Consider the following 56465-nt stretch of genomic DNA (forward strand, 5'->3'; position numbering starts at 1 on the left):
CAAGAACTGTTCCCGGCCGAATGATGAACCTTACTCAACTCGTACTGGCCAGCCATAACGCCGGCAAACTCAAAGAACTGCAGGCCATGCTCGGTGAGTCCGTGCAACTGCGTTCGATTGGCGAGTTCAGCCAGGTCGAACCGGAAGAAACCGGCCTGTCGTTCGTTGAAAACGCCATCCTCAAGGCGCGCAACGCGGCACGCATCTCCGGCCTGCCGGCCCTGGCGGATGATTCGGGCCTGGCCGTGGATTTCCTCGGCGGCGCCCCTGGAATCTACTCGGCACGTTACGCCGAAGGCCGGGGCGACGCAGCCAACAACGCCAAGCTGCTCGACGCCCTCAAGGACGTGCCGGAGGCCGAGCGTGGTGCGCAGTTCGTCTGCGTGTTGGCCCTGGTGCGGCATGCCGACGACCCGCTGCCGATCCTGTGTGAAGGCTTGTGGCACGGGCGCATCCTGCACGCGGCCAGCGGTGAACATGGCTTTGGCTATGACCCGCTGTTCTGGGTGCCGGAGCGCAATGTCTCCAGCGCTGAACTGAGCCCGGCCGACAAGAATCAGATCAGCCACCGCGCCCGCGCCATGGCGTTGCTGCGCCAGCGCCTGGGTTTGAAATGACCCAGAACACCTCTGCGCAGCCGCTGATCCACGGTGGCGCGCAAACACCACGGGCGGCCCTGCCCCATCTGCCGCCCCTGGCGCTGTACATCCATATCCCGTGGTGTGTGCGCAAATGCCCGTATTGCGACTTCAACTCCCACACCGCGAGCAAAGTGCTGCCGGAAGAAGAGTATGTGGATGCCCTGCTGGCCGACCTGGACCAAGACCTGCACGCCGTATATGGCCGCAAGCTGAGTTCGATCTTCTTTGGCGGCGGCACGCCCAGCCTGTTCAGCGCGGCTGCACTGGGCCGCCTGCTCAAGGGCGTTCAAGCGCGTATCCCGTTTGCTGACGATATCGAGATCACCCTGGAAGCCAACCCAGGGACGTTCGAACAAGAGAAGTTCGTGGCGTACCGCAAACTGGGGATCAATCGCCTGTCCATCGGCATCCAGAGCTTCCAGCAAGAGAAGCTTGAAGCCCTGGGCCGCATCCACAATGGCGATGAAGCCGTGCGCGCAGCCGGTATGGCGCGCCAGGCCGGGTTCGACAACTTCAACCTGGACTTGATGCACGGCCTGCCCAACCAGTCCCTGGAGGACGCCTTGGGCGACCTGCGCCAGGCCATTGCACTCAAGCCGACGCACCTGTCCTGGTACCAACTGACCCTGGAACCCAACACCGTGTTCTGGAACCAGCCGCCCGCGCTGCCGGAAGACGACACGCTGTGGGATATCCAGGAAGCCGGCCAGGCACTGCTCGCCGAACACGGTTACGCACAATATGAAGTCTCGGCCTACGCCCAACCGGGGCGGCCGGCGCGGCATAACCTCAATTACTGGAGTTTTGGCGACTTTATCGGCATCGGCGCCGGGGCCCACGGCAAGCTCAGCCACCCGGACGGGCGCATTATCCGCACCTGGAAAACCCGTGCACCAAAGGACTACCTCAACCCGGCCAAAAGCTTCCAGGCCGGCGCGAAAGAACTGACCGCCGATGAACTGCCGTTCGAGTTTCTGATGAACGCGCTGCGCCTCACCGAAGGGGTTGATGCCAAGCTCTACGCCGAGCGCACCGGCCTCGATCTGGCGAGCCTCGATGAAGGCCGCCGCGACGCAGAACAAAGTGGATTAATGCAGGTCGAACCGTCACGCCTGGCGGCCACCGACCGCGGGCAACTCTTTCTCAATGACCTGTTGCAGAAGTTTTTGAGCTGATAGCTCTTAAGGAAATCGAATGGATCTGGTACTCGACCTGCTCGCCACCGTATCCCGCTGGAGCCGTAGCAACCTGTCGGAAATCTCGTTGGCCCTTGTGGGCTGTTTGCTGGTGCTGTTCGGCGCCGACATCAAGGGCTGGGTCGAAGCGCGCCTGGGCAGCATCGCCGGCGCCTTGCGCGTACCCTTGATGGCCCTGCTGTGCCTGATCGGCAGCGGTGCGGCGTTGATCTACGCCACGCCGTGGATTGTGCGAGGGTTGAGCCAGTTCAATAACTACAGCCTGGCGCCGGTGTTGATCGTGGTGCTGGTGTTGATTGGCGTGGTAGCAGACCGCCGCTGACTCAGCAGGCACTACAAAACAAATGTGGGAGCGGGCTTGCCTGCGATACAGACACCTCGGTGTATCAGTGATACCGAGGTGATGCTATCGCAGGCAAGCCAGTTCCCACATTTGATTGCGTTTCAAGCTGATGACTGTTTAAGCCAGCTTCTCGAATTTCAAATCCCACACCCCATGCCCCAATCGCTCGCCACGGCGTTCGAACTTGGTGATCGGCCGCTCGGCCGGGCGTGGCACGCATTTGCCGTCTTCGGCCAGGTTGCGGTAGCCGGGGGCGACGTTCATCACTTCCAGCATGTATTCCGCGTACGGTTCCCAGTCGGTGGCCATGTGCAGGATGCCGCCCACTTTCAGCTTGCTGCGCACCAGTTCCGCGAAGGACGCCTGGACGATGCGGCGCTTGTGGTGACGGGCCTTGTGCCATGGGTCGGGGAAGAACAGCATCAGGCGGTCGAGGCTGTTGTCGGCGATGCAGCGGTTGAGCACTTCAATCGCATCGCAGTCGTAGACCCGCAGGTTTTTCAGGCCTTGGGTCAACACACCGTTGAGCAATGCGCCGACGCCTGGGCGGTGCACTTCCACACCGATGAAATCCTGCTCCGGCGCGGCTGCGGCCATTTCCAGCAGGGAATGACCCATGCCGAAACCGATTTCCAGGGAGCGTGGGGCTGAACGGCCGAACACTTGGTCATAGTCCACCGGCGCGTCGGCCAGGGGCAAGACGAACAGCGGCGTGCCCTGTTCCAGGCCCTTTTGTTGGCCTTCGGTCATGCGGCCGGCGCGCATCACAAAACTCTTGATGCGGCGGTGCTTGGACTCGTCGCCTTCTTCCACGGTGTTCGGCGTTTCGTTTGATTCAGTCATCAATAGCTCTTACTTGATCAGACCATCCAGCGGCGAAGAGGCGCTGGCATAGAGTTTTTTCGGCATGCGCCCGGCGAGGTAGGCCAGGCGGCCCGCGACGATGGCGTGGTTCATGGCTTGGGCCATCATGATTGGTTGCTGGGCATGGGCAATGGCCGAGTTCATCAATACGGCGTCGCAGCCCAGCTCCATGGCGATGGTCGCGTCGGAGGCTGTGCCCACGCCCGCATCCACCAGTACTGGAATCCTGGCTTCTTCGAGGATGATCTGCAGGTTATACGGATTGCAGATCCCCAGGCCGGAACCGATCAGACCGGCCAGCGGCATCACCGCGATGCAGCCGATTTCTGCCAGTTGGCGCGCGATGATCGGGTCATCGCTGGTGTAGACCATCACGTCGAAACCTTCCTTGACCAGGGTTTCGGCGGCCTTGAGGGTTTCGATCACATTGGGGAACAGGGTTTTCTGGTCGGCCAGCACTTCCAGCTTCACCAGGTTGTGGCCGTCGAGCAGCTCACGGGCCAGGCGGCAGGTGCGCACGGCTTCGATGGCGTCGTAGCAGCCCGCGGTGTTTGGCAGGAAGGTGTAGCGCTCCGGCGACAGCACTTCGAGCAGGTTCGGCTCGCCCTCGATCTGGCCGAGGTTGGTGCGGCGCACGGCGAAGGTGACGATCTCGGCACCCGAGGCTTCGATGGCCAGGCGGGTTTCTTCCATGTCGCGGTACTTGCCGGTGCCGACCAGCAGACGGGACTGGTAGGTACGACCGGCCAGGACGAAAGGCTTGTCGCTACGAACGATGCTCATGGGAAATCCTCTGGTTGGATGAGGTTCTGCAGAATGCGTTGCGGCCGTGGCGGGCTAGCCGCCGCCGATGGCGTGGACCACTTCGATCTGGTCACCTTCGGTGAGCGCAGTCTCGGCGTGCTGGCTACGCGGGACGATATCCAGGTTGAGCTCCACTGCGACGCGACGCCCGGTCAGGTCCAGACGGGTCAGCAGGGCCGCAACGGTTTCGCCGTCGGGCAGTTCAAAGGGTTCGCCGTTCAACTGAATGCGCATGCCACGGGCCGCCATCGTTTTTAGGGGCCCGCATTCTAGCGCGATTGGAACCTGAAGGTCAGCTCCAAGCGTCAAGCGGTCAAAGCTGCAAACGCCACGCCGCCAGGCCCAGGAAGAACCAGCCGAGCAGGAACGCCAGCCCGCCAAACGGCGTGATGATCCCCAGTTTACTGATGCCGGTCATCGTCAGCACATACAGGCTGCCCGAGAACAGCAGGATACCGACGGTAAACGAAATACCCGCCCAAGTGACCAGCCGACCCGGAATATGCGCCGCCAGCAAGGCCACGCCGAACAGTGCCAGGGCATGCACCAACTGGTAGGTCACACCAGTATGAAAGATCGCCAGGTAGTCGGTGCTCAGGCGGTTTTTCAGGCCGTGAGCGGCGAACGCGCCCAGGGCGACACCGGTAAAGCCGAAAAAGGCAGCCAGCATCAGAAAGCTACGCAGCATGGGGAACTCCAGTCAGACTCATCGGGCAGGGTCTGTATAATGGCCCGCTCAACGGGTTCGGCCAAGCCATCTCTATGCTGCGTGTCCTCTTCAAACGCTTTCTCAACGTCGTGAAATGGTTTGCCATCGGCAGTGTGTTGCTGGTGCTGCTGTTTCGTGTGGTGCCGCCACCGTTCACTGCGCTGATGGTGGAGCGCAAGGTCGAGTCCTGGGTCGACGGTGAGCCTATCGACCTGCAACGCAGCTGGGTGCCGTGGGATGAAATCTCCGACGACCTCAAAGTGGCGGTGATGGCCGGTGAAGACCAGCGTTTCCCGAAACATTGGGGTTTTGATTTCGGCGCGATCCAGGCGGCGATCCTGCACAACGAGCGTGGCGGCTCGATTCGCGGTGCCAGCACCCTGAGCCAACAGGTGTCGAAAAACCTGTTCCTGTGGGCCGGCCGCAGCTATTTGCGCAAAGGCCTGGAGGCGTGGTTTACCGGCTTGATCGAGGTGTTGTGGCCCAAGCAGCGGATTCTCGAGGTGTACCTCAACAGCGTGGAATGGGATGAAGGTGTGTTTGGCGCAGAGGCAGCGGCGCGGCACCATTTTGGCGTGAGCGCCAAGGGGCTTTCGCGGCAGCAGGCCAGTTACCTGGCGGCGGTGTTGCCCAATCCACGGGTGTGGAGTGCCAGCCATCCGACGGCCTATGTGGCACGGCGGGCGGCGTGGATTCGCCAGCAGATGAGCCAATTGGGCGGGGATGGTTACCTGGTGGAGCTGAACAACTCTCGAAAGGCACCGTGGTCCGACTGACACAATATGGGACCTGTGGGAGCTGGCTTGCCTGCGATAGCGGTGGGTCAGTAACCCATGCTTCAGCTGACACGGCCTCATCGCAGGCAAGCCAGCTCCCACATTAAACCGAGTTGGGCTTGAGACTTTTCGAACACAAACAAAAATGCCCCGGTCTTTCGACCGGGGCATTTTTTGTTCGCTGCATTTTAAGCGGCGATCGACAACTTCAGCTTGTTCATCGCGCTTTTCTCAAGCTGACGAATCCGCTCGGCCGACACGTTGTACTTCTGCGCCAGGTCGTGCAGCGTGGCCTTTTCTTCTGCCAGCCAACGCTGGTAGAGGATGTCACGACTGCGGTCGTCCAGCACTTCCAGCGCTTCGTGCAGGTTGTGGTTGGAGTTGTCGCTCCAGTCGGCGTCTTCCAGTTGACGCGCCGGGTCGTACCGGTGGTCTTCCAGGTAGTTGGCCGGCGATTGGAAGGCGCTGTCGTCATCCGCTTCGGCGGCTGGGTCGAAGGCCATGTCATGGCCGGTCAGGCGGCTTTCCATCTCGCGCACTTCACGCGGCTCCACACCGAGGCTTTCGGCCACGCGGTGGACTTCTTCGTTGTTCAGCCACGCCAGGCGTTTTTTCTGGCTGCGCAGGTTGAAGAACAGCTTGCGCTGGGCCTTGGTGGTGGCCACTTTCACGATGCGCCAGTTGCGCAGGATGAACTCGTGGATTTCCGCCTTGATCCAGTGCACGGCAAACGACACCAGGCGCACGCCCATTTCAGGGTTGAAGCGCTTTACAGCCTTCATCAGGCCTACGTTGCCTTCCTGAATCAGGTCGGCCTGGGCCAGACCGTAGCCGCTATAGCTACGGGCGATATGTACGACAAAACGCAGGTGGGCGAGCACCATCTGCCGAGCCGCCCCCAAATCCTGCTCATAGTAGAGACTCTCGGCCAGTTCACGCTCCTGCTCGGGCGTCAGCAATGGAATGCTGTTGACCGTGTGCACATAAGCCTCCAGGTTCGCACCCGGGACCAAGGCATAAGCAGGTTGCAAAGAAGTGGTCATACGAAAAAACCTCCGACTCACATAACTCGTGCAGTTCAGCACTGCGAAAATTGACCTGGGAACCGTAGGACAAGTTCCCTAAACCGCTGATACGGTCAATACAAACGAAACCACATTAATCTGGCATTAACTACTTCGGCGCCAGCTCGCGTAAATGCCGTGCCACCGCAATCCACGCACCGATATACCCCAACAACACCGCGCCAAGCAAGAGACTCAGACCATCGGCTACCGGCACACCGGCCAGAGCGAAATCACTGCCGTAGAGCCCTGCCAGGCCGACAACCGCGTCGTTCAACCAATCCAGGCCAAACGCCAGTACGCCCCAGGACAAGATCCCCGCACCCAGGCCATACAGCGCGCCCATGTACAGGAAAGGCCGACGCACATAGCTGTCTGTGCCGCCCACCAGTTTAATCACTTCTATCTCGGTGCGACGGTTTTCAATATGAAGACGAATGGTATTACCTATCACCAAAAGTAATGCAGACACTAATAACACCGTCAGGCCGAACACAAAGCGGTCACCCAGCTTGAGGATTGCGGCCAGGCGCTCTACCCAGACTAGATCAAGTTGCGCCTGTTGCACCTTCGGCATCTCTGCGAGTTTTTGTCGCAGGGCTTCCAGCGCCGGCTTGTCGACCTCGTTCGGCGTTACCAACACCACGCCCGGCAGCGGGTTCTGCGGCAGCTCCTTGAGCGCCTCGCCCAGGCCCGATTGCTGCTGGAACTCTTCGAGGGCTTGGTCGCGGCTGATGTACTCGGCCTCGGCTACCCCCGGGATGTTCTTGATGTCGTCACGCAGCGCTTCGCCTTCCTTGCTGCTGGTGTCCAGGTTCAGGTACAGCGAAATCTGCGCCGCCCGCTGCCAGGAACCGCCCAGGCGCTCCACATTATTAAGCAACAGCGACAAGCCCATCGGCAGGCTCAAGGCCACCGCCATCACCAGGCAAGTGAAAAAACTACCGATCGGCTGTTTGCCCAGGCGCCGCAGGCTGTCCAGCAGGCTAGCGCGATGGCTTTCAATCCAGGCGTGCACCAGGGTACCGAAGTCCGGGCCGTCGTCGTCGTCGTGTTTTTTCTTTTTCGGTTGCGGGTCGGCCGGTTTCGGCGCCACGCGTTCGGATACTTTAGGGCTGCGTGTAGCACTCATACGCCCGCCTCCCCATCGCCGATCAGGCGGCCGCGCTGCAGGGTCAGCATGCGATGACGCATACGGGCAATCAGGGCCAGGTCGTGGCTGGCAATCAATACGCTGGTGCCCAGGCGGTTGATATCTTCGAACACCCCCATGATCTCGGCCGCCAGGCGCGGGTCGAGGTTACCGGTGGGTTCGTCCGCCAGCAGCAAAGCCGGGCGATGGACGATGGCGCGGGCGATACCGACACGCTGTTGCTGGCCGGTGGACAGGTCGCCGGGGAAGAGGTCGGTCTTGTCCGACAAGGCTACACGCTCCAGGGCCGAGTCCACGCGCTTGACGATCTCGGCCTTGGACAGCCCCAGTATCTGCAACGGCAGGGCCACGTTGTTGAACACCGTACGGTCGAACAGCAACTGATGGTTCTGGAACACTACGCCGATCTGGCGGCGCAAGAATGGAATTTGCGCATTGCTGATGGTAGCCAGGTCCTGGCCCGCCAGCAGCAACTTGCCGGTGGTCGGGCGTTCCATGGCCAGCAACAGGCGCAACAGCGTACTTTTGCCCGCGCCCGAATGGCCGGTGACAAACAAGAATTCGCCGCGACGCACTCGAAAGCTCAGCTCATGCAAGCCCACATGCCCGTTGGCATAGCGTTTACCGACCTGTTCGAATCGAATCATGAACGCTCCCGCTCGGCAAACAGTGCCTGTACAAAGGGTTCGGCTTCAAAGGTGCGCAGGTCGTCGATGCCTTCACCGACGCCGATATAGCGAATCGGTAACCCGAACTGTTTGGCCAGGGCGAAAATCACACCGCCCTTGGCCGTGCCGTCGAGCTTAGTCAATGCCAGGCCGGTCAGTTGCACCGTCTGGTTGAATTGCTTGGCCTGGCTGATGGCGTTCTGGCCGGTACCAGCGTCGAGCACCAGCAAGACTTCGTGGGGTGCATCGGCGTCAAGCTTGCCGATCACGCGGCGCACTTTCTTCAGTTCTTCCATCAAATTGTCTTTGGTGTGCAGGCGGCCGGCTGTATCGGCGATCAGCACATCGATGTTGCGCGCCTTGGCGGCTTGCACAGCATCGAAAATCACCGACGCAGAGTCGGCACCGGTGTGCTGGGCAATCACCGGGATCTTGTTGCGCTCGCCCCACACCTGCAACTGCTCGACGGCTGCGGCACGGAAGGTGTCACCGGCGGCGAGCATGACTTTCTTGCCCTCCCCCTGCAGCTTCTTGGCCAGTTTGCCGATGGTGGTGGTCTTGCCAGCGCCGTTTACACCTACAACGAGGATGACGAACGGCTTTTTCGGCGTGATCACCAGCGGCGCTTCAACCGGCTTGAGCATGGCGGCCAGCTCAGCCTGCAGGGATTTGTACAGGGCGTCGGCGTCGGTCAACTGCTTGCGCGCGACCTTCTGCGTCAGGCTCTGGATGATCACGGCGGTGGCTTCGACGCCCACGTCGGCGGTGAGCAGGCGGGTCTCGATGTCTTCCAGCAGCTCGTCATCAATGACTTTCTTGCCCAGGAACAGGCTGGCCATGCCTTCGCCAATACTGGCGCTGGTCTTGCTCAGGCCCTGCTTGAGACGGGCAAAAAACCCGGTTTTGCTGGTTTCGGTGGTGGCGACGACAGGCTCTGGCTCGACGACGGCAGGTGCGGCAACAACCGGTGCCGGCACTTCAACGACGGGCGGAACTTCAGCCACAACCTCTACCGGCGCCGGCTCAACCACTGCAGGAATCGGCGGCACGACGTGCTCGGCCTGAACATCCTCCACCAACGCCACAGGCTCTTCGGCCACCGGCAGTTCCAACCAAGGCTTGTGCTCAGGCGCAGGCTCAAGTTCCGGCTCGGCCTCGACGACCGGCTGCAACACCGGCTCAGCCATCGGCAACACCACCGGAACTGGCGTCTCGGCAACCGGTTCGGCTTCTATTACGGGTTCAGGGGTGGGTTCAGCGTGAACCTGTGGCTGTTCGACGACGGTTTCCTGCGGCTTTTTGCGCAGCCATCCGAACAGGCCTTTCTTCTCGCCAGCCGCAGCTGGGGTCTTCTTGTCGTCGTTGGAACCAAACATGGAGACGGCTATCTCAAGGTAGCGACGCGCCAAGGGGCGCTTCGGTAAATAAAATTCGATGCGTAACAGACTGTTTTTTAGCCAGCTCGTTCATGCGCAACATTTTGTAAGGCCTAAATAGGGCCTCAACAAGACAGCCACAGTGGCCGTCCCTAGGTCGGATCAGTATCCTAGCACCTCCTCGCCCGCCGACGCTAAGACCAAGCGGGCAGCCCAACAGGTTTAAAAACGAATGAATGCTCTAGCCCGCCGCGCCGCAGGCCTGCTGTTCAGCACAGTTTGTCTGCCTCTCTCAGCTTTGGCTGCCGATCCACAACCCACCCATGAATTCACCCTCGATAACGGCCTCAAGGTGGTCGTGCGCGAAGATCATCGCGCGCCGGTGGTGGTTTCCCAGGTCTGGTACAAGGTTGGCTCAAGCTACGAAACCCCGGGCCAGACCGGTTTGTCCCACGCCCTGGAACACATGATGTTCAAGGGCAGCGCCAAGGTTGGCCCCGGCGAAGCCTCGCTGATCCTGCGCGACCTGGGCGCCGAAGAAAACGCCTTCACCAGCGACGACTACACCGCGTATTACCAGGTATTGGCCCGTGATCGCCTGGGTGTGGCCTTTGAGCTGGAAGCCGACCGCATGGCCAGCCTGCGCCTGCCGGCCGACGAATTCAGCCGTGAAATCGAAGTAATCAAGGAAGAACGCCGCCTGCGCACCGACGATAACCCCATGTCCAAAGCGTTCGAGCGCTTCAAGGCCATGGCCTTCCCCGCCAGCGGCTACCACACGCCGACCATCGGTTGGATGGCCGACCTGGACCGCATGAAGGTCGAGGAACTGCGCCACTGGTACCAATCCTGGTACGTGCCGAACAACGCCACCCTGGTGGTGGTCGGCGACGTGACCCCGGACGAGGTGAAAAACCTCGCCCAACGTTACTTCGGCCCGATCCCCAAGCGTGACGTGCCGCCGGCAAAAATCCCGATGGAACTGGCCGAGCCCGGCGAGCGCCTGCTGACCCTGCACGTGCAGACCCAATTGCCAAGCGTGTTCCTGGGCTTCAACGTACCTGGCCTGGCCACCGCCGAAGACAAACGCTCGGTGCAGGCCCTGCGCCTGATCTCGGCGCTGCTGGACGGCGGCTACAGTGCACGGATCTCCGAGCAACTGGAGCGCGGTGAGGAACTTGTGTCCGCGGCTTCCACCAACTACGACGCCTACACCCGTGGCGACAGCCTGTTTACCCTCTCGGCCACGCCGAACCAGCAGAAGAAGAAAACCGTCGCCCAAGCCGAAGCCGGCCTGTGGCGCCTGCTCGATGAGTTGAAGGCCAAGCCGCCGACCGCTGAAGAACTGGAGCGCATCCGTGCCCAGGTCATTGCGGGCCTGGTGTACCAGCGTGATTCCATCACCAGCCAGGCCACGGCCATCGGCTCCCTGGAAACGGTCGGCCTGTCCTGGAAGCTCATGGACACCGAATTGGCCGACCTGCAAAGCGTGACGCCGGAAGATATCCAGAAAGCCGCGCGCACCTACTTCACCCGCGAACGTCTGAGCGTCGCCCATGTTTTGCCTGAGGAGACCGCTCATGAGTGATCGCAAAAACAGCCGCCTGATCCTGCCCGGCCTGATCGCCGTCACCCTGATGGCGGCCAGCGCCGTTTACTTCTTGCGCCCCAGCGAGTCGGTCGCCAGCCAGGCCCTGGACAAGGCTCAAACGGCCAGCACCCTGCAGTCCCTGGCGGAACTGGATGGCAAGGCACCGACCAACCGCAAGCTCGACGTACAAACCTGGACCACCGCCGAAGGCGCCAAGGTGCTGTTCGTCGAAGCCCACGAATTGCCGATGTTCGACATGCGCCTGCTGTTTGCCGCCGGCAGCAGCCAGGATGGCGACGTGCCAGGCCTGGCGCTGATGACCAACGCCATGCTCAACGAAGGCGTGCCGGGTAAGGATGTCAGCCAGATCGCCAGTGGGTTCGAAGGCCTGGGGGCCGATTTCGGCAACGGCGCCTATCGCGACATGGCGCTGGTGACCCTGCGCAGCCTGAGCGACAACGATAAGCGCACCGCCGCCCTGGCCCTGTTCGACCAGGTGATTGGCCAGCCGACGTTCCCGGCGGATTCCCTGGCGCGGATCAAGAACCAGATCCTGGCCGGTTTCGAGTACCAGAAACAGAACCCCGGCAAACTGGCGAGCATCGAGCTGTTCAAGCGTCTGTACGGCGACCATCCTTACGCGCATCCGAGCGAAGGCACCCCAGAAAGCGTGCCGAAAATTACCCTGGCACAGCTGCAGGCGTTCCATGCCAAAGCCTATGCGGCGGGTAATGCGGTGATTGCGGTCGTCGGCGACCTGACCCGTGCAGAAGCCGAGGCCATGACGGCCAAAGTGTCGGCATCGCTGCCCAAAGGCCCGGCCATGGTCAAGATCGCTCAACCGACCGAGCCAAAAGCCGGCCTGAGCCGTATCGAGTTTCCGTCCAAGCAAACCCACCTGCTGTTTGCGCAATTGGGCATCGACCGCGCCGACCCGGACTACGCAGCCTTGTCCCTGGGCAACCAGATCCTTGGCGGCGGCGGCTTCGGTACCCGTTTGATGAGCGAGGTGCGTGAAAAACGCGGCCTGACCTACGGCGTGTACTCCGGTTTCTCACCGATGCAGGTGCGCGGCCCGTTCATGATCAACCTGCAGACCCGCGCCGAAATGAGCGGCGGCACCCTGCGCCTGGTTGAGGATGTACTGGCTGATTACCTCAAGAACGGCCCAACACAAAAAGAACTGGACGACGCCAAGCGCGAACTGGCCGGCAGCTTCCCGCTGTCCACCGCCAGCAACGCCGATATCGTCGGGCAGTTGGGCGCCATGGGTTTCTACAACCTGCCGCTGAGCTATCTGGAAGATTTCATGAAACAATCCCAGGCCCTGACCGTCGATCAGGTCAAGGCTGCAATGAACAAACACTTGAGCGCCGACAAGATGGTCATCGTGACCGCCGGCCCGACGATTGCGCAAAAGCCACTACCGCCCCCCACTGATAAACCTGCCGAGCAGCCGCTCGGGGTTCCGGAGCATTAATGGCCAGTTCATCTCGCCCGAAAAAACCTGTCCACAACGTGCATAACGGTGTGGGCCAACTGCGCATCATTGGCGGTGAATGGGGCAGCCGCAAGCTGAGCTTCCCCGACGTCGTGGGCCTGCGCCCGACGCCCGATCGCGTGCGTGAAACCCTGTTCAACTGGCTCGCGCCGTACATAGGCGGGGCCAAAGTGCTGGACCCGTTCGCCGGCAGCGGCGCGCTGTTCCTGGAGGCGCTGTCCCGTGGCGCGGCCCAGGGCCAGGCGCTGGACGCCAGCAATGTGGCGGTGTCCAGCCTCAAGGAGCACCTGGGCACACTGCGTTGCACCACCGGCCAGGTGCAGACGGCCGACGCGCTGCGCTACCTGGAAACCCAGGCGGCCACTGAATACGACGTAGTGTTCCTCGATCCACCGTTCAACCAGAACCTGCTGCCGACCGTCTGCACACTGCTGGAAGAACGCCAGTGGCTGGCACCGGATGCCTGGATCTACACTGAGAGCGAGACCGCGCCGTCCACGCTCGGCCTGCCAAGTGGCTGGCGCCTGCACCGGGAGCAGAAGTCCGGGCGGGTGTATTACGCGTTGTGGCATCGTTTGGTCGAAAACGCCGCCTGATCGTGTGGCTAGAGATTGCTCCCGCTGGGCTGCGAAGCGGCCCTGAAACCTGCCAAGGTGTTCCGACTGAATAAACGCAGTGTTCTTGATGGGGCCGCTACGCGGCCCAGCGCGAGCAAGCTCGCTCGCCACAGTGAGTTCACTTGCCACCGAGAGCGTCATGACCCCTTCTTGCGACCTGTTCAAACCCGCCTTCGGCCTCGGCAATCCACACTTGCAGACACTGTGGGGGCCGCTGTGGCGCCCGACCACCCACATCGAGCGTCAGCGTGAGCGCCTGTGGCTGGAGGATGGCGACTTCCTCGATCTCGACTGGCACGGGCCTCATGACGTGCAAGCGCCTTTGGTGCTGGTGTTGCATGGGCTGACCGGTTCGTCCAATTCGCCCTATGTGGCCGGCCTGCAAAAAGTCCTCGCCACCCAAGGCTGGGCCAGTGCTGCGTTGAACTGGCGCGGCTGCTCGGGCGAGCCCAACCTGCTGGCTCGCAGCTATCACTCCGGCGCCAGCGAAGACCTGGCAGCCGCGATTGCTCATCTGCGCGCCAAGCGGCCTTTGGCGCCCTTGTACGCGGTGGGTTACTCCCTGGGCGGCAACGTGTTGCTCAAGCATTTGGGGGAAACCGGCGAGGCCTCAGGGCTGCAGGGCGCGGCGGCGGTGTCGGTGCCGTTTCGCCTGGATCAATGCGCGGATCGCATTGGGTTGGGGTTCTCGCGGGTGTATCAAAAGCACTTCATGCGCGAGATGCTGGCGTATATCCGCGTCAAGCAACGCCAATTCCTGCAGGACGGTCGTGAGGATGGGCTCAAAACCCTGGAGGCCCTTGGCTCCCTGGAAAAGATGCGCACGTTCTGGGACTTCGACGGGCGGGTAACCGCGCCGCTGCACGGTTTCTTGAGTGCCGAGGATTACTATCGCCGCGCTTCCAGCCGCTATTACCTGGGCGGTATCCGCACGCCGACGCTGATTATCCAGGCGGCTGATGATCCGTTTGTGTTTGCGCACAGCTTGCCTGACGCCAGTGAGCTGTCGGCCTGCACCGAGTTCGAGTTGCTGGCCAAGGGCGGGCATGTGGGGTTTGTGGAGGGTTCGTTGAAGCGCCCTGGTTACTACCTGGAACGCCGGATCCCGCAGTGGCTCCAGACCCAATACGGTCAATAGTGTGGGAGCTGGCTTGCCTGCGATAGCGGTGGGCCAGCCAATGTTGAGGTGGCTGACACTCTGCTATCGCAGGCAAGCCAGCTCCCACATTTCAATGAAACGTTTACACCGGTCGTTTACTCGCCCGTGGCTATTTCCCGAGCTGGATCAGTAATCCACTCACTCCACGACCCCGCATACAACTTACCCAACGGGTACCCCGCCAGGCTCAACGCAAACAGGTTATGGCACGCCGTCACCCCAGACCCGCAATACGCCACCAACTCCTGCGGCGGGCGCCCTTGCAGCTGCGCGGCAAAGCGTTGCTTGAGCTGATCAGCCGGTAAGAAACGACCATCACTGCCCAGGTTTTCACTGAACGCCGCGCATTGCGCGCCAGGGATATGCCCGGCAATCGGGTCGATGGGTTCTACTTCGCCACGAAAGCGCGGCTGGGCGCGGGCGTCGATCAAGGTCAGGCCGGGTTGGCCCAGGCGTTTTTGCAGGTGTTCGGCATCCAGCAACAGACGATGATCCGGCGTACCGGCGAAGGTACCTGGCTCAACCACGGGCGCGTCCAGGCTCAGGGGGAAACCGGCGGCATGCCAGGCCTTGAGGCCACCATCCAGAATAAACACACCATCACGCTTGCCCAGCCAGGCCAGCAGCCACCAGGCACGGGCGGCGTAGGCACCGGGGCCGTCGTCATACAGCACCACATCGGTGTCGGCACTGATACCCCAGGCCCGCAGTTGCCTGGCGAACGTGTCCGCCGCCGGCAAAGGATGACGACCGGTCACGCCCTTGGTCACCGGGCCGCTCAGGTGGCGCTCCAGGTCGGCGTATTGCGCGCCCTCGATATGCCCTTCGGCGTAACTGCACAAGCCGTAGTCCGGGTCTTCCAGGGCAAAGCGGCAATCCAGGATCACCCACCCGCTCGACTGTTGGCGCTCGGCCAATTGCTGGGGGCTGATCAGTTGGGCAAGCGGCATGACTGACTCCTGTGAATACAAAGGGGAAAGGTCTTACTTCACTTCTTCCAGTGCCTGATTCAACGGCACGTAAAACTCTTTGAACAAGGCGTCCACCGCCTCTTTGGCCTGTGGCGTGACAAACCCCGCCTCCAGCACCAGCACCTGATAAACCCCACGCTTGATCGCCTCGGCGCTCAGGTGGGTGGATTTTTCATTGGTGGTACACAAAAAGCGCACCCACGAGGTGAGGATGATCCACGCATTCAGGGTCAGGGCTTCTGTTTGCACCGGGTCCATATTGAGAATGCCGGCATCGACAAAGCCCTGGTAGATCGCGCCGCCCTGGATCAGGCAACGCTGGGAAAAACGCCGGTAGCCGGTCGCCAGTTCCGGGTCGCTCTCCAGCAGGTGTTCGAGGTCGCGATGCAGGAAGCGATAACGCCACATGCCGGCCAATACGGCTTGCAGGTAAAAGCGTTTATCCTCCACCACCATCGTGCGTCCCTGGGGCGGGCGCAGGAAACTGTCTACCAACGCTTCATATTCGCGGAACAGCACGGCGATGATCGCCTGCTTGTTAGGGAAGTGGTAGTACAGGTTGCCCGGGGAAATTTCCATGTGGGCGGCAATGTGGTTGGTACTGACACTGCGCTCGCCCTGCTGGTTAAAAAGCTCCAGGCTGGTTTGCACAATGCGCTCGCTGGTCTTTACTCGTGGTGCCATAGGGGATCAGCTTCTATACACGGGATGGGGCATCTTACGGCCTAACCCGGCCAGGATAAATCTGGATGTTACTGCAATGTTATTTGACAATTTAGAGCAATGACTCTAAAAATCCAGGCAGACCAATAACAATCGGTGCCGCGCCATGTCTGCCAACGTTGCCTACCTGCAAGATTCCCAGGCGCTGGATCAACTCCAGGACCTGTTCGACGCCCAACGCCGCGCCTATGCCGCCAACCCGATGCCGCCGGCCGGGCAGCGCCAGCAATGGCTCAAGGCTCTGCGGGATCTGCTGAGCGACGAACGCCAGGCGCTGATCAATGCGATCAGCCAGGATTTCAGCCATCGCAGCGCCGACGAAACCCTGTTTGCCGAATTGATGCCTAGCCTGCATGGCATTCACTACGCGAGCAAACACCTCAAGGGCTGGATGAAACCTTCCCGCCGCGCTGTAGGCATTGCCTTCCAGCCCGCCTCAGCCAAAGTCATTTACCAGCCACTGGGCGTCGTCGGCGTCATCGTGCCGTGGAACTACCCGCTGTACCTGGCCATCGGCCCGCTGGTTGGGGCATTGGCTGCCGGTAACCGGGTGATGCTCAAGCTCAGCGAGTCCACGCCGGCCACCGGCGAGCTGCTCAAGGCGTTGCTGGCCAGGATCTTCCCCGAGGACTTGGTGTGCGTCGTGCTGGGCGAAGCTGACGTGGGCATGGCGTTTTCCAAGTTGCGCTTCGATCACCTGCTGTTCACCGGCGCTACCAGCATAGGCAAGCACGTGATGCGTGCGGCGGCCGAAAACCTCACGCCGGTGACCCTGGAGCTGGGCGGCAAATCGCCAGCCATTGTCTCGGCCGACGTGCCGCTCAAGGATGCTGCCGAACGCATCGCTTTCGGCAAAGCCTTGAACGCCGGACAAACCTGCGTGGCGCCGGATTATGTGCTGGTACCGGAAGATCGCGTGGAGGGCTTTGTCGAGGCGTATTCCAAAGCCGTGCGCGGGTTTTATCCGACGCTGGCCGACAACCCGGACTACACCGCCATCATCAACGAGCGCCAACTGGCCCGGCTCAATGCCTACGCCAAGGACGCCACCGACAAAGGCGCCACCTTGATCCCGCTGTACGAGCAAGGCCAGGCGCGGCGAATGGCCCACAGCCTGCTGTTGAATGTCAGCGACGACATGACCGTGATGCAGGACGAAATCTTCGGCCCGCTCCTGCCCATCGTGCCGTATCGCGGCCTTGACCAAGCCTTTGCCTACATCAACCAGCGCCCTCGCCCACTGGCCTTGTATTACTTCGGCTACAACAAAGGCGAACAAGCGCGGGTGCTCCACGAAACCCATTCCGGCGGTGTGTGCCTGAACGACACCTTGCTGCACGTCGCCCAGGACGATATGCCGTTCGGTGGCATCGGCCCGTCAGGCATGGGCCATTACCACGGTCACGAAGGTTTCCTGACGTTCAGCAAGGCCAAGGGTGTGCTGGTCAAACAGCGCCTGAACGCAGCGAAGTTGATCTACCCGCCCTATGGCAAGTCGATCCAGAAGCTGATCCAGAAGCTGTTTATCCGCTGATAACCGCCACCTTCGGGACTATAAAAACAATGAACCCCAGCCTGACTGATTCACCCGCGCTGTCACGGCGCGGCGTCTTGAAAATCGGCCTGTGTGCCAGCGCCTTCCTCGCCACCGCCGGGTTGGGCGCCAGCCTCAGTGGTTGCTCCAGCAGTACGCCGGCCAGCGGCTTTGCGATGTTGCGCACCAGCGACTTGCCGTTCTTGCGGGCGGTGATCCCGGTGCTGCTAGAAGGCGCGGCCAGTGCCGAACAAGTGCTTGCAGGTATTGAGGGCACCCTGAAAAAGCTCGATTACAGCCTGCAGCACTTGTCGCCCGAGATGTTCAAGCTCACCCAGCAATTATTCGACGTACTGGGCATGGGCATTACCCGCGGCCCGCTGACCGGTATCTGGGGCAGTTGGGAAAACGCCAGCAGCGAACAGATCCGCAATTTCCTGCACCGCTGGGAAAACAGTTACCTGAACCTTTTGCGCATGGGCCAGGGCTCGCTGCTCAAACTAGTGATCATGGCCTGGTACTTCCGGCCCGAGTCCTGGGCCCATTGCGGCTACCCCGGCCCGCCCAAGATCTAGCCTGGGCAATCCCCCAAGATTGCATCTTCCGACAAGAATAAGAGAGCACACCTATGCCCGTACCCGATCTGTTCCGCGACGGCCTGGCCCGTGGCTGGAAAACCCACAATGGCGCCGCCCTGGATCACGACCTGACCCTGGAAGCGGATGTCGCCATCATCGGCAGCGGCGCCGGGGGCGGTACCACCGCCGAAATCCTCAGCGCCGCCGGCTACAAAGTGTTGCTGATCGAAGAAGGCCCGCTCAAGACCAGTAGTGATTTCAAGCTGCTGGAAGACGAAGCCTACGCCAGCCTTTACCAGGAAGGCATCGGCCGCATGAGCAAGGACGGCGCTATCACCATCCTGCAGGGCCGGGCGGTGGGCGGTACCACCTTGATCAACTGGACCTCCAGCTTTCGCACCCCTGACGCTACCCTCGCGCATTGGGCCAGCGAATATGCGGTCAAAGGCCACAGCAGCGCCGAAATGGCGCCCTGGTTCGAAAAAATGGAGCAGCGCCTGGGCATCGCGCCCTGGGCGCTGCCGCCGAATGCCAACAACGATGTGATCCGCAAAGGCTGTGAAAAGCTCGGCTACAGCTGGCATGTGATCCCGCGCAATGTGCGCGGCTGCTTCAACCTGGGGTATTGCGGCATGGGCTGCCCGGTCAACGCCAAGCAGTCAATGCTGGTGACGACCATCCCGTCCACCCTGGAAAAGGGCGGCGAACTGCTTTACCTGGCCCGCGCCGAACGGCTCACATACAGCGGCGACACCATCAGCAGCCTCGAATGCGTGGCCATGGACGAACGCTGCGTAGCGCCAACAGGGCGCAAGATCAGGGTGAAAGCCAAGCACTATGTGCTGGCGGGCGGCGGCATCAACAGCCCGGCCCTGCTGATGCGCTCCGACGCGCCCGACCCACACTCGCGGCTGGGCAAGCGCACCTTCCTGCACCTGGTCAATTTCTCCGCCGGGCTGTTCGACGAAGTGATCAACCCCTTCTACGGTGCGCCGCAATCCATCTACTCCGACCACTTCCAATGGCAGGACGGCACTACCGGCAAAATGTCCTACAAACTGGAAGCACCGCCCCTGCATCCAGGCCTGGCGAGCACCCTGTTTGGTGGCTACGGCAACCAGAACGCCCTGGACATGAACCAATTACCCCACACCCACGCCATGCTCGCCCTGCTGCGCGACGGCTTTCACCCCGACAGCCCAGGCGGCACGGTGGAGTTACGCGGTGACGGCACGCCAGTGCTCGACTATCAGGTCTCGCCCTACGCCTGGGACGGCCTGCGCCGGGCCTTCCACAGCATGGCCGAGATTCAGTTCGCGGCGGGGGCCAAATCGGTCAAGCCCCTGCATCACGACGCGCGTTTTGTGAACAACTTGGCCGAAGCGCGCAGCGTGATCGACGGTCTGAACCTGGAACTGCATCGCACCACCCTGGGCAGCGCCCACGTGATGGGCGGTTGTGCCATGGGTGAAGATCCGAAAAATGCCGTCGCCGACAGCCTGGGTCGCCATCATCAGTTGCGTAACCTGTCGATCCACGATGGCTCGCTGTTCCCCACCAGCATTGGCGCCAACCCGCAATTGTCGGTGTACGGATTGACCGCGCAACTGGCGAGCGCATTGGCCGAACGTCTGAAAACGGCATGAAAAGACAGGGTATTCACGGTATCTATCTACATAAGTCGACTTGGCCCACCGGTAATGCTGCGATACCATCCGGTTCCCCAACGGACTCCGCCAGGACGACGCGATGAACCGAGTGTTGTACCCAGGTACCTTCGACCCGATTACCAAAGGCCATGGCGATCTGGTCGAACGCGCCTCTCGCCTGTTCGACCATGTGATCATCGCGGTCGCGGCCAGCCCCAAGAAAAACCCGCTGTTTCCCCTGGAACAACGTGTGGAGCTGGCGCAAGAGGTCACCAAGCACCTGCCGAATGTGGAAGTAGTGGGCTTTTCGACACTGCTGGCGCATTTCGCCAAGGAGCAGAACGCCAATGTGTTCCTGCGTGGCCTGCGTGCGGTGTCGGACTTCGAATACGAATTCCAGCTGGCCAACATGAACCGCCAATTGGCGCCGGACGTGGAAAGCCTGTTCCTCACGCCGTCGGAGCGTTATTCGTTCATTTCCTCGACGTTGGTTCGTGAAATCGCTGCTTTGGGCGGAGATATCACCAAGTTCGTGCATCCAGCTGTAGCAGACGCACTGACATTGCGCTTCAAGAAGTAAGGCTCATTGTGGCGAGGGAGCTTGCTCCCGCTGGACTGCGCAGCAGTCCCAATCCTTTCATCCCTCACCACAGAGACAGGCTCGCACTGCGGGCGTCAATGCGGCACAATTGCGCGCATTAGTTTTCAGATGCCTTGGCAGAGTGCCCTGGCAGGAGTTTCCATGTCCCTGATCATCACCGACGATTGCATCAATTGCGACGTCTGCGAACCCGAGTGCCCGAACGCCGCCATTTCCCAAGGCGAAGAGATCTACGTGATCGACCCCAACCTGTGCACCCAGTGCGTCGGCCACTACGACGAACCGCAGTGCCAGCAGGTATGCCCGGTCGATTGCATTCCTCTGGACGAGGCACACCCTGAGACTGAAGAGCAGTTGATGGAGAAGTACCGCAAGATTACCGGTAAGGCCTAAGCCTCTTCATTGCAGGTAAAGGCCTCATCGCAGGCAAGCCAGCTCCCACACCTGGATATGTGAATACATTCAAATGTGGGAGCTGGCTTGCCTGCGATAGCAATCTCAGCCCTCACCCAACCATCAGCTCTGACACCTAGGGCAAAACACACTCGCCCGCTGCCCCAGCACCACATTGCGCAGCTCAGTGCCGCAGACCTTGCACGCCTCGCCGCCCCGGCCATACACGAACAGTTCCTGCTGGAAATACCCCGGCTGCCCATCGCCGCCGATAAAGTCCCGCAACGTGGTACCGCCCCGCTCAATGGCAGCGGCCAGCACCCGCTTGATCTCAATCGCCAGCTTCAAATAACGCCCGCGTGAAATTCCCCCGGCGGCGCGGCGCGGGTCAATCCCAGCTGCAAACAGCGCTTCTGTCGCATAGATATTGCCCACGCCTACCACCACCGCGTTGTCCATGATGAACGGCTTCACCGCCATGGACTTACCGCGAGACAGCTGGAACAAACGCTCGCCATCAAACAGGTCGGTCAACGGCTCCGGCCCCAGCCGCATCAGCAACTCATGGTTGTGCGGGTCGAGGCTCCAGAGCATCGCACCGAAGCGCCGCGGGTCGGTGTAGCGCAAGGCCATCCCCGACTCCAGCTCGATATCCACATGTTCATGCTTGGCCGCCGGCATACCGACCTCAACCAGACGCAGGTTGCCCGACATGCCCAAGTGACTGATCAAGGTGCCCACTTCGGCATTGATCAACAGGTACTTGGCACGCCGTTCCACCAGCACGATGCGCTGGCCCGACAGGCGCACATCCAGGTCTTCCGGAATTGGCCAGCGCAGGCGCCGCTCACGCACTACCACGCGGCTGACGCGCTGGCCTTCCAGGTGCGGGGCAATGCCGCGTCGGGTGGTTTCGACTTCTGGTAACTCGGGCATGTGTACCTCTTGAATGACGGGTTAGTGCGCGCCCAGTTCGCGGATCGACAACTTCAGGCTCTCGAAGTCGTAGTCCGACAGGCCCACGTAATCCAGCACCAGGTGGCCGATGGCATTCCACTCATGGTCCACCGCCTGGTTACCCAGTACGCGGTAAGACGAACAGATATGCTCGGCCATCTTCAAAATGGCCAGCAGGTTCTTGAGCTGCGGGTTGCGCGTCGTCTCATCGCTGAAAATCACCAGGGCGTTATGGTGATTGGCGATGGCGTCGGTGACATGCTCCGGCAGGCGCCAGGACTTGGCGGTGTAGTAGCCGACTACCGCATGGTTGGTGTGGAACGCATTGTTCTCGGTATCGACCACGCGGCAATCCGGGCCGGCGTTGGCGTATGCCTGTTCCAGCACGGACATGTAGTTGGGGAAGCGCTTGAGCATCAACGGCACGCCGCAATCGTGGAACAGGCCCAGGGCATAGGCTTCGTCGACGGTTTGCGAGCCGGTGCGCTTGGCCAGTGTGAGGCAGGTCATGGCCACATCCTGGGCAGTGTCCCAGAAGCGGTTGAGGGTGACGATAGTGTCGTCGCACATCTCGCCCTTGATTGACTGCGCGTTGATCAAATTGATGATCGAACGGCTGCCCAGCAGGTTCACCGCACGCTGGATCGAAGCGATCTTATTGCTCAGGCCGTAATACGGCGAATTGACGATCTTCAGCAGTGCACCGGACAAGCCAGGGTCTTGGGAGATCAACCTTGCAATCACTTCCAGGTCCGGGTCGGGCATGTACTGCTCCATCTGCAAATCCACCATGATTTGCGGTTGGGGCGGCACGCTGATGCCTTGCAGGGCCTGTTGGATCTGCTCGGGGGAAAGCTCTTGGGACATAAGTACGCACTCTGGGCTAGGCGCGAATTCTACCCCTTATGCAGACGTGGCCGACACCCAAAAACCCAACTGAAACCCGATCGAATGTGGGAGCTGGCTTGCCTGGATAGCCTCACCACCGTACGTCTGATACACCGCGCCGCTCATATCGCAGGCAAGCCAGCTCCCACATGAAAGAGTGCGCAAAGGGTATACTCCCGCTCTTTTTTCCGGAGCGACGTCATGTCCCTGCCAAGCCTGCGTCTCAAAGCCAACGCCGATCGTCGTTTGCGCAACGGCCACCTGTGGGTCTACAGCAACGAAATCGACGTGGCCGCCACCCCACTCCACGGCTTCCAGGCAGGCGACCAGGCTATCCTGGAAGCCGCCGGCGGCAAGACCCTGGGCATCGTGGCCATGAGCCCGAACAACCTGATCTGCGCCCGCCTGCTGTCGCGCGACATCAAGTTGCCGCTGGACAAGTCGCTGCTGGTGCACCGCCTCAACGTGGCTCTGTCGCTGCGTGACCGCCTGTTCGACAAGCCGTTCTACCGCCTGGTCTACGGTGATTCCGACCTGCTGCCGGGCCTGGTGGTCGACCGTTTCGGCGACATCCTGGTGGTACAGATCGCCTCGGCGACCATGGAAGCCCATAAAGAAGACGTGATCGCCGCGCTGACCCAAGTGCTCAAGCCCAGCGGCATCCTGTTCAAGAACGACTCCGCCGCACGTGACGCCGAAGGCCTCAACCGCTACGTCGAAACCGTGTTCGGCCTGGTGCCGGAGTGGGTGGCGCTGGAAGAGAACGGCGTCAAGTTCGAAGCCCCGGTGATCCAGGGCCAGAAAACCGGCTGGTTCTACGACCACCGCATGAACCGCGCCCGCCTGGCCCCGTATGCCAAGGGCAAGCGAGTACTGGACCTGTACAGCTACATCGGCGGCTGGGGCGTGCAGGCTGCAGCCTTCGGCGCCAGTGAAGTGTTCTGCGTCGACGCTTCGGCCTTCGCCCTCGACGGCGTAGAGCGCAACGCCGCGCTGAACGGTTTTGCCGAGAAGATGACCTGTATCGAAGGCGACGTCTTTGAAGCGCTTAAAGAACTGAAAGCCAGCGAAGAACGCTTCGACGTGATCGTCGCCGACCCACCGGCCTTCATCAAGCGCAAAAAAGACATGAAAAACGGCGAAGGCGCCTACCGCCGCCTCAACGAGCAAGCCATGCGCCTGCTCAGCAAGGACGGCATCCTGGTCAGCGCGTCGTGCTCGATGCACCTGCCGGAAGACGATCTGCAGAACATCCTGCTGACCAGCGCCCGCCACCTGGACCGCAATATCCAGATGCTCGAACGCGGCGGCCAGGGCCCGGACCACCCGGTGCACCCGGCGATTGCCGAGACGCGCTATATCAAGAGCATTACGTGCCGGTTGCTACCCAATAGCTGATTAAAACCGACCCCTCTGTAGGAGCGAGCTTGCTCGCGAAGAACGAATAGCCGCCACGGGCTACCTGATAGCGCTGCGTTATCGTTGTCGATCTTCGCGAGCAAGCTCGCTCCTACAGGGAAGGGAGCCTTATAGCCAGATGGCGTCCCATAGTGGGTATTGGCCAATGTGCTCGACCAAGCCTGCGCGCAAGGGGTTTGCGACGATGTAGCGAGCCATTGCCTTCAAGTCTTCCTCACGGTGCAGCGCTCGGTCGAAATAGCCTTTTTGCCAAAGCACTCCGAAGGACTGTCTTGCCTTATTGACTGCACGGGCACTTCGCGATTTGGTTCGCTGCATGAGCCTGGGCAAATCGCCGTTGTGCAATTCCACCAGCCAGTGGAAATGATCGGGCATGACCACCCAGGCTAGTGATGTTGCATCTCCTTCTTCCTGAGCCTTTCTGAATTCGCGGACCAGCAAGCGACCGATAAGCCAGTCTTGAAAAATGTGTTGCCGTTGATGGGTGACAGCCGTTAGCAAGTAGATACGGCCCGATTCTGAATAGCGCCCTTTACGCAGTCGATGAGCATTTTGCTGGGTGGACATTCCTTCGTCCTCTTCTGTGATTGGAAGATAAACGGTAGGAGCCAGCGCGCCAGCGAGGCCTTAAACAGTGGTTCCAGATATGTCTTGCCGTTGTAGGAGCGAGCTTGCTCGCGAAAAACGAATAGTCACCCCGGTCCACCTGATAGCACTGCGTCATCGTTGACGATTTTCGCGAGCAAGCTCGCTCCTACAAGAAGTCGGTGTAGAATCGGCCCTATTCATCGCCAGTCATCCCCCGGCGGGTTTATGAGCTCGAGGCCCAAGCACGCGGCGATCCCGCGACGCGAGTGGCAACTTCCGGACACACGGCCATTTTCTGAGTGTTCCAGTCGTCAATTAGAAGCTCACTCCCCTTTAGTACTTGATTAGCCGCCCGGAGTGCTCCAATGCCTGATTACCGCTCGAAAACATCCACCCACGGCCGCAACATGGCCGGTGCGCGCGCGCTGTGGCGTGCCACGGGGATGAAAGATGACGACTTCAAAAAGCCGATCATCGCGATTGCCAACTCGTTCACCCAGTTCGTGCCTGGCCATGTCCACCTCAAGGACCTGGGCCAACTGGTCGCCCGCGAGATCGAACGCGCCGGTGGCGTGGCAAAGGAATTCAACACCATTGCCGTGGATGACGGCATCGCCATGGGTCATGACGGCATGCTGTATTCCCTGCCGAGCCGCGAGATCATCGCCGACTCCGTGGAGTACATGGTCAACGCCCACTGTGCCGACGCCATCGTGTGCATCTCCAACTGCGACAAGATCACCCCCGGCATGTTGATGGCTGCCTTGCGCCTGAACATCCCGGTGATCTTCGTCTCCGGCGGGCCGATGGAAGCCGGCAAGACCAAACTTGCCTCCCACGGCCTCGACCTGGTCGACGCCATGGTGATCGCCGCCGATTCCAGCGCTTCTGACGAGAAGGTCGCGGAATACGAGCGCAGCGCCTGCCCGACCTGCGGTTCGTGCTCCGGCATGTTCACCGCCAACTCGATGAACTGCCTGGTGGAAGCCTTGGGTCTCGCCTTGCCGGGCAACGGTTCCACACTGGCCACTCACAGCGACCGCGAGCAGTTGTTCCTGCAGGCCGGCCGCACCATCGTCGAGCTGTGCAAGCGTTACTACGGCGAGAACGATGAGTCGGTGTTGCCGCGCAATATCGCCAACTTCAAGGCGTTCGAAAACGCCATGACCCTGGACATCGCCATGGGCGGTTCCACCAACACCATCCTGCACCTGCTGGCCGCGGCCCAGGAAGCCGAGATCGATTTCGACCTGCGCGACATCGACCGCCTGTCCCGTCACGTGCCGCAACTGTGCAAAGTCGCGCCGAACATCCAGAAGTACCACATGGAAGACGTGCACCGCGCCGGCGGGATCTTCTCGATCCTCGGCTCCCTGGCCCGTGGTGGCCTGCTGCATACCGACCTGCCAACCGTGCACAGCAAGTCCATCGCCGAAGGCATCGCCAAGTGGGACATCACCCAGACCGACGACGAAGCCGTGCACACCTTCTTCAAGGCCGGCCCTGCCGGTATCCCCACCCAGACCGCGTTCAGCCAGTCGACCCGCTGGGACACCCTGGACGACGACCGTGAAAACGGCTGCATCCGCAGTGTCGAGCACGCCTACTCGCAAGAAGGCGGCCTGGCCGTGCTGTACGGCAACATCGCCCTCGACGGCTGTGTGGTCAAAACGGCAGGCGTGGATGAGTCCATCCACGTCTTCGAAGGCCGCGCCAAGATCTACGAAAGCCAGGACAGCTCGGTACGCGGCATCCTTGCGGACGAAGTCAAGGAAGGCGATATCGTGATCATCCGCTACGAAGGTCCTAAAGGCGGCCCGGGTATGCAGGAGATGCTTTACCCCACGTCCTACCTGAAATCCAAAGGCCTGGGCAAAGCCTGCGCCCTGCTGACCGACGGCCGTTTCTCCGGCGGCACATCGGGCCTGTCCATCGGCCACGCTTCGCCGGAAGCTGCTGCCGGTGGCGCGATTGGCCTGGTGCAGGATGGCGACAAGGTGCTGATCGACATTCCGAACCGCTCGATCAACCTGTTGATCAGCGATGAAGAACTGGCGGCACGCCGGGTTGAGCAGGACAAGAAAGGCTGGAAGCCAGTGGAGAAGCGCCCGCGTAAAGTCACCACCGCATTGAAGGCCTACGCGTTGTTGGCCACCAGTGCCGACAAGGGTGCCGTACGCAACAAAGCCATGCTCGACGGCCTGTAAGCCCCGCGCATAAAAAAGCCCCGCCAGGTGCGGGGCATTTTTATGCCTGGAAATCCCATATGGTACGGGGCTTACCCCTAATGCCAGTGTAGGAGCGAGCTTGCTCGCGAAAAGCGTCAACGATAACGCGTACTTACTGAATAAACGCGGTGCCTTTGAGTTTTTCGCGAGCAAGCTCGCTCCTACAGCAATGATGCGTCAAGCTTTAGAACTGTGAGGTATAGGTCATGGTGAACATCACATTGCGTGGGTCCCCGTAGTAATTGCTGCCCCAGTTCGCGTTGTAGGCCGGGATGTAATACTTCTTGTCGAACATGTTGTTCAGGTTTGCCGCCACGGTGAATTCCTGGTTGATCTTGTAGGCCACCCGCGAATCCCACAATGCATTGCCCGGCACGCTGAACGTACGGTCATAGGCTTCGGTGCTGCTTTGCGCGGTCACACCGGCACCCACGCTCCAATGTTGCCAATCGCCCGGCAACTGGTAATCACCCCAGACCTTGAGCAAGTGCTTGGGGGTCCAAGTGCTGAAAATCTTGCCTTCGTAGGTGTCGTCCTTGAGGAATTCAGTGGTGTTGTAGGTGTAGCTGGAGGCGAGCTGCAGGCCTGGCAGCACCTCACCACTGAGTGTGGCTTCAAAGCCTTGGCTGCGGACCTTGCCAGAGGCGACCGAGCAGTACCAACCATTGCAGTTCATTGGCCCTTGCAGGTCCTGCACGCTACGGTTTTCCTGATCGTAACGGAAGATCGCAAACGAGGTATTGAGGCGCCCGTCAGCCAGCTCTCCCTTGATGCCCAACTCGTAGTTTTTGCCCTCGATAGGCTTGAGCAGGGAGCCGGAGGTGGTCAGGTTGGTTTGCGGCTCAAAGGCATCGGCATAGCTGGCGTAGGCCGACCACTGCTCGTTGAGCGCATAGACCAGGCCGGCGTAGGGCGTAACCTTGCCATTGGACTGGGTGGTATTGTCTTGCGGGGCACCATATGTGCCTTTGAAACCACTCTGGCCAATGTAGGAATAGTCATACCAACTGGTACGCGCACCGACGATCAACGTCAGCGGGTCCAGGACTTTCACACGCCAGGTGCCATAGATGCCTTTCTGGCGAATGTCATACCAGCTCTTCGAGGCGGCACCCTCCTGGAACAATTGGTATTTGTCGCGCTGTGGGCGGTTGTGGTCGATGTTGAAGATATCCGCGCCGGGGTTTGAAGCCCGTGCCCACTGGTCGTCGGTGGTGAGCTTGGAATAGTTGGCGCCCAGCACCACTTCCTGCTGGAAGCCCAGCCCCTCAAACTTGCCGTTTACATACACATCCGCGCCGCGGCTCTTGGTATTGAAGTCGGTGATCCAATCTACATAGGGCACAGCGCCACCGCCGACGGGTACCGTGTCCCACGTCGCCTGGTAGGTTGCGTCGTTGTGCTCATCCATGGCTACCAGTGCGGCTTTCACTTTCCAGTTATCGTTGAAGCGGTGCTCGATGTCGGCAAACACCTGAGTCTGATTGTTGACGCTGCGGTTCCAACTGGCGCCGACAAATGTCGAACGCGGCAGACCGATATCACTGCCGTCGGCATAACGGGGCAACGACATGAAGTTGGGGCGCGAATGGCCCTTCTGGTTACTGATGCCCAGGCCGACGGTGGTGTCGGGAGTGAAATCGTAGTCGACGGCGCCATAAACCGTCTGGTTCCAGCCGCCCGCATAGTCGACGAAGGAGTCGGTGGTGTCGTAATCCGCCACGAAGCGTCCGCGCAAGGTGCCTTCGGCGTTCAGCGGGCCACCGACATCGACCTGAGTGCCGTAGTGGTCCCATGAGCCAGCCTTGGCGGTAATGGTCGCCGTCGGCGCTTGCTGCCCGCGCTTGCGCACCAGGTTCATGGTGCCGCCGGGGCTGTTGGCACCTTGCAGCAAGGCGGCCGGGCCGCGCAGCGTCTCGACGCGGTCGTAAATGGCCATGTTTTCGGTGAGATAGCTGCCCAAGGTGTAAGTGTTACGTGGAATCCCCACACCGTCGTATTGCAGGGTGCCAACCTCGAAGCCACGGGAGAAGATGAACATACCGGAGCCGGGAGACTTGGTCGCTGTCAGGCCGGGCGTGCGCTTGACCACTTCAGAGAGCTTGGTGGTGTTCTGATCATCCATCTGCTTGCGGGTCATGACGCTGACCGACTGCGGGATGTCCTTGAGTTTTTGCTCGCCCTTGCCCAGGGTCACAGCCCCCGTGGTGTACGAGCCCGTGCCTTCGGTGGTGATGCCCAGGCGTTCGGCCGTGATGGTGGTGGCGCCCACTTCCAGGGCAGAACCTGGCACCACACGTTTTTCCAGGGTGACGGTATCGGCATTGATAAACGCCGCGCTCAGTCCCGTGCCGCCGAGCAGCTGCCCCAAGGCTTCACGCTGCCCCAGGTTGCCCTTCACACCCGGCGATATCACCCCCTGGGTCAACTCCCCATTCACTAGCACCTGAACCCGCGTCACCGCCGAGAACGCCGCCAGCGCAGCGTCCAGGCCCTGCCCGGGAATATCGAAGCGGTAGGTCTGGGCCTGGTTGGCCTCAGCGGCCTGCAGGTACGACGGCGCGATACAGCTGGCCAAGGAAATGGCCAAGGCCAGCAAGGGCCGTGTGGCGAATCGGTGTGCCATGAATGGTGCTCCCCGGTACAAAAGTCTGTGATCGGCGCCGCACTACTTGAGAGTGCTTACTATTTACGCCTCAGTGATCAAGGACGATGGCTTGCGGGGAAACCCTGAAAATATTTTGAGAAATTGCCGTCAGGACGCATTGCCTTCACGCAACACCAGCAAATACGGGGTGTAGTGCTCGGCACGCAGGTTGAGGGTGTATTCCAACGCCTTGAGCACGGCATCGGGTTTGTCGATTTCGAACACGCCGGACACTACCCGACTGCGCAACGCATCACCGAGCACCAGCGTCTTGCCGGGCCAGTAACGATTCAGTTCAGAGACCACCACCGACAAAGGTTGCTGACGGAACACCAGTTGCCGCTGACGCCAGGCAAAGCCGCTGGCCGGGTCGAAACCGTGGACGTGTGCAAGGTGCCGGCTCTGATACTCCACGGCCCGCCCCGGTTCCAGATAGACCGGCGTGCCGCTCCCTGCACTGACTTCAACCTTGCCCTGCGCCACCTGCACACGCGTCTGGTCATCACGCCGCGCCACACTGAACTGGGTGCCGACCACTCGCACCCAGCCGTCGCCCGACTGCACCACGAAGGGCCGTGCGGGGTCCTTGGTCACATCGAAGAAACCTTCGCCACGCAGCAAACGAATCTGCCGCTCACCCGCACTCATGCGGATTTGCACCGCACTGTCGGTGTTGAGTTGAAGGTGGGAACCATCGGCCAGTTCAATGCTGCGCGACTCGCCAGTGCCGGTGGCGTAGTCGGCGCGCAAACGGTCAAGCCAGGGAGTGTTCTGCACGGTCAGGCCCACGGCCAGCAACACGGCAGCCGCATACGCCCAGCGCCGCAGCGGTTTACGCCAGGTGGCCTGCTCGGCACGGCGAATGACGCGCGCCGGCTCACGCAGGCCACCGAGCATCGCCTGCACTTCCTGCCAGGCATCATCCTGCGCCTGGCCCTGACCGAGCCACGCAGCAAAGGCGTCCATTTCAGCCGGGGTCAAGTCCTCGGCGTGCAGGCGGAAATACCAGCCGGACGCCTCTTCGAACAACACATCAGCAGTAGGCAGGGCAGTCATGACCGACGTCCTTGTGCATCGCAGGCTAGGCGCGTCTTGATGTACCCACGGCATTCAATCAAGGCGCGACGCAATTGGTATTCCACACTGCGCGGGCTGATCGACAGGCGTTCGCCAATCTCGCGGTAGGAAAGCTCGTCGACATGATAGAGCAGGAAGATCCGCCGAGTCGCCTCGGGCAGGCCCAGGATCGCATCCTGCATCAGTTGCTCCTGCTGATAGGCGGCCAGTTGTTCGTCGGCACCGGGGTTGCTGCAGGGCAGTTCTTCGCTCGGTGCGCCGGCATCCAGACGCTCGCGGCGGATAGCCTGGCGCTGGTGGTCGCGCACCAGGTTGCTGGCAATGGTGAAGAGGAACGCGGGTAGGTTATCGATCTTCTCGCCGGACTCCAGGCGCGCCAGGCGCAGGAAGGATTCCTGGGTCAGGTCGGCAGCCACCTGGGCGCTGCCGGTGCGGCGCGTGACGAAGGCTTCGAGGGCTTTCTTCTGCTCCGCGAACAGGCGCGCGATCTGCGTATTCCAGGAGGACACAGCACTACCTTGAGAAGAACGGACGGTTCAGGGAGTGCGCACGCTAGCAAAGAATGAGATTAGTTCGCAATTGATATCTATTTTGCCTTTGAGTCTGCGGTGTTCTTAAGACCGCCTTCGCGGGCAAGCCCGCTCCCACAGTTGACCGCGCCCCAACATGAGAATGCGGTCGACGGTGGAAGCTGGCTTGTCTGCAATGCAGGTGACTCGGTCTTACTGGATCTCTTCCGGCTTGCCGATCACCCAGTTCTTGTCCGCCGTCACCGGCAGCCCTTCCTTGGCTTGCGCCGCCGCGTGCTTGGCGATCATGCCGTTGAGTTGGGTCATGTACTTGTCTTTGCGGTTGATCCACAGGTGGACGCCGCCCTTGGCCACGTCCACATCGTGGAACAGCATGTAGCCGTCGCTGGTCGGTGTGTCACCGCCGACAATCACTGGTTTTTTCCATTCGTCGATGTAGGTGAGGATCGCCGCGTGCTTGCCGGCCATCCAGGTCGCCGGGGTCCACAGGTAGGGGGTCAGTTCCAGGCCGAGGTTGCTCTTCTCGTCATACTTGCCGGCAGTGATCTGTTTGCGTGCGGTGGTCAGCTCGCCGGTCTTGCGGTCCTTGAGCATCGTGGTCACGCCGATGACGTTCTCGGGTTTGACGTTGTAGCCGTACTTCGGATCAGCCGCGACCATGCGCACCAACTCCTCGGACGCGGCGGTCATCACATAGACCTCGATGCCGTTTTCCATCAGTTTGTTGTACAGCTCGGCCTGGCCGGTGAAGACTTTCGGCGGCTGTACCTCGGATTTTTTCACCACGTCGCCTTCGAAATAGCTGACCGGCACGGGCTTGCCGGAGGCCATCAGCTCGTCGACCTGCACTTTGAGTTCCTTGAGGGTGAAGCCGGAAAAAATCTGCGCAACCCAGGGGTAGCAGACCATGTCGTCGACTTCGCACAGGCGATAGTAGTAGCTGAACAGACTTTCCTTATGGTCGGCGGTGTCTTTGAAGGGGATAAGCTTGAGCGAAGGGTCCATGGTTTCGCGGGTGATCAGGCCCTTGTTTTCCATGAACGGCAGCAAGGACTCTTCAAGGTCGTAGCGGTAACTGGTGTTGTCCATATCGAACACCGCGTAGTTACCCTTGTTGGCGTTGGCGGCGATCATTTCATTGAGTTGTTTGGCGGCAGGTGCCGGCCAGTGTTTCAACTCGGTGGCGGCAAACGCCTGGCTGGCGAGCCCGAGGCAAAAGGCGGCGGATAACAGTAGTTTCGGCGCGAGCTTCATAGGCGTTGTCTCCCTCAAGTGAAAGACATCGACGCTAACAAATCCGTATGACACTTATCGCCCGAGCGCGACCGCTGACGTCGCGATTGCGCCAAGCGCATACGCCTGGGCGTCAAACGCTTATTCCAAAAACGACAGTCGCCATTCCATATTGGTATTAAATCAATATATTTCAAGCTGTTAGGCTTCCCGGTTCGCAATCGCAGGCTCACGCGATTGGCTGCCTTCTCAACGGAGCTTCAATGAATCTGCCCCTGATTCTCAATTTATTGGTGTTCGTGGCCCTGTTGCTGGGCCTGGCACAAACTGGCCGTACTAACTGGAGCCTCGCCAAGAAGGTGCTGTTCGCCCTGGTGCTTGGCGTGCTATTCGGTGCGACGTTGCATACGATCTACGGCGACGGCAACCCGGTGCTCAAAGCTTCGATCGGCTGGTTTGACCTGGTCGGCAACGGCTATGTGCAGCTGCTGCAAATGATCGTGATCCCGCTGGTATTCGCCTCGATCCTCAGTGCCGTGGCGCGCCTGCACAACGCCTCGTCCCTGGGCAAGATCAGCTTCCTGACCATCGGCACGCTGCTGTTCACCACGGCCATCGCGGCCCTGATCGGCATCGGCCTGACCAACCTGTTCGGCCTCACTGCCGAAGGCCTGGTGGCCGGCACCCAGGAAATGGCGCGCCTGCAAGTGATCCAGAGTGATTACGCGGGCAAGGTTGCCGACCTGAATATCCCGCAGTTGCTGCTGTCGTTCGTACCGGCCAACCCGTTCGCCGACCTGGCCCGGGCCAAGCCGACGTCGATCATCAGCGTGGTGATTTTCGCCGCGTTCCTTGGGGTTGCCGCGCTGCAACTGCTCAAGGACGACGTGGAAAAAGGCCAGAAAGTCCTTAACGCCATCGACACCCTGCAAGCCTGGGTGATGCGCCTGGTGCGCCTGGTGATGAAGCTGACCCCCTACGGTGTGCTGGCGCTGATGACCAAAGTGGTCGCCGGTTCCAACCTGCAAGACATCATCAAGCTGGGCAGTTTCGTGGTGGTGTCGTACCTGGCCCTGGGCCTGATGTTCGTGGTGCACGGCCTGCTGCTGTCCTTGGCCGGGATCAACCCGCTGCGCTTCTTCCGCAAGGTGTGGCCAGTGCTGACCTTCGCCTTCACCAGCCGCTCCAGCGCTGCAAGCATCCCGCTGAGCATTGAAGCGCAGACCCGTCGCCTGGGCATCCCGCAATCCATCGCCGGCTTCGCCGCCTCGTTTGGCGCGACCATCGGCCAGAACGGTTGTGCCGGTCTTTACCCTGCGATGTTGGCGGTGATGGTCGCGCCGACTGTGGGCATCAACCCGTTGGATCCGCTGTGGATCGCGACCCTGGTGGCGATAGTGACCTTGAGTTCGGCGGGCGTTGCCGGCGTGGGCGGCGGTGCGACCTTTGCCGCGCTGATCGTGCTGCCGGCCATGGGCTTGCCGGTGTCACTGGTGGCGCTGTTGATTTCCGTGGAGCCGCTGATCGACATGGGCCGTACGGCGTTGAACGTCAATGGTTCGATGACGGCGGGGGCGATTACCAGCCAGATCATGGGGCAGACGGATAAAGCGTTGCTGGATGCCGATGAGCATGCCGAACTGGCGCAGGCATAAAGGCTTATAACCTGTAGGAGCGAGCTTGCTCGCGAAGAACCTGAGGGCGCCGCGTTCATTCAGAATGCACGCGTCATCGTTGACGATCTTCGCGAGCAAGCTCGCTCCTACACTAGTTGCGCTCCCACACCTCGAAGTTGTAGGCCGGCTTATCACCTTCAGCCGGATTTTCGACATTCGACACCAGCTTCCACTGGTTCCCATCAAACTGCGGAAACCACGCATCCCCTCCCGGGCTCAGCGCCACGCGGGTCAGGTACAAGCGATCGGCCTGTTCCAGCCCCTGCGCATACAACTGCGCGCCGCCAATCAGCATCAGCTCGTCCACGCCTTGCGCCTTGGCCCATTCCTCAGCGCGCTCGACCGCTGCACCCAGTGAAGGAAAAACTTCCGCACCTTCCAGCACAAGATCGGTCTGACGGCTGACCACCAGGTTCAAGCGCCCCGGCAGCGGTCGGCCCAGGGAGTCCCAGGTCTTGCGCCCCATGATGATCGGCTTGCCAAGGGTGGTGGCTTTGAAATATTTGAAATCCCCCGGCAAATGCCAGGGCATGCTGTTGTCGACGCCGATCACACGGTTTTCACCGAGGGCTGCGATCAGGCTTAAAGGGAGAGTTTTTTTCATGGCGACGAGAATACCAGAGCGGCGAGCCAGCGGTTATGCTCCAACCTCATCAACACGACAGGACGGCGCGTGACTGCACTGAACCCGCTGCACAGACTTTGGCTGACAGAAACCGTGCGCCTGCGCGAAGAACACGCCGGCCCCCTGGAAGACCTGGAAGCCAACCGCTTGGCCCGCACCGCCGGGGGCGACCTGGCCACGCGCATCCAGCAGCGTGCGCTGCACCTGGCCGAGCGCGATGGTTTGGCCGCCGCGCTCAGCCGCTGGCTGCAAGGCGCACGCCTGGCGCTGTTGTTACTGGCGGCGGTCGCCGTCATCAGCGGCGCCGGTTTGGCGTTCGCCGCGCTGGGTAATGGCCTGGCCCCGGTGAATGTGTTCTGGGCCTTGGGCAGCCTGCTCGGCCTGAACCTGATCTTGCTGATCAGTTGGGCCCTGGGCCTGTTGTTTGCCGGCGAACACAGCGCCAGCCTTGGCCGGCTGTGGTTGTGGCTCAGCGAGAAACTGGCCCGTGACGCCAAGGCCGCGCAACTGGCCCCGGCGTTGTTGCTGTTGCTGCAACGGCAAAAACTCAATCGCTGGGCGGTGGGTGTGCTGGTCAACAGCTTGTGGTTGCTGGCCTTGCTCAGCGCCCTGGTGATCCTACTGACTCTGCTCGCCACCCGCCGCTATGGGTTTGTGTGGGAAACCACCATTCTCGGCGCCGATACCTTTGTCGCCGTGACCCAGGCCCTCGGCACACTCCCGGCTCTGCTCGGTTTCAATGTGCCCACCGTGGAGATGATCCGCGCCAGCGGCGACTCCGCGCTGAATATCGAAAGCGCCCGCCAGGCCTGGGCGGCCTGGCTGGTGGGCGTGTTGCTGGTCTACGGTCTGCTGCCGCGGTTGATCCTTGCCTTGCTGTGCCTGTGGCGATGGAAACGCGGGCGCGCAGCGTTGCACCCGGACCTCAACCTCCCCGGCTACGCCCAACTGCGCGAACGCCTGATGCCCAGCAGCGAGCGCCTGGGGGTCAACGATGTGGCGCCCGATCACCTGCACTCGATCAGCGGCGGCGCAAGTGAGCTGGAGAGTGATGGCGCCTTGCTGGTCGCCATCGAACTCGACGACCAACACCCTTGGCCCCCCAAACTGCCTGCCAACGTCAAGAACGCCGGCATCCTCGACAGCCGCGAATCACGCAACAAACTGCTGGAGCAACTCAGCCGTTTCCCACCCGCGCGCCTGGCCATCGCCTGTGACCCGCGCCGCTCGCCCGACCGTGGCAGCCTGGCACTGATCGCCGAGCTGGCACGCAGCGCCACCGACACTCGCGTATGGCTGCTGCAGGCACCACCGGGCCAGGCGCTGGACGCCGAGCGCCTGGGCGACTGGCATGCCGCGTTGCAACAGCTTGAAGTGTCGTTTGCCGATTGCGCGCCGCTCACTTGGCTGGAGACAGGTCATGACTAAACCGCTGAAACTCGCCGTGGTCGGCCATACCAACGTGGGCAAAACCTCATTGTTGCGCACCCTCACCCGCGATGTCGGCTTTGGCGAAGTGTCCCATCGCCCCAGCACCACGCGGCACGTGGAAGGTGCACGCCTATCGGTAGATGGCGAAGCTTTGCTGGAGCTGTACGACACTCCCGGCCTGGAAGACGCCATCGCCCTGCTCGATTACCTGGAACGCCTCGACCGCCCCGGCGAACGCCTGGATGGCCCTGCGCGGCTGGCGCGTTTCCTGGAAGGCAGCGAGGCGCGCCAGCGTTTCGAACAGGAAGCCAAGGTGCTGCGCCAGTTGCTGGCCTCCGATGCCGGCCTGTACGTGATCGACGCTCGCGAGCCGGTGCTGGCCAAGTACCGCGACGAACTGCAAGTGCTGGCCAGTTGCGGCAAGCCGTTGTTGCCGGTGCTCAACTTTGTCAGCAGCAGCGACCACCGCGAACCGGACTGGCGCGAAGCCCTGGCCCGCCTCGGCCTGCATGCGCTGGTGCGTTTCGACAGCGTGGCACCGCCCGAAGACGGCGAACGCCGGCTGTATGAAAGCCTGGCCCTGCTGCTGGAAAACTCACGGCCGCAGTTGGAACGCCTGATCCTCGATCAAGAAGCCCAGCGCCAGGCTCGCCAGCAAAGCGCCGCCCGCTTGATCGCCGAACTGTTGATCGACTGCGCGGCCTGCCGTCGCAGTGTGACAACCGAGAATGAGCCCCAAGCCGTCAGCGACTTACGCAAGGCCGTGCGCCAACGCGAACAAAAGTGCGTTGAAGCCCTGCTCAAACTGTTCGGCTTTCGCCCACAGGACGCGGCGGCCAGCGACCTGCCGCTGCTCGACGGTCGCTGGGGCGATGACTTGTTCAACCCCGAAACCCTCAAGCAACTTGGCGTGCGGGTCGGCGGCGGGATAGCTGCCGGAGCCGCTGCCGGTGCTGGCGTGGATCTACTGGTCGGCGGCCTGACCCTTGGCGCCGCGGCCCTGGCAGGCGCTATCGCCGGTGGCGCCCTGCAAACCGCACGCAGCTACGGCAGTCGCCTGCTCGGCAAGATCAAGGGCCAGCGCGAGCTGACCGTCGACGACAGCGTGCTGCGCCTGCTAGCCCTGCGTCAGCGCCAGTTGCTCAAGGCCCTGAACCTGCGCGGCCATGCGGCAATGCACAGCATCAAGGTCGATACGCCCCAGGACAAAACCTGGCGCGAGGGCAAACTGCCCGACGCCTTGAACAAAGCCCGCGCCTATCCGCAATGGTCATCCCTCAACCCTCACGCGAAACTAAGCCAGGCCGAGCGCCAGGAGCAGGTTGAAGCCCTGGCCCAACGCCTGGACCAGACCTGAACCGCCAATGCCTGCCTGTTCCGGGTTCATCACGCTTCTCCCCATAACCTGCGGATATTGCGCTCGGCCATGGCCGGCCCCACGCTCATCCCTACGCCGGTGTGCATCAAGGCAGCGCTGACGCCAGGTGCCGCCTGCACAAACGAAAACGGCCCGGGGCCGCGAGCGCCGTAGACGCCTTGCCAGCGCTCGACCACCTGGATGTTGCACCCCAGGGTCTGCTGCGCCAGCTCGATCATCCAGTCATCGATCTGCTCGGCATTGAAGGGCGACGGGTCGCTGTCGTAATGGTGGGAGTCGCCGATGATCAGTTCGCCATGGGGCGTGGGGCTGATCAGTAGGTGAATGCCGTGTTCCTGCAGATGTGGCGTTTCGCGCAGAATCTGCGCCTGGACCACAGCGGCTTCCGGCAGGTCGGCGAAAGCGCCGTAATGCACGCAACTCAAGCCGGTGAGCAGCGCGTGTTGCAGGTTCAGATTAAGCACCGGCCGCGCACGCAGCATTTGCAGGCGGCAGGTGTGCGGGTTGAGCGGGGCGATGGATTCGGCCAGCAGGGTCTGATAGTCGTGGCCTGAACAGACAACGATCTGCTCCCCGCGAAAGCTGCCGGCCGTGCTGTGCAGTTGGCCCGGCTCTACGTCACGTACCAGCGTGGAGAAGTGAAACTCCACGTGCAAGTGCTGGCTCAGGTAATGGATCAGCGCCGGGATCGCCTCGCGGGAGTACAACTGCTGGTCATCCTTGCCATGCAGGGCGGCGCGGTGATGGCGGAACTGGCCGGCGTACAGGTCGTTCATGGCAGCGCCCTGCAGCAGCTCGACGTTGTAGCCGTGCTCCCGCGCGCGCCCGGCGCAGAAGGCTTCGAGCAGATGTTCTTCGGCTTCGGTGCGGGCGAACAGGTAGGAGCCATTGCGCTTGAGCGCCAGGCCCGCCGCTTGCGCCCACTGGCCCCAGATTTCGCGGCTTTCCCGCGCTAGGTCCAGCATTGGCCCTGGTGGTTGACCGGTGACCAGTGCCTGGCCGAAGTTGCGCACTGAGGCGCCCAATGGCGTGGCGCTGCGCTCGAACACCTTGACCTTGAGGCCGCGCCTGGCGGCGGCATAGGCGTGGGAGAGGCCGAGGATGCCGGCGCCGACGACTAACAGATCACTACTCATACTGTCCTCTGGTTCCCGCGCTCCGCGTGGGAATTCATCCGGTGACGCTCCGCGTCACGACCTTTAAAAGCGGACGCGGAGCGTCCAGAGCGGCGTTACCACGCGGAGCGTGGGAACGATCGGTTACTGTTTTTCCGACTTACCGTCATAACGCTTACGCCATTCGGCCAGGATGCTGTCACGGTTCCTGGAAGCCCAGACAAAGTCGTTCTTGATCAACCGTTGCTCATAGTCCGCCGGCAATTCGGTCTGCGGCTTGGCGATACCCGGTTGCGCGAGCACGGCGAAGTTTTCCTTGTACAGGTCCATCGCCGCGGTGCTGGCAGAGAAGTCGGCGAGTTTTTTCGCCGCGTCGGCATGGGCAGTGCCCTTGATCACAGCGGTGGCTTCGATCTCCCAGCCCAGGCCCTCTTTGGGCAGGATGATCTCCAGCGGCGCGCCCTGGCGTTTGAGCTGAACCGCCGGGTATTCGAAGGAAATGCCTATCGGGAACTCACCGGACGCCGCCAGCTTGCACGGCTTGGAGCCGGAGTGAACGTACTGGCCGATGTTCCGGTGCAGGTCGTCCATGTACAGCCAGCCTTGCTTCTCGCCGAAGGTCTGGAGCCAGGCGCTGACATCCAGGAAGCCGGTGCCTGAAGACGCCGGGTTAGGCATCACGATCTTGCCCTTGTATTCGGGCTTGGTCAGGTCCTGCCAGCTCACCGGTTTGGTGAGGCCCTGCTTCTCGGCTTCGACGGTGTTGAAGCAGAGGGTGGCGGCCCACACGTCCATGCCCACCCAGGCCGGAGGGTTGGCGGCGTCGCGGTAGTTTTTACCGATCTTGTCCAAGTCCTTGGGCGCGTAGTTGTCGAGCATGCCTTGCTGATCGAGGATCGCCAGGCTGGAGGCGGCCAGGCCCCACACCACGTCAGCCTGGGGGCGGTCTTTCTCCGCCAGCAGTTTGGCGGTGATGATGCCGGTGGAGTCGCGCACCCACTTGATCTCGACGTCGGGATTGGCCTGTTCGAAAGCTTTTTTGTAGGTCTTCAATTGCTCGGCTTCAAGGGCCGTGTACACGGTCAACTCGGTCTTGGCGAAGGCATTCAGACTGAATGCCGTGAGGACTGCAGCGACCAGCGCCAGGGGCTTGAACATGGAGCACCTCCTTCAGGGATGTTTATTGGCCAGGTGCGCGCTGGCGCCAGGCTTGGGAGCGGCGCAGCGCGCCACGTGAAGCCCACGCCAGCAGCAGCGAGACGCTGGCCGAGGTGAACAGGATCAGGGTCGACATGGCCGCCGCGCCGCCCACATTGCCGGCGTCGTCCATGTTCAGCACCGCGACCGCGGCGAGGATGGTGTCGGGGCTGTAGAGGAAGATCGCGGCGGAGACGGTGGTCATCGCCGAGACAAACAGGTAGCGCAGGATGTCGAGCAGCGCCGGCAGACAGATCGGCACCGTGACGCGCAGATAATGGCGGTACAACGGTGCCTTGAGGGACAACGCGGCGGCTTCGAACTCGGCGTCCAACTGGCGCAAGGCGGTGGTTGCAGTCATCTGCGCGGTGGTCAGGTAGTGCGCAATGGTGCACACCACCAGCAACGCCATGCTGCCGTACAACACATGCAACGGGTTGCCGTTGAGGTTGAAGAAGAACACGTAGCCCAGCCCCAGGACCAGGCCCGGCACGGCCATCGGCACGAAGCTGAGCATGCGCAGCGCCAGGTTGAGGTTCTTCTGGCCCTTGGTCTTTTCCATCAGGTAGGCACCGGTGAAAATCAGCACGCTGCCGATCAACGCCGTGCACAGCGCCATGGTCAGGCTGTTGCGATAGGCCAGCCAGCCGCCGCCGGCGGTGTCTTCGAATTGGTAGTGGTTGAGCGACAGCGACAGGTTGTACGGCCAGAATTTCACCAGCGAGGAGTACACCGCCATGCCGAACACCAGCAGCAACGCCGCGCAAATCAGCAGCACGACGGCCAGGTAGCACCCGTCGCGCAGCCGCGATGGCGCTGGCTGGAACACCTGGGCGCGGCCGCTCATCGCGTCGCCATGCCGACGGCGCAACCACGCATCCACGCCAAAGCTGAACAGCGCCGGCAGCAGCAACACCATGCCGATCAACGCGCCGCGACCGAACTGTTGCTGGCCCACCACCGCCTTGTAGGCTTCCAGCGCCAGCACCTGATAATCGCCGCCCACCACCACCGGTACTCCGAAGTCGGTGATGGTCAGGGTGAACACCAGGCAGAAAGCGGCGAACACCGCCTGGCGCGTGGCTGGCCAGGTAATGCTGCGAAACGCCCGTGCCGGGCTGGCGCCCATGCTCGAAGCAGCGTCAAACAAGCGTGCATCCGCCAAGGACAACGCCGACAGCAAAATCATCAAGGCATGGGGAAAGGTGTAGATCACCTCACCGAGCACAATGCCCCAGAAACCGTAGATATTCTCCGAGAACAAACCTCGCAGCAGGCCCTGGTTGCCGAACAGATAAACCAGGGCAATACCTGGCAGCATCGACGGCGCCATCAATGGCAGCAATGACAGGCCGCGCCAGATGGACTTGCCGGGGATCAGCGTGCGTTGCAGGGCATAGGCAAACAAGTAGGCCAGCGGCACGACGATGGCCGCCACGCTGAGGGAAACTTTCAGGCTATTGCCCAGCAACCAGTGAAAGTTGGCGCTGCTCAGCAGTTCGCGAGCGGCTACCAGGCCACCGCCCTGCCCGGCTTCGCTGCTGAAGCCGCGCCAGAAGATCGCCAACAGCGGCAACAGCACCGCCACCACTAACAGGCCCAGCCAGAGCCACTTGCCGCCGACCACGAAGAGGCGGTCGCCCCACTCGGCGCGGGACACCTGGCGCGGTACCGGCAATGTCATCACAGCCCCCATCTCAGGCAAACACCTGCAGGCTGCGCGGCGGCAACGCCACCCAGATGTCCTGGGCGCCCAGGCGCGGCATCGCTTCCGGCGCCAGTTCAGCCAGCAACGGATGGCCCGGCAATTGTTCCAGCTCAAAGCTCATGCGGCAGCGGTTGCCGAGAAAGGTGATCTCGCGAACCTTGGCCGGGAACAGGTTTTCTTCATGCACCGGTGGGTTGACGCAAATGGCTTCCGGGCGGCAGAACAAGCGGCCGGACTGGGCGACACCGGCGTCCTCAGCCAGGCGCATGTTCAACCCACCCACCTGAGCATGGCTGGCGCTGTTACGGCTGAACGGCAACCAGTTGCCCTGGCCGACAAACTCTGCCACGAACGGCGTGGCCGGGCGGTCGTAGATTTCCTGGGGCGTGGCGTACTGCTCGACCTTGCCGTTGTTCATCACGGCGATGCGGTCGGCCATCAACATGGCTTCGTCCTGGTTGTGCGTCACCATCAAGGTGGTGATGCCCAGGCGCCGCTGCAGTTGACGCAGCTCGGTGCACAGGTGCTCACGCACGCGGGCATCGAGGGCCGACATCGGCTCATCCAACAGCAATAACGACGGCGCCGGCGCCAGTGCGCGGGCCAGGGCGACGCGCTGTTGCTGGCCGCCGGAGAGTTGGCCGGGGTACTTCTTTTCGCTGCCCACCAGGCCCACCAGCTCAAGCATCTGCGCGACCCGCTTGCGCACTTCATCGCGGCCGCTGCCGGTGAGGCCGTAGCCGATGTTCGCTTCAACGCTGAGGTTGGGAAACAACGCATAGGACTGGAACAGGATGCCGTAGTCCCGCGCCTGGGGTGGCAGCAGGGACACGTCCCGCTCGCCCAGGTAAAGCTCACCGCTGTCCTGGCGCTCCAGGCCGGCGATGCAGCGCAGCAGTGTGGTCTTGCCACAGCCGGAAGGGCCCAGCAGGCACACCAGCTCGCCGGCGGCGACGTCCAGGGAAACGTTGTCCAGCGCGGTGAAGGCGCCAAAGCGTTTCTGGATTGCGCGCACTTTCATCGGTGCGCCGGGTTGGGTCAGGGCTGTGTGCATGGTGGCACCTCATCGAACGGATGAAGGCCATGCTAGGGAGGGAATGCGTAGCTGGTGTGGCAGGAAGGCAAAACGGGGTGATAGTGGTATTGGTGGATTTGTGTAGGACTCATGATCGTTCCCACGCTCTGCGTGGGAATGTCTCTAGTGACGCTCCGCGTCACGGACGCGGAGCGTCCTGGGCGGCGTTCCCACGCGGAGCGTCGGAACGATCAGAGGGGTGACATTTCCTGAGCCAGGCCAAGGAACGCCGCCGGCAGGCGCGCTCCTTTGCGCTCCTTGAGGCAATACAGATACTCCGGAATCTGCGGTGCATTCTCGATGGTCAGCACGCGCAACTGCGGGTCATGGGGCACTTCCTGGCGGGCGATGATGCTGATGCCGATATTGCGCAGCACCGCCTCGCGAATCGACTCACGGCTGCCAATCTCCAACAACGGCCCATATCCGACGCCCGCATTCTTCAACATCTCTTCCGTCAGCCTGCGGGTAGTGGAGCCCGCTTCACGCATCAGCAAGGTATGCCCGACTAGCGCGCTCAACGTTACGTGATCGAGCTTGGCCAACGGGTGATTGCGGTGCACCGCCAGCACCAGCGGGTCGGTGCCCAGCACGCGGCGGATCAGCCGGGCGTCTTCCAGCAATTGCGATGAGGCCGCGACATCGACGCGGTAATCGTCCAGCGCCTCAAGCACCTGCTGGGAGTTGCCGATTTCCACCGACACGTCCACCTGGGGCAGGCGCTCGCGAAAGGCTTTGACCAGATCGAGGATGTAATACGGCGCCGTTGCGGCAATTCTCAGCGCACCCTGGACCTGGCCGTTGTTGCGCAGGAAAAACTCGATATCCGCTTCCTGCTGCAACAGCGCTTTGACCATCGGCAATAGCCGCGCGCCTTCGTCGCTGACGGTGAGGCGGCGGCCGCCACGGTAGAACAACTCGACGCCGTAGTGGCTTTCCAGGTTGCGAATCTGGGTGGTCACCGTGGGCTGGCTCAAGCCGAGTTTCTTCGCCGCCTGGGTAATGCTGCCCAGGCGGGCGACCATGAAAAACGCCTTTAACTCAGCACTCAGCACACCACCCTCTCATCCTCTATTTGCGCACCAGGCGCAGGCCATTGAACACCACCAGCAGGCTCACGCCCATGTCGGCGAAGACCGCCATCCACATGGTCGCCATGCCCATGAACGTGACGGCCAGGAAGATCGCCTTGATCACCAGCGCCAGGGCGATGTTCTGCTTGAGGATACTCGACGTTTGCCGCGACAACCGAATGAAAGCCGGAATCTTGCGCAAATCATCGTCCATCAGCGCCACGTCGGCGGTCTCGATAGCAGTGTCAGTGCCCGCCGCGGCCATCGCAAAGCCGATCTCGGCACGGGCCAGGGCCGGGGCGTCGTTGATGCCATCACCCACCATGCCCACCCGATGGCCCTGGCCGTAGAGGGTTTCGATGGCTTGCAGCTTGTCGGTGGGCAACAGGTCGCCCTGGGCCTGGTCGATGCCCACCTGGGCCGCAATGGCCTTGGCAGTGTGGGTGTTGTCGCCGGTGAGCATCAGGGTCTTGATGCCCAGGTCGTGCAACTGCTGAATGGCTTCGCGGCTGCTCTCCTTGACCGTGTCGGCCACGGCAAACAGCGCCAGGGGGCCGGACTTGTCCAGCAGCAGCACGACGGACTTACCTTGTTTTTCCAGGGCGAAGAGTTTTTCTTCCAACGCCTCTGAGCACAAGCCCAGATCTTCCACCAGGCGGTGGTTGCCCAGGTGATAGGTCTGGCCGTTGATGTCGCCGCGCACACCGCGCCCGGCCAGGGCCTCGAAGTTATCCACAGCGTGAGTCGACAGGTTTTTATCCACAGCCGCGTTGGCAATCGCCAGGGACACCGGGTGATCGGAACGCGATGCCAAGCTGGCCGCCAGGGCCGGCGCGCTGTCTTCGATGTTCGGGAACAGCGGCAGGTAGTCGGTTTGCACCGGTTTGCCGTGGGTGATGGTTCCGGTCTTGTCGAGGGCCAGGTAGTCGAGCTTGTAGCCGCCCTCCAGGTACACGCCGCCCTTGATCAGGATGCCTTTGCGCGCCGCTGCTGCCAGGCCGCTGACGATGGTCACCGGAGTAGAGATCACCAAGGCACAAGGGCAGGCCACCACCAGCAGCACGAGGGCGCGGTAGATCCAGTCAAACCACACGCCCGCCATGAACAGCGGCGGAATCACCGCCACACCGAGGGCAAACAGGAAGACAGCCGGGGTGTAGACCTTGGAGAAACTGTCGACAAAGCGCTGGGTCGGGGCGCGTGCGCCTTGAGCCTGTTCCACCGCGTGGATGATCCGCGCCAGCGTGGAGTTGTTGGCCGCGGCGGTGACCTTGTACTCCAGGGAACCGGCCTGGTTGATGGTGCCGGCAAACACCTTATCGCCCACGGTCTTTTCAATCGGCAGGCTTTCCCCGGTGATCGGTGCCTGGTCGATGGTGGACTGGCCGGCCGTGACTTCACCGTCGAGCCCGATGCGCTCGCCGGGTTTTACTCGGACAATCGCGCCAAGATCAATGCTCTTGACCTCTTGTTCCAGCCAGGAACCATCGGCCTGGCGTACCGTGGCCTGTTCCGGGGTCATCTGCATCAGGCCGCTGATGGCGTTGCGCGCCCGGTCCAGGGACTTGGCCTCAATCAACTCGGCCACGGTGAACAGGAACATCACCATCGCCGCTTCCGGCCACTGGCCAATCAGGATCGCGCCCGTCACCGCGATGCTCATCAAGGCATTGATATTGAGGTTGAAGTTCTTCAGGGCAATCCAGCCCTTCTTGTAGGTGGTAAGGCCGCCGCTGAGAATCGACACCAACGCCACCAGCGCGATTACCCAGGTGGGGGCCACACCAGTGAAGTGCAACACCTCTGCCCCCAGGGCACCCACGCCCGACACCGCCAGCGGCCACCAATGTTTCTTGGCGGGCGGCGCGGCAGCGGGGCTGCCTTCTTCGATAGGGTCGGCCTGCATGCCGATGGACTTGATTGCCTCAATGATCGGCGCCGTGTTCGGCAGGTCATGGGTGACGCCGAGGATGCGGTTGATCAGGTTGAATTCCAGTTGCTGCACGCCAGCGAGCTTGCCCAGCTTGTTCTGGATCAGCGTCTGCTCGGTAGGGCAATCCATGGCTTCGATGCGGAAGGTGCTCAGGCGCGAGCCGGCGGTGGGCGCTTCACTCAAGGTCACGATGGCAGGCCCGGCAGCGCCGGAGCAGCAGGAGCCGGAATGGCCGTGGTTATCCACAGGCGTGAGTTTGGCGGGCCCATGGTCATGTTTGTGATCATGGCCGTGGTCATGAGCGTGACCGTGGTCATGACCGTGATCGTGATCATGCTTGTGGTCGTGCTTGTGCGGGGTATGAATGGAGTGGCTCATCAGGTCGCGTCCGTAAAGGTGCCTGTTGCCAAGTAAAGACCCTGTAGCCACTATAGGGTCAAGCGCCCATTTGGAGATTGCTGCGATGAAGATCGGCGAACTGGCCAAACTCACCGATTGCCCGGTGGAAACCATCCGTTATTACGAGAAGGAAAACCTGCTGCCGCCCCCGGCACGCACCGACGGCAACTACCGCGTATACACCCAGGCGCATACCGAACGGCTGACCTTTATCCGCAACTGCCGCAGCCTGGACATGACCCTCGAAGAAATCCGCAGCCTGCTGGGGCTGCGCGACAGCCCCCAGGACCAGTGCGAAAGCGTGAATGCGTTGATCGACGAACATATCCATCATGTGAAAGCGCGGATCGATGGATTGTTGGCCTTGCAGGAGCAACTGCTGGACCTGCGCCAACGTTGCGGCGGTGGGAACCAGTGCGGGATCTTGCAGCAGTTGGAAGTCAGCGGCGGGATTGCGGCCAGCGAGGCCGAGCCTTCGCATGTGGGCAGAAGCCACGGCCATTAACTCAGGTGAACACCAAACCCATGTGGGAGCTGGCTTGCCTGCGATGGCGGTGGACCAGCGACATTAATGTCGCCTGACACTGCGCTATCGCAGGCAAGCCAGCTCCCACAGTTTTTCACCGAATAGGGCTTTAGATCGCCACGTCGGCCTTGATACTTGGGTCGGCGTCGTAACCCACGATTTCGAAGTCTTCGAACTTATAGTCGTAGATCGACGCAGGCTTACGCTTGATCACCAGTTCCGGCAGTTTTTTCGGCGTACGCGCCAACTGGGTCTGGATCTGTTCCATGTGGTTGCTGTAGGCGTGGGTGTCGCCCGTGGTGACGATGATCTCGTGAGGGATCAGGTCGCACTGCTGGGCCAGCATGTGGGTCAGCAACGCCAGCGCGGCAGTGTTGTACGGCAGCCCCAGGAATACGTCGGAGCTGCGGATATACAGCTGCATCGACAGATGGCCGTCATGCACGAACGCCTGGTACAGCAAATGGCACGGCGGCAGGGCTTGCTTGCCGTTACGCGCGTTTTCCTGCGGGCTCTGGGTTTCGTCCGGCAGGTATTCGACGTTCCAGCCGTGGAACAGGATGCGACGGCTGTTGGGGTTGGTCTTGAGCGTGTGCACCATGTAGTCGATCTGGTTGATCGTGCCGCCGTCCTTGGTCGGCCAGGCCGTCCACTGCTCGCCGTACACGGGGCCCAGGTCGCCGTCTTCGGTGGCCCACTCATCCCAAATCTTCACGCCATTTTCGTTGAGCCACTTGATGTTGGTGTTGCCGCTCAACATCCAGATCAGTTCGTTGGCGATGCTTTTGAAGTGCAACTTCTTGGTGGTCAGCAGCGGGAAGCCGTCGGCCAGGTTATGCCGATACTGACGCGCAAACACAGCCTTGGTACCGGTGCCCGTGCGGTCGCCCTTGGTCAGGCCATTGGTCACGACGTCCTGCAGCAGTTCGAGATATTGCTTCATGTTTTTACCCGTATCGTTGAAGCCAAGACCTCCTGGTCTTGGCATTCGAATTTAAAGCGCGGCGTTCTTCAGCGGCTGCGGGCGATTGTACGCCCACCACAGCATGCCCAGGCCCGCCAGGATCATCGGCAGGCTAAGCACCTGACCCATGGTCAGCCAGCCCCACGCCAGGTAGCCCAACTGCGCATCCGGTACCCGTACGAATTCGACGATAAAGCGGAAAATCCCGTAGAACAGCGCGAACATGCCCGACACGGCCATGGTTGGGCGTGGCTTGCGCGAGAAGATATAGAGAATAAGGAACAGCGCCACACCTTCCAATGCGAACTGGTACAGCTGCGACGGGTGGCGCGGCAGTTGCGCCGGGTCGCTGAACGGCGGGAACACCATCGCCCACGGCACGTCGGTCGGCTTGCCCCACAGCTCGGCGTTGATAAAGTTACCAATGCGCCCGGCCCCCAGGCCGATCGGCACGAAGGGGGCGACGAAGTCCATCAGCTGGAAGAACGACTTGCCATTGCGCCGGCCAAACCACCAGGCGGCGATCATCACGCCGATAAACCCGCCGTGGAACGCCATGCCGCCCTTCCATACTTCGAAGATCAGGGTCGGGTTGGCGAGATACGCAGACAGGTCGTAGAACAGCACATACCCCAGGCGCCCGCCGACGATCACGCCCATCGACATCCAGAACACCATGTCGGAGAGCTTCTCCTTGGTCCAGGTCGGGTCGAAACGGTTCAGGCGCCGGGAAGCCAGCAGCCAGGCACCGCCGATGCCGATCAGGTACATCAACCCGTACCAATGGATTTTCAGCGGACCGATGGCCAGGGCCACCGGGTCGATCTGCGGGTAAGGCAGCATTGCGACTCCTCGTTAAAACATTTAGTCATGACGCACCGGACCATGCCGATGTGCGATTAAGCCTGCGTTACAGCGGCGAGATCAAATTAAGAAGTTCACATACACGCCAAATAACCCGGCATGTTAACGGATGGAAGGTGCGCGGCCCAACTTCGTTACGATGGAACGCCTGCACGTCTGTGGGTAGAGTGGCAAAAACACAAAAGGGGTCACCCGATGTGCCTGATTGTTTTCGCCTGGCGACCGGGCCATGCCCAACCGCTGATCGTTGCGGCCAACCGCGATGAATTCTACGCCCGCCCCAGCCTGCCGCTAGCCCAGTGGGCGGATGCGCCCCAGGTCTATGCCGGTCGCGATCAGGAGGCCGGGGGCACCTGGCTGGGGATGAACGCGGATGGGCGCTTTGCCGCCTTGACCAACATCCGCGACCCGCACCAGCCACCGGCACGCAAGTCTCGCGGCGAACTGGTTGCGCGGTTTCTCAGCGGTTCGCTGCCGATCGACGATTATTTGGCCGATGTGAATGGCCGCTCGATTGAATATGCCGGGTTCAACCTGCTGGTGGGCACGCGGGATGAGCTGTGGCACTACAACGCCAATGACACCGAGGCTACGCGGTTGAAGGCTGGGGTGTACGGGTTATCCAATGCCGGGCTGGATACGCCATGGCCGAAGCTGGTGAATACCAAAGCAGCGTTCAGCGCCGTGCTGGAAAACCCCGAGCCTGAGGCACTGCTGGGAATTCTCAGCGACCCGCAGACTGCCCCGTTTGCTGAGTTGCCGGACACCGGCGTAGGCCTGGCGACCGAAAGCCTGCTGTCGAGCGTGTTTATCGCCAGCCCTAGTTATGGGACACGGGCGAGCACGGCGCTGATCGTGAATGCCGATGGGACGCGGCGGATGCTGGAGCGCAGCTTTGGCCCGCACGGGGGGCGGCTGGGTGAGGTGGACCTGATGTTTTAGCGCTGCTTGGACCACCGCTATCGCAGGCAAGCCAGCTCCCACAGGGGAATGCATTCCACAGGTGGGAGCTGGCTTGCCTGCGATGAAGGCGCCTCGGTCTTTGATCGTTCCCACGCTCTGCGTGGGAACGCCTCTTGTGACGCTCTGCGTCACGCTCTAAAAGCCGACGCGGAGCGTCCAGGGCTGCATTCCCACGCAGAGCGCGGGAACGATCTGCTAGAAGCTCGCTTCTACAGGGTTTTGGCCGAGGCCGGGTTGATCATCCGGGTCAACCCCAGGTTTTTCAGCGCCAATTGCAGCGAGCTGTGGATAACTTGCGGGTTGTCGATGGTCATCAACTCGGCGAGCAAATCCTTGGCCCTGCTCAATTCCACCTGGCGTAGCATCCACTTCACTTTCGGCAAGTTGGTGGCGTTCATCGACAGGCTGTCAAAGCCCATCGCCATCAACAGCACCGCCGCCGCCGGGTCACCGGCCATTTCGCCGCAGATACTCACCGGCTTGCCTTCGGCATGGGCGTCGCGCACCACGTGTTGCAGCGCTTGCAGCACCGCCGGGTGCAGGTAGTCGTAGAGGTCGGCCACACGTGGGTTGTTACGGTCCACGGCCAGCAGGTACTGGGTCAGGTCGTTGGAGCCTACCGACAGGAAGTCCACCTGCCGCGCCAGTTCCTTGGCCTGGTACACCGCCGCAGGGATTTCGATCATCACGCCAATCGGCGGCATCGGCACATCGGCGCCTTCGTCGCGCACTTCGCCCCAGGCGCGGTGGATCAGGTGCAGGGCTTCTTCCAGTTCATGGGTGCCGGAGATCATCGGCAGCAGGATACGCAGGTTGTTCAAGCCCTCGCTGGCCTTGAGCATGGCGCGGGTCTGGACGAGGAAGATTTCGGGATGGTCGAGGGTAACGCGGATGCCACGCCAGCCAAGGAAGGGGTTGTCTTCCTTGATCGGGAAATAGGACAGTGACTTGTCGCCGCCAATATCCAGGCTGCGCATCGTCACCGGTAACGGGTGGAAGGCTTGCAATTGCTCGCGATAAATCGCCAGCTGCTCCTTCTCGCTCGGGAAACGCTGGTTGATCATGAACGGCACTTCGGTGCGGTACAGACCCACCCCTTCGGCGCCGCGTTGTTGCGCACGAGCTACATCCGCCAGCAGGCCGGTGTTGACCAGCAGCGGTACGCGGTGGCCGTCGGGGGTGACACACGGCAGCTCGCGCAGCGAATCCAGGCCCTGGGCCAGTTGCTTCTCTTCTTCCACCACCTCGGCGTATTGCTTGCGCAGCACGTCGCTGGGGTTGGTGAACACCTCGCCGCGATGCCCGTCGACGATCATGTCGATGCCATCGACCTTGGAATACGGCAGGTCCACCAGGCCCATCACCGTCGGGATACCCATGGCCCGGGCCAGGATCGCCACGTGGGAGTTACCCGAACCCAATACCGAGACCAGGCCTACCAGCTTGCCTTCAGGCACTTCGCCAAGCTGGGTGGCGGTCAATTCTTCACTGACCAGGATGGTGTTATCGGGGAAGACCATGTTGGTGCTGCGGTCTTCCTGCAGGTACGCCAGCAGGCGGCGGCCGAGGTCGCGCACATCCGAAGCCCGCTCACGCAGGTAGGCGTCGTCCATCATTTCGAAACGGTTGACGTGATCGGTGACCACCTGGCGCAACGCGCCCTGGGCCCACTGGCCGGTCTTGATCACGGTCTTGACTTCGTTACCCAGGGACGCGTCGTCGAGCATCATCTGGTACACGTCGAACAGCGCGCGCTCTTCGGGGCGCAGCTGGGTAGCCAGCTTGTTCGACAGGTTGCGCATGTCGGCGCGCACGCCTTCCAGGGCAGTCTTGAACAGTTTAATTTCGGCTTCGATGTCGTGGACGGTCTTGTCCGGCACCACATCGAGATCGGCCGGCGGCAGCATGACCACCGCCGTACCCACCGCTGCGCCCGGTGAACCGGGGACGCCGACGAACTTGGCTTCCTGGATACCCTTGCCCTGGCGCCCAAGGCCGCGGATCGAGCCGGTGGCTTCGGCGTGGGCGATAACCCCAGCCAGCTGCGCGCTCATGGTCACGAGGAAGGCTTCTTCACCTTCATCGAACTGGCGGCGTTCTTTTTGCTGAATGACCAACACGCCGACAACGCGGCGGTGGTGGATGATCGGCGCACCGAGGAACGAGGCGTAGCGCTCTTCACCGGTTTCGGCAAAGTAGCGATAACGCGGGTGGTCGGCCGCATTTTCGAGGTTGAGGGGTTCTTCACGCGTCCCCACCAGGCCCACCAGACCTTCATTGGGCGCCATGCTGACCTTGCCGATGGAGCGCTTGTTCAAGCCCTCCGTGGCCATCAGCACAAAACGGTTGGTCTCGGGGTCCAGCAGGTAAACCGAGCAGACTTGGCTGCCCATGGCTTCCTTGACGCGCAACACAATAATCCCCAACGCCGCCTTGAGATCCTTGGCGGAGTTAACTTCCTGGACGATCTTGCGCAGCGTATTGAGCATGGCTCGGGGTCGAACTCCGTCGTCAGTCGCGCGCTAAAAGGCGCGGGGCAAGCTCTTTGAGAGCGCGGCGGTAAACCTCGCGCTTGAATGTCACCACCTGGCCCAACGGGTACCAATAGCTGACCCAGCGCCAGCCATCGAACTCCGGTTTACCGGTCAAATCCATCCGCACCCGCTGCTCGTTGGAGATCAGGCGCAAAAGAAACCATTTCTGCTTCTGGCCGATGCACAGCGGTTGGCTGTGGGTACGCACCAGGCGTTGCGGCAAACGATAGCGCAACCAGCCACGGGTACAGGCCAGAATTTGCACATCTTCGCGCTCAAGGCCGACTTCTTCGTTCAACTCACGGTACAAGGCGTCTTCAGGGGTTTCGTCGGGGTTGATTCCACCTTGAGGAAACTGCCAGGCATCTTGGTTGATTCGGCGAGCCCATAGCACCTGTCCGGCATCATTCGTCAGAATAATGCCGACATTAGGACGGAAACCATCGGGGTCGATCACGGCAACAACCTCGCAAACGCATGTCGCCGCATTGTTCCACAAAGGTTGTTCCAGCGGCAACGAGGCTTCTTACCTTATGTGCACTCTTGTGAAAAGACCGTATTCTGGACGCCTTTTTACAGACTTTTCAGCGAGTAACTGCAATGCGCCTGGCTTTATTCGACTTGGACAATACCCTTCTGGGCGGTGACAGCGATCACGCCTGGGGCGATTACCTGTGTGAACGCGGGATTCTCGACGCGGTAGCCTACAAGGCCCGCAACGACGAGTTCTACCAGGACTACCTGGCCGGCCGGCTGGATAACGCCGCCTACTTGAACTTCTGCCTGGAAATCCTCGGCCGCACCGAGATGGCCCAGCTGGACGCGTGGCACAACGACTACATGCGCGACTGCATCGAGCCCATCATGCTTCCCAAGGCCGTTGAACTGCTGGCCAAGCACCGCGCCGCCGGTGACAAGCTGGTGATCATCACCGCCACCAACCGCTTCGTCACCGCGCCAATTGCCGCCCGCCTGGGCGTCGAGACTCTGATCGCCACCGAGTGCGAAATGGTGGATGGCCGTTATACCGGGCGCAGCACCGATGTGCCGTGCTTTCGCGAGGGCAAGGTGACGCGTTTGAACCGCTGGTTGGAAGAAACCGGGCATAGCCTGGAAGACAGCTACTTCTACAGCGATTCGATGAATGATTTGCCGTTGCTGGAGCAGGTGACGCACCCGGTGGCAGTGGATCCGGATCCGAATCTTCGTGCTGAGGCCCAGAAACGGGGTTGGCCGGTGATTACGCTGCGCAGCTGACAACGCTATCGCAGGCAAGCCAGCTCCCACATTTTGACCCTGTTCTCATGTTGGAATCCGGTCAAGTGTGGGAGCTGGCTTGCCTGCGATGAAGGCGACGCGGTTTCAAACAGGCTTGGCGCCCATGAGCCCTGCAATCGCCACAAACCCCACCAGGCTGACCACCGCCAGCACCAGGGTGAAATTCAGGCTCCCGCCCTCGCCCTTGCGCAGCCGATTGAGCCGCGCCACCAGCCAGAACCAGGCCAGCGCCGCCACGGTGTAGAGGATGCTGGAGCCCAAGATCCAGGTTTGCCCCAATGGCCAGCCGAGCAGGTGCACCAGCCACCAGCCGGTGAAGGGCATGCTCACCAGGCAAATCCCCATCAGCAGCCATATAAATGCCCAGGGGCGCTGCACGGTCGCGGCCGGGCCGGCGCTGCGTTTACGCCACGCCAATACGGCCAGGCCGAGGCCGCTGAGCAGCAGCAATACGGTGGCGGTGATGTGGATCACCTTGAGGGTAGTCAGCGTTTCCATGGTCTCTATTCCTTATAGGCCGCTCAGTCAGCGTAGTCGCTCAACCGAGGAACAGCTGGTAAGCCGGGTTTTCGCTTTCATCCCAGTACGGGTAACCGATTTGCGCCAGCGCGGCAGGCACCAGGTGGCGCTCGTCCGCCGGTACTTGCAAGCCCGCCACCACTCGGCCGTCAGCCGCGCCGTGGTTGCGGTAGTGGAACATCGAGATGTTCCAGCGCCCGCCGAGCTTGTGGAGAAAGTTGAACAACGCCCCCGGCCGCTCCGGAAACTCGAAACGAAACACCAGCTCGTCGCTGACTTTGGCCGCATGCCCGCCGACCATATGGCGAATGTGCAACTTGGCCAGTTCGTTCTCGGTAAGGTCCAGCACCGGGAAACCCTGGCTGGTCAAACTGGCCACCAACGCGCTGCGCGGGTCGTTCTCCGGGTGGGTCTGCACGCCGACGAAAATGTGCGCTTCGCTGCCGGAGTGGTAGCGGTAATTGAATTCGGTGATCTGGCGCTTGCCCACCGCCTCGCAGAAGGCCTTGAAGCTGCCCGGCCGCTCGGGGATGGTCACGGCGATAATGGCCTCACGACCTTCACCGAGTTCGGCGCGCTCGGCCACATGGCGCAAACGGTCGAAGTTGACGTTGGCGCCCGAGTCGATGGCGACAAAGGTCTGGCCGCTGACACCGCGGGTCTCGACGTACTTTTTGATCCCGGCCACGCCCAGCGCACCCGCCGGCTCGGTGATGGAGCGGGTGTCGTCGTAGATGTCCTTGATCGCCGCACAGATTTCATCGGTGCTGACGGTGATCACTTCATCCACATAGTCCTTGCAGATGTCGAAGGTGTGCTGGCCGATCTGCGCCACTGCCACGCCGTCGGCAAAGAGGCCGACGGTCGGCAATACCACGCGCTCGCCCGCCGCCATGGCGGCTTGCAGGCAGTTGGAATCGTCCGGCTCCACGCCGATGATCTTGATCTCCGGGCGCAGGTATTTCACGTACGCCGCAATCCCGGCGATCAGACCGCCGCCGCCCACCGGTACGAAAATCGCGTCCAGAGGCCCTGGGTGCTGGCGCAGGATTTCCATCGCCACGGTGCCCTGCCCGGCAATGGTGTGCGGATCATCGTAGGGGTGGATGTACACGTAGCCTTTTTCGTCGACCAGCTTGAGCGAGTAGGCCAGGGCTTCCGGGAAGGAATCACCGTGCAGCACCACTTTGCCGCCACGGGAGCGCACGCCTTCGACCTTGATCTCCGGGGTGGTCTTGGGCATCACGATGGTGGCCTTGACCCCCAGCACCTTGGCCGCCAGGGCCAGGCCCTGGGCATGGTTGCCGGCCGACGCGGTGACGACGCCGCGCGCACGTTCTTCGGCACTGAGCTGGGTCAGCTTGTTGTAGGCGCCGCGAATCTTGAACGAGAACACCGGCTGCAAGTCTTCGCGCTTGAGCCAAATCTTGTTACCCAGCCGCTCGGAGAGCTGGCGGGCAGTCTGCAAGGGGGTTTCCACGGCGATGTCGTAAACACGCGAGGTGAGGATTTTTTTGACGTAGTGTTCAAGCATCGGCAGGCATCTACTTCACGGGTTGGGCAGGGCCAAGGAGTCTAACCCAGCGTTTGGCCGGGCGACCACACGAATCCCGAGGTTTTGTTGGGTTATACTCGCCGCCCTCGTTAATTCCCCGCCCGTTCCGGAGCCCGCATGACCCAGGATCAACTCAAACAGGCAGTGGCCCAGGCCGCTGTCGATTTAATCCTTCCTAAGCTCGACGACAAGAGCATCGTCGGTGTCGGCACCGGTTCCACCGCCAACTGCTTCATCGACGCACTGGCCCAGCACAAGGGCGCGTTCGACGGCGCCGTGGCCAGTTCCGAAGCCACCGCTGCCCGCCTCAAGGGCCATGGCATTCCGGTGTACGAGCTCAACACCGTGAGCGACCTGGAGTTCTACGTCGACGGCGCCGATGAAAGCGACGAGCACCTGAACCTGATCAAAGGCGGCGGCGCGGCCCTGACCCGCGAGAAGATTGTCGCGGCCGTGGCCAAGACCTTCATTTGCATCGCCGACGCGAGCAAGCTGGTACCCGTGCTGGGCACGTTCCCACTGCCGGTGGAAGTCATCCCCATGGCCCGCAGCCATGTGGCCCGCGAGCTGGTGAAACTGGGCGGCGACCCGGTGTACCGCGAAGGTGTGTTGACCGACAACGGCAACATCATCCTCGACGTGTTCAATATGCAGATCACCAACCCGGTGGAGCTTGAGACGCAGATCAACGCCATTGTGGGCGTGGTCACCAACGGCCTGTTCGCGGCGCGCCCGGCGGATGTATTGCTGCTGGGCACCCCGGAAGGCGTGAAAACCCTCAAGGCCTGACCCTGTGGGAGCCGGGCTTGCCCGCGATGCAGACGACTCGGCGTATCAATGGATACCGAGGCGATGCCATCGCAGGCAAGCCAGCTCCCACATGTGTTAGCGCTCGACTCTAGAGCGATGTAACAAAAACGCTACTTTTCGCAGCACTCCTCGCCAAAACCGTGCGCTCTGTCACGGCATCCCCTGCCCCGCCTGGTATCCAATCCGTTACAAATTACAGCCACGCGACCCACGCGTTTAACAATGCGCCAATTCGCAGCCGCCCATGGAATGAGGCGCGCATTGTGCAAAGGGTCTGGGCTTGAACGTCCCCCTCACCTCAAGGAAGACCTTGTGATAAAGCCCTTAGCCTTCGCCATCAGCGTTGCCGGTGCGCTGCTGTCCA

The 56465-nt window shown here is 61.6% G+C and carries 54 protein-coding genes (2 of these 54 running past the window's edge); 24 read left to right on the plus strand and 30 right to left on the minus strand.

Features of this window, described 5'->3' with window-relative positions; translation table 11 throughout:
* The 4 genes in view from BT204_RS01075 to BT204_RS01090 are tightly spaced (at most 19 nt apart) and all read left to right on the plus strand, a layout consistent with a single transcriptional unit that may run on beyond the window.
* Positions 1-24 carry the 3' end of a DUF4426 domain-containing protein gene (locus tag BT204_RS01075; protein ID WP_005792275.1) on the plus strand. 411 nt of this gene lie to the left of the window's left edge, so the window shows 24 of its 435 coding nt (coding positions 412-435); its start codon lies off the left edge, out of view; the stop codon is at positions 22-24.
* Positions 21-617, plus strand: a complete 597-nt coding sequence (gene rdgB, locus BT204_RS01080) for an RdgB/HAM1 family non-canonical purine NTP pyrophosphatase (protein ID WP_072445592.1) — start codon at positions 21-23, stop codon at positions 615-617. The genes BT204_RS01075 and rdgB overlap by 4 nt, the downstream gene beginning before the upstream one ends.
* Positions 614-1816, plus strand: coding sequence for a radical SAM family heme chaperone HemW (gene hemW / locus BT204_RS01085; protein WP_034128947.1), 1203 nt, complete (start codon positions 614-616; stop codon positions 1814-1816). The genes rdgB and hemW overlap by 4 nt, the downstream gene beginning before the upstream one ends.
* Before the next feature lie 19 nt (positions 1817-1835).
* Complete coding sequence (locus tag BT204_RS01090; protein ID WP_003195099.1) at positions 1836-2159, plus strand: DUF3392 domain-containing protein; 324 nt, start codon at positions 1836-1838, stop codon at positions 2157-2159.
* Positions 2160-2297: 138 nt separating this feature from the next.
* Here BT204_RS01090 and trmB read toward each other — a convergent pair whose 3' ends face one another.
* The 4 genes from trmB to BT204_RS01110 all read right to left on the minus strand — a co-directional run bounded on the left by trmB (position 2298) and on the right by BT204_RS01110 (position 4536).
* A complete protein-coding gene (gene trmB / locus BT204_RS01095; protein ID WP_003195101.1) occupies positions 2298-3023 on the minus strand; it encodes a tRNA (guanosine(46)-N7)-methyltransferase TrmB in 726 nt (241 codons plus the stop codon).
* A 9-nt stretch (positions 3024-3032) separates the two neighbouring features.
* Entirely contained in the window at positions 3033-3827 is a 795-nt protein-coding gene (locus BT204_RS01100) for a thiazole synthase (protein ID WP_054897581.1), read from the minus strand.
* Positions 3828-3881: 54 nt separating this feature from the next.
* The gene (gene thiS, locus BT204_RS01105) at positions 3882-4082 is read right to left on the minus strand and encodes a sulfur carrier protein ThiS (RefSeq protein ID WP_020301926.1); all 201 of its coding nucleotides are present in this window, start codon (positions 4080-4082) and stop codon (positions 3882-3884) included.
* 79 nt (positions 4083-4161) lie between these two features.
* Positions 4162-4536, minus strand: coding sequence for a DUF423 domain-containing protein (locus tag BT204_RS01110; protein ID WP_054897582.1), 375 nt, complete (start codon positions 4534-4536; stop codon positions 4162-4164).
* Positions 4537-4610: 74 nt separating this feature from the next.
* Between BT204_RS01110 and mtgA the strand changes: the two genes are divergently transcribed.
* Positions 4611-5333 carry a monofunctional biosynthetic peptidoglycan transglycosylase gene (gene mtgA / locus BT204_RS01115; RefSeq protein WP_072445594.1) on the plus strand — a complete coding sequence of 241 codons (723 nt, stop codon included), beginning with the start codon at positions 4611-4613 and terminating at the stop codon, positions 5331-5333.
* 188 nt (positions 5334-5521) lie between these two features.
* On the opposite strand, the gene rpoH is transcribed toward mtgA, so the two are convergent.
* From rpoH to ftsY, 4 genes are all read right to left on the minus strand, one after another.
* The gene (gene rpoH / locus BT204_RS01120; protein WP_003176698.1) at positions 5522-6376 is read right to left on the minus strand and encodes an RNA polymerase sigma factor RpoH; all 855 of its coding nucleotides are present in this window, start codon (positions 6374-6376) and stop codon (positions 5522-5524) included.
* Positions 6377-6506: 130 nt separating this feature from the next.
* Positions 6507-7529 carry a permease-like cell division protein FtsX gene (gene ftsX / locus BT204_RS01125; protein WP_054897584.1) on the minus strand — a complete coding sequence of 341 codons (1023 nt, stop codon included), beginning with the start codon at positions 7527-7529 and terminating at the stop codon, positions 6507-6509.
* Positions 7526-8197, minus strand: coding sequence for a cell division ATP-binding protein FtsE (ftsE, locus tag BT204_RS01130; protein WP_003195112.1), 672 nt, complete (start codon positions 8195-8197; stop codon positions 7526-7528). The genes ftsX and ftsE overlap by 4 nt, the downstream gene beginning before the upstream one ends.
* Entirely contained in the window at positions 8194-9594 is a 1401-nt protein-coding gene (ftsY, locus tag BT204_RS01135; protein WP_054897585.1) for a signal recognition particle-docking protein FtsY, read from the minus strand. Before ftsY ends, ftsE begins: the two co-directional genes overlap by 4 nt.
* Before the next feature lie 232 nt (positions 9595-9826).
* On the opposite strand from ftsY, the gene BT204_RS01140 reads away from it, so the two are divergent.
* From BT204_RS01140 to BT204_RS01155, 4 genes are all read left to right on the plus strand, one after another.
* Positions 9827-11182, plus strand: coding sequence for a M16 family metallopeptidase (locus BT204_RS01140; RefSeq protein WP_003195117.1), 1356 nt, complete (start codon positions 9827-9829; stop codon positions 11180-11182).
* A complete protein-coding gene (locus BT204_RS01145) occupies positions 11175-12665 on the plus strand; it encodes a M16 family metallopeptidase (protein WP_057976460.1) in 1491 nt (496 codons plus the stop codon). The genes BT204_RS01140 and BT204_RS01145 overlap by 8 nt, the downstream gene beginning before the upstream one ends.
* Complete coding sequence (gene rsmD / locus BT204_RS01150) at positions 12665-13282, plus strand: 16S rRNA (guanine(966)-N(2))-methyltransferase RsmD (RefSeq protein WP_034128953.1); 618 nt, start codon at positions 12665-12667, stop codon at positions 13280-13282. The genes BT204_RS01145 and rsmD overlap by 1 nt, the downstream gene beginning before the upstream one ends.
* Before the next feature lie 160 nt (positions 13283-13442).
* Positions 13443-14441 carry a hydrolase gene (locus BT204_RS01155; RefSeq protein ID WP_054897587.1) on the plus strand — a complete coding sequence of 333 codons (999 nt, stop codon included), beginning with the start codon at positions 13443-13445 and terminating at the stop codon, positions 14439-14441.
* 116 nt (positions 14442-14557) lie between these two features.
* On the opposite strand, the gene BT204_RS01160 is transcribed toward BT204_RS01155, so the two are convergent.
* Complete coding sequence (locus tag BT204_RS01160; RefSeq protein ID WP_054897588.1) at positions 14558-15412, minus strand: sulfurtransferase; 855 nt, start codon at positions 15410-15412, stop codon at positions 14558-14560.
* A gap of 33 nt (positions 15413-15445) precedes the next feature.
* Positions 15446-16117 (minus strand): TetR/AcrR family transcriptional regulator, encoded by a 672-nt coding sequence (locus tag BT204_RS01165; RefSeq protein WP_005792294.1) that lies wholly within the window; start codon positions 16115-16117, stop codon positions 15446-15448.
* 145 nt (positions 16118-16262) lie between these two features.
* Here BT204_RS01165 and BT204_RS01170 point away from each other — a divergent pair, with 145 nt between their 5' ends.
* From BT204_RS01170 to BT204_RS01190, 5 genes are all read left to right on the plus strand, one after another.
* On the plus strand, positions 16263-17690 hold the full coding sequence (locus tag BT204_RS01170) for a coniferyl aldehyde dehydrogenase (RefSeq protein ID WP_057976456.1): 1428 nt from the start codon (positions 16263-16265) through the stop codon (positions 17688-17690).
* A gap of 29 nt (positions 17691-17719) precedes the next feature.
* Complete coding sequence (locus BT204_RS01175; protein WP_020301931.1) at positions 17720-18265, plus strand: hypothetical protein; 546 nt, start codon at positions 17720-17722, stop codon at positions 18263-18265.
* A gap of 53 nt (positions 18266-18318) precedes the next feature.
* Positions 18319-19914: a GMC family oxidoreductase gene (locus BT204_RS01180; RefSeq protein ID WP_057976454.1), complete on the plus strand. Its 1596-nt coding sequence runs from the start codon at positions 18319-18321 to the stop codon at positions 19912-19914.
* A 103-nt stretch (positions 19915-20017) separates the two neighbouring features.
* A complete protein-coding gene (gene coaD, locus BT204_RS01185) occupies positions 20018-20497 on the plus strand; it encodes a pantetheine-phosphate adenylyltransferase (RefSeq protein ID WP_003195136.1) in 480 nt (159 codons plus the stop codon).
* A gap of 162 nt (positions 20498-20659) precedes the next feature.
* On the plus strand, positions 20660-20911 hold the full coding sequence (locus BT204_RS01190) for a YfhL family 4Fe-4S dicluster ferredoxin (protein ID WP_003195146.1): 252 nt from the start codon (positions 20660-20662) through the stop codon (positions 20909-20911).
* 123 nt (positions 20912-21034) lie between these two features.
* On the opposite strand, the gene mutM is transcribed toward BT204_RS01190, so the two are convergent.
* Together mutM and BT204_RS01200 are read right to left on the minus strand one after the other, a co-directional pair.
* Positions 21035-21847, minus strand: a complete 813-nt coding sequence (gene mutM / locus BT204_RS01195; RefSeq protein WP_003195148.1) for a bifunctional DNA-formamidopyrimidine glycosylase/DNA-(apurinic or apyrimidinic site) lyase — start codon at positions 21845-21847, stop codon at positions 21035-21037.
* A 21-nt stretch (positions 21848-21868) separates the two neighbouring features.
* Positions 21869-22681, minus strand: a complete 813-nt coding sequence (locus tag BT204_RS01200) for an HDOD domain-containing protein (RefSeq protein ID WP_169918786.1) — start codon at positions 22679-22681, stop codon at positions 21869-21871.
* Between the two features lie 276 nt (positions 22682-22957).
* Here BT204_RS01200 and BT204_RS01205 point away from each other — a divergent pair, with 276 nt between their 5' ends.
* Positions 22958-24154: a class I SAM-dependent rRNA methyltransferase gene (locus BT204_RS01205; RefSeq protein ID WP_003195152.1), complete on the plus strand. Its 1197-nt coding sequence runs from the start codon at positions 22958-22960 to the stop codon at positions 24152-24154.
* 129 nt (positions 24155-24283) lie between these two features.
* Here BT204_RS01205 and BT204_RS01210 read toward each other — a convergent pair whose 3' ends face one another.
* Positions 24284-24742 carry an REP-associated tyrosine transposase gene (locus BT204_RS01210; protein ID WP_072445595.1) on the minus strand — a complete coding sequence of 153 codons (459 nt, stop codon included), beginning with the start codon at positions 24740-24742 and terminating at the stop codon, positions 24284-24286.
* A 386-nt stretch (positions 24743-25128) separates the two neighbouring features.
* Here BT204_RS01210 and ilvD point away from each other — a divergent pair, with 386 nt between their 5' ends.
* Positions 25129-26970: a dihydroxy-acid dehydratase gene (ilvD, locus tag BT204_RS01215; RefSeq protein WP_003195159.1), complete on the plus strand. Its 1842-nt coding sequence runs from the start codon at positions 25129-25131 to the stop codon at positions 26968-26970.
* Positions 26971-27175: 205 nt separating this feature from the next.
* Here ilvD and BT204_RS01220 read toward each other — a convergent pair whose 3' ends face one another.
* The 4 genes from BT204_RS01220 to BT204_RS01235 form a co-directional block, all read right to left on the minus strand.
* Positions 27176-29617, minus strand: coding sequence for a TonB-dependent siderophore receptor (locus BT204_RS01220; protein ID WP_072445596.1), 2442 nt, complete (start codon positions 29615-29617; stop codon positions 27176-27178).
* A gap of 129 nt (positions 29618-29746) precedes the next feature.
* Positions 29747-30694, minus strand: coding sequence for a FecR family protein (locus BT204_RS01225; RefSeq protein ID WP_072445597.1), 948 nt, complete (start codon positions 30692-30694; stop codon positions 29747-29749).
* Positions 30691-31224, minus strand: coding sequence for an RNA polymerase sigma factor (locus tag BT204_RS01230; protein WP_072445598.1), 534 nt, complete (start codon positions 31222-31224; stop codon positions 30691-30693). Before BT204_RS01230 ends, BT204_RS01225 begins: the two co-directional genes overlap by 4 nt.
* 213 nt (positions 31225-31437) lie before the next feature.
* The gene (locus BT204_RS01235; protein WP_072445599.1) at positions 31438-32499 is read right to left on the minus strand and encodes an HAD family hydrolase; all 1062 of its coding nucleotides are present in this window, start codon (positions 32497-32499) and stop codon (positions 31438-31440) included.
* A gap of 242 nt (positions 32500-32741) precedes the next feature.
* Between BT204_RS01235 and BT204_RS01240 the strand changes: the two genes are divergently transcribed.
* Positions 32742-34133, plus strand: coding sequence for an L-cystine transporter (locus BT204_RS01240; protein ID WP_054898690.1), 1392 nt, complete (start codon positions 32742-32744; stop codon positions 34131-34133).
* A 112-nt stretch (positions 34134-34245) separates the two neighbouring features.
* Here BT204_RS01240 and BT204_RS01245 read toward each other — a convergent pair whose 3' ends face one another.
* Positions 34246-34758 (minus strand): dihydrofolate reductase, encoded by a 513-nt coding sequence (locus BT204_RS01245; RefSeq protein WP_054898689.1) that lies wholly within the window; start codon positions 34756-34758, stop codon positions 34246-34248.
* A 69-nt stretch (positions 34759-34827) separates the two neighbouring features.
* Here BT204_RS01245 and BT204_RS01250 point away from each other — a divergent pair, with 69 nt between their 5' ends.
* Both BT204_RS01250 and BT204_RS01255 read left to right on the plus strand, forming a co-directional pair.
* Positions 34828-36207, plus strand: a complete 1380-nt coding sequence (locus tag BT204_RS01250; protein ID WP_072445600.1) for a DUF2868 domain-containing protein — start codon at positions 34828-34830, stop codon at positions 36205-36207.
* Positions 36200-37567: a DUF3482 domain-containing protein gene (locus tag BT204_RS01255; protein ID WP_034128968.1), complete on the plus strand. Its 1368-nt coding sequence runs from the start codon at positions 36200-36202 to the stop codon at positions 37565-37567. The genes BT204_RS01250 and BT204_RS01255 overlap by 8 nt, the downstream gene beginning before the upstream one ends.
* 29 nt (positions 37568-37596) lie before the next feature.
* Here the strand turns inward: BT204_RS01255 and BT204_RS01260 are convergent, their stop codons facing one another.
* The 6 genes from BT204_RS01260 to BT204_RS01285 form a co-directional block, all read right to left on the minus strand.
* Complete coding sequence (locus BT204_RS01260) at positions 37597-38724, minus strand: TIGR03364 family FAD-dependent oxidoreductase (protein WP_054917032.1); 1128 nt, start codon at positions 38722-38724, stop codon at positions 37597-37599.
* Between the two features lie 123 nt (positions 38725-38847).
* Complete coding sequence (locus BT204_RS01265) at positions 38848-39861, minus strand: putative 2-aminoethylphosphonate ABC transporter substrate-binding protein (protein WP_057976441.1); 1014 nt, start codon at positions 39859-39861, stop codon at positions 38848-38850.
* A 22-nt stretch (positions 39862-39883) separates the two neighbouring features.
* Positions 39884-41596 carry a putative 2-aminoethylphosphonate ABC transporter permease subunit gene (locus BT204_RS01270; RefSeq protein ID WP_054898685.1) on the minus strand — a complete coding sequence of 571 codons (1713 nt, stop codon included), beginning with the start codon at positions 41594-41596 and terminating at the stop codon, positions 39884-39886.
* A 1-nt stretch (position 41597) separates the two neighbouring features.
* Positions 41598-42662, minus strand: coding sequence for a putative 2-aminoethylphosphonate ABC transporter ATP-binding protein (locus BT204_RS01275; RefSeq protein WP_003195180.1), 1065 nt, complete (start codon positions 42660-42662; stop codon positions 41598-41600).
* A 212-nt stretch (positions 42663-42874) separates the two neighbouring features.
* A complete protein-coding gene (locus BT204_RS01280; protein WP_034128973.1) occupies positions 42875-43738 on the minus strand; it encodes a LysR family transcriptional regulator in 864 nt (287 codons plus the stop codon).
* Between the two features lie 16 nt (positions 43739-43754).
* A complete protein-coding gene (locus tag BT204_RS01285; protein ID WP_072445601.1) occupies positions 43755-46067 on the minus strand; it encodes a heavy metal translocating P-type ATPase in 2313 nt (770 codons plus the stop codon).
* Positions 46068-46152: 85 nt separating this feature from the next.
* On the opposite strand from BT204_RS01285, the gene cadR reads away from it, so the two are divergent.
* Positions 46153-46593 carry a Cd(II)/Pb(II)-responsive transcriptional regulator gene (gene cadR / locus BT204_RS01290; protein WP_003195185.1) on the plus strand — a complete coding sequence of 147 codons (441 nt, stop codon included), beginning with the start codon at positions 46153-46155 and terminating at the stop codon, positions 46591-46593.
* 130 nt (positions 46594-46723) lie between these two features.
* Here cadR and BT204_RS01295 read toward each other — a convergent pair whose 3' ends face one another.
* Together BT204_RS01295 and lgt are read right to left on the minus strand one after the other, a co-directional pair.
* On the minus strand, positions 46724-47557 hold the full coding sequence (locus BT204_RS01295; RefSeq protein WP_014720362.1) for a thymidylate synthase: 834 nt from the start codon (positions 47555-47557) through the stop codon (positions 46724-46726).
* 51 nt (positions 47558-47608) lie between these two features.
* Positions 47609-48421, minus strand: coding sequence for a prolipoprotein diacylglyceryl transferase (lgt, locus tag BT204_RS01300; RefSeq protein ID WP_003195189.1), 813 nt, complete (start codon positions 48419-48421; stop codon positions 47609-47611).
* Between the two features lie 216 nt (positions 48422-48637).
* Here lgt and BT204_RS01305 point away from each other — a divergent pair, with 216 nt between their 5' ends.
* On the plus strand, positions 48638-49384 hold the full coding sequence (locus tag BT204_RS01305; RefSeq protein WP_072445602.1) for an NRDE family protein: 747 nt from the start codon (positions 48638-48640) through the stop codon (positions 49382-49384).
* A 230-nt stretch (positions 49385-49614) separates the two neighbouring features.
* Here BT204_RS01305 and ptsP read toward each other — a convergent pair whose 3' ends face one another.
* Complete coding sequence (gene ptsP / locus BT204_RS01310) at positions 49615-51894, minus strand: phosphoenolpyruvate--protein phosphotransferase (protein ID WP_072445603.1); 2280 nt, start codon at positions 51892-51894, stop codon at positions 49615-49617.
* Between the two features lie 22 nt (positions 51895-51916).
* Positions 51917-52396: an RNA pyrophosphohydrolase gene (locus BT204_RS01315; protein ID WP_003176750.1), complete on the minus strand. Its 480-nt coding sequence runs from the start codon at positions 52394-52396 to the stop codon at positions 51917-51919.
* 143 nt (positions 52397-52539) lie between these two features.
* Here BT204_RS01315 and BT204_RS01320 point away from each other — a divergent pair, with 143 nt between their 5' ends.
* Complete coding sequence (locus BT204_RS01320; protein WP_054895972.1) at positions 52540-53196, plus strand: histidinol-phosphatase; 657 nt, start codon at positions 52540-52542, stop codon at positions 53194-53196.
* Positions 53197-53301: 105 nt separating this feature from the next.
* On the opposite strand, the gene BT204_RS01325 is transcribed toward BT204_RS01320, so the two are convergent.
* Positions 53302-53715, minus strand: a complete 414-nt coding sequence (locus BT204_RS01325; RefSeq protein WP_054917042.1) for a DUF2269 family protein — start codon at positions 53713-53715, stop codon at positions 53302-53304.
* 40 nt (positions 53716-53755) lie between these two features.
* Entirely contained in the window at positions 53756-55270 is a 1515-nt protein-coding gene (gene ilvA, locus BT204_RS01330; RefSeq protein ID WP_034128978.1) for a threonine ammonia-lyase, biosynthetic, read from the minus strand.
* A 138-nt stretch (positions 55271-55408) separates the two neighbouring features.
* On the opposite strand from ilvA, the gene rpiA reads away from it, so the two are divergent.
* Together rpiA and BT204_RS01340 are read left to right on the plus strand one after the other, a co-directional pair.
* Positions 55409-56080 carry a ribose-5-phosphate isomerase RpiA gene (gene rpiA / locus BT204_RS01335; protein ID WP_003195201.1) on the plus strand — a complete coding sequence of 224 codons (672 nt, stop codon included), beginning with the start codon at positions 55409-55411 and terminating at the stop codon, positions 56078-56080.
* Positions 56081-56413: 333 nt separating this feature from the next.
* Positions 56414-56465, plus strand: the 5' end (the start) of a protein-coding gene (locus BT204_RS01340; protein ID WP_054895973.1) for an autotransporter domain-containing protein. It continues 1895 nt past the right edge of the window; only the first 52 of its 1947 coding nucleotides appear in the window; it begins with the start codon at positions 56414-56416; the stop codon falls past the right edge of the window.

The organism is Pseudomonas sp. NFPP02, from assembly GCF_900119355.1.
In the GTDB taxonomy this organism is placed as follows: Bacteria; Pseudomonadota; Gammaproteobacteria; order Pseudomonadales; family Pseudomonadaceae; genus Aquipseudomonas; species Aquipseudomonas paracarnis.

What these genes read in the sequence shown, in the direction of transcription:
- rdgB (WP_072445592.1), top strand. Translation starts at nt 21, where the DNA reads ATGATGAACCTTACTCAACTCGTACTGGCCAGCCATAACGCCGGCAAA.
- hemW (WP_034128947.1), top strand. Translation starts at nt 614, where the DNA reads ATGACCCAGAACACCTCTGCGCAGCCGCTGATCCACGGTGGCGCGCAA.
- BT204_RS01090 (WP_003195099.1), top strand. Translation starts at nt 1,836, where the DNA reads ATGGATCTGGTACTCGACCTGCTCGCCACCGTATCCCGCTGGAGCCGT.
- trmB (WP_003195101.1), bottom strand. Translation starts at nt 3,023, where the DNA reads ATGACTGAATCAAACGAAACGCCGAACACCGTGGAAGAAGGCGACGAG.
- BT204_RS01100 (WP_054897581.1), bottom strand. Translation starts at nt 3,827, where the DNA reads ATGAGCATCGTTCGTAGCGACAAGCCTTTCGTCCTGGCCGGTCGTACC.
- thiS (WP_020301926.1), bottom strand. Translation starts at nt 4,082, where the DNA reads ATGCGCATTCAGTTGAACGGCGAACCCTTTGAACTGCCCGACGGCGAA.
- BT204_RS01110 (WP_054897582.1), bottom strand. Translation starts at nt 4,536, where the DNA reads ATGCTGCGTAGCTTTCTGATGCTGGCTGCCTTTTTCGGCTTTACCGGT.
- mtgA (WP_072445594.1), top strand. Translation starts at nt 4,611, where the DNA reads ATGCTGCGTGTCCTCTTCAAACGCTTTCTCAACGTCGTGAAATGGTTT.
- rpoH (WP_003176698.1), bottom strand. Translation starts at nt 6,376, where the DNA reads ATGACCACTTCTTTGCAACCTGCTTATGCCTTGGTCCCGGGTGCGAAC.
- ftsX (WP_054897584.1), bottom strand. Translation starts at nt 7,529, where the DNA reads ATGAGTGCTACACGCAGCCCTAAAGTATCCGAACGCGTGGCGCCGAAA.
- ftsE (WP_003195112.1), bottom strand. Translation starts at nt 8,197, where the DNA reads ATGATTCGATTCGAACAGGTCGGTAAACGCTATGCCAACGGGCATGTG.
- ftsY (WP_054897585.1), bottom strand. Translation starts at nt 9,594, where the DNA reads ATGTTTGGTTCCAACGACGACAAGAAGACCCCAGCTGCGGCTGGCGAG.
- BT204_RS01140 (WP_003195117.1), top strand. Translation starts at nt 9,827, where the DNA reads ATGAATGCTCTAGCCCGCCGCGCCGCAGGCCTGCTGTTCAGCACAGTT.
- BT204_RS01145 (WP_057976460.1), top strand. Translation starts at nt 11,175, where the DNA reads ATGAGTGATCGCAAAAACAGCCGCCTGATCCTGCCCGGCCTGATCGCC.
- rsmD (WP_034128953.1), top strand. Translation starts at nt 12,665, where the DNA reads ATGGCCAGTTCATCTCGCCCGAAAAAACCTGTCCACAACGTGCATAAC.
- BT204_RS01155 (WP_054897587.1), top strand. Translation starts at nt 13,443, where the DNA reads ATGACCCCTTCTTGCGACCTGTTCAAACCCGCCTTCGGCCTCGGCAAT.
- BT204_RS01160 (WP_054897588.1), bottom strand. Translation starts at nt 15,412, where the DNA reads ATGCCGCTTGCCCAACTGATCAGCCCCCAGCAATTGGCCGAGCGCCAA.
- BT204_RS01165 (WP_005792294.1), bottom strand. Translation starts at nt 16,117, where the DNA reads ATGGCACCACGAGTAAAGACCAGCGAGCGCATTGTGCAAACCAGCCTG.
- BT204_RS01170 (WP_057976456.1), top strand. Translation starts at nt 16,263, where the DNA reads ATGTCTGCCAACGTTGCCTACCTGCAAGATTCCCAGGCGCTGGATCAA.
- BT204_RS01175 (WP_020301931.1), top strand. Translation starts at nt 17,720, where the DNA reads ATGAACCCCAGCCTGACTGATTCACCCGCGCTGTCACGGCGCGGCGTC.
- BT204_RS01180 (WP_057976454.1), top strand. Translation starts at nt 18,319, where the DNA reads ATGCCCGTACCCGATCTGTTCCGCGACGGCCTGGCCCGTGGCTGGAAA.
- coaD (WP_003195136.1), top strand. Translation starts at nt 20,018, where the DNA reads ATGAACCGAGTGTTGTACCCAGGTACCTTCGACCCGATTACCAAAGGC.
- BT204_RS01190 (WP_003195146.1), top strand. Translation starts at nt 20,660, where the DNA reads ATGTCCCTGATCATCACCGACGATTGCATCAATTGCGACGTCTGCGAA.
- mutM (WP_003195148.1), bottom strand. Translation starts at nt 21,847, where the DNA reads ATGCCCGAGTTACCAGAAGTCGAAACCACCCGACGCGGCATTGCCCCG.
- BT204_RS01205 (WP_003195152.1), top strand. Translation starts at nt 22,958, where the DNA reads ATGTCCCTGCCAAGCCTGCGTCTCAAAGCCAACGCCGATCGTCGTTTG.
- BT204_RS01210 (WP_072445595.1), bottom strand. Translation starts at nt 24,742, where the DNA reads ATGTCCACCCAGCAAAATGCTCATCGACTGCGTAAAGGGCGCTATTCA.
- ilvD (WP_003195159.1), top strand. Translation starts at nt 25,129, where the DNA reads ATGCCTGATTACCGCTCGAAAACATCCACCCACGGCCGCAACATGGCC.
- BT204_RS01220 (WP_072445596.1), bottom strand. Translation starts at nt 29,617, where the DNA reads ATGGCACACCGATTCGCCACACGGCCCTTGCTGGCCTTGGCCATTTCC.
- BT204_RS01225 (WP_072445597.1), bottom strand. Translation starts at nt 30,694, where the DNA reads ATGACTGCCCTGCCTACTGCTGATGTGTTGTTCGAAGAGGCGTCCGGC.
- BT204_RS01235 (WP_072445599.1), bottom strand. Translation starts at nt 32,499, where the DNA reads ATGAAGCTCGCGCCGAAACTACTGTTATCCGCCGCCTTTTGCCTCGGG.
- BT204_RS01240 (WP_054898690.1), top strand. Translation starts at nt 32,742, where the DNA reads ATGAATCTGCCCCTGATTCTCAATTTATTGGTGTTCGTGGCCCTGTTG.
- BT204_RS01245 (WP_054898689.1), bottom strand. Translation starts at nt 34,758, where the DNA reads ATGAAAAAAACTCTCCCTTTAAGCCTGATCGCAGCCCTCGGTGAAAAC.
- BT204_RS01255 (WP_034128968.1), top strand. Translation starts at nt 36,200, where the DNA reads ATGACTAAACCGCTGAAACTCGCCGTGGTCGGCCATACCAACGTGGGC.
- BT204_RS01260 (WP_054917032.1), bottom strand. Translation starts at nt 38,724, where the DNA reads ATGAGTAGTGATCTGTTAGTCGTCGGCGCCGGCATCCTCGGCCTCTCC.
- BT204_RS01265 (WP_057976441.1), bottom strand. Translation starts at nt 39,861, where the DNA reads ATGTTCAAGCCCCTGGCGCTGGTCGCTGCAGTCCTCACGGCATTCAGT.
- BT204_RS01270 (WP_054898685.1), bottom strand. Translation starts at nt 41,596, where the DNA reads ATGGGGGCTGTGATGACATTGCCGGTACCGCGCCAGGTGTCCCGCGCC.
- BT204_RS01275 (WP_003195180.1), bottom strand. Translation starts at nt 42,662, where the DNA reads ATGCACACAGCCCTGACCCAACCCGGCGCACCGATGAAAGTGCGCGCA.
- BT204_RS01285 (WP_072445601.1), bottom strand. Translation starts at nt 46,067, where the DNA reads ATGAGCCACTCCATTCATACCCCGCACAAGCACGACCACAAGCATGAT.
- cadR (WP_003195185.1), top strand. Translation starts at nt 46,153, where the DNA reads ATGAAGATCGGCGAACTGGCCAAACTCACCGATTGCCCGGTGGAAACC.
- BT204_RS01295 (WP_014720362.1), bottom strand. Translation starts at nt 47,557, where the DNA reads ATGAAGCAATATCTCGAACTGCTGCAGGACGTCGTGACCAATGGCCTG.
- lgt (WP_003195189.1), bottom strand. Translation starts at nt 48,421, where the DNA reads ATGCTGCCTTACCCGCAGATCGACCCGGTGGCCCTGGCCATCGGTCCG.
- BT204_RS01305 (WP_072445602.1), top strand. Translation starts at nt 48,638, where the DNA reads ATGTGCCTGATTGTTTTCGCCTGGCGACCGGGCCATGCCCAACCGCTG.
- ptsP (WP_072445603.1), bottom strand. Translation starts at nt 51,894, where the DNA reads ATGCTCAATACGCTGCGCAAGATCGTCCAGGAAGTTAACTCCGCCAAG.
- BT204_RS01320 (WP_054895972.1), top strand. Translation starts at nt 52,540, where the DNA reads ATGCGCCTGGCTTTATTCGACTTGGACAATACCCTTCTGGGCGGTGAC.
- BT204_RS01325 (WP_054917042.1), bottom strand. Translation starts at nt 53,715, where the DNA reads ATGGAAACGCTGACTACCCTCAAGGTGATCCACATCACCGCCACCGTA.
- ilvA (WP_034128978.1), bottom strand. Translation starts at nt 55,270, where the DNA reads ATGCTTGAACACTACGTCAAAAAAATCCTCACCTCGCGTGTTTACGAC.
- rpiA (WP_003195201.1), top strand. Translation starts at nt 55,409, where the DNA reads ATGACCCAGGATCAACTCAAACAGGCAGTGGCCCAGGCCGCTGTCGAT.